We start from the raw sequence: 57671 nt of genomic DNA on the forward strand, positions 1-57671 counted from the left end.
TCTTGTTCCCAGATTTTGGCAGGGGATGGCATGTGACACCGCCTTTTATTTAAGGAAGAAGAGCCCCATCATGGCACAATAGGGATTACGGCTGTAGTACTAGAATCAGAAAAAATTTATTCTTCTGGCAGGCTATTCCTTGTCAGTTTCGGCATCCATTCGATAGCACTATCAAGATTCAGGCTCAGATTGCTACGAATACCCTGTTTGCTTTTCTTGCGTAAATATTGCTGGCTGTACTCTGCCAGTGCGCCCGGCATATCCATACCGAAGCGAGTCACGGAAACAGGTTTGTTCAGGTTATTGCCTTTCATATAAGCAAGATAGGCGTGATAAAGGTATTTACGGGGATTGAACGGCATAATTTCCGCATTGCCGATTAATAGGCCGTCAACTTCATGGGAAGCAATGAGATAACCGCAAAAATCGACCAGTGGATCTGTACCTCGTTTGATATCCAGTGCTTCTTCTGATTTCTGTTGCTCTGCCAGCCAGTAAACACCTTGCAGTTTGCGGATCAAGGAATCTGTGAAGCAAATGTCGGATAATCACGGGCAACTCTGCCGCAATTTTATCTCGCAGGAGTGGATCACGTTCATTTTCCGGTACAACTTCGGAAAAGTTAAAAATCACCCGACGCCGCGATACTCCACCACTGCGTTCACTAAAACTCATGGCATTATTGTTCACTACCAGTACAACAGCGGGAATACGGGTTGAATAGGGTTGTTTGTGCTTTGGATCAATAGCAACTTCATCGCCGCCAGTAATCGCCTTGATGCCGGAACCATCGCCCACATAACGGGTTTGGTCTGGCAGGATAATCAGCGAATAGCCGACAATCAACGCCCGTTCCCGTGGATTTTCCAGTGCAGCCATACTTGCGGAAACGGTATTGCCTTTACCTGCCAGCATGGAACAAATTTCGGCAAAGATACTTTTGCCACTGCCTCCGGCTCCGGTGACTTCCAGAAAAAGTTGCCAGTCATAACGGTTCGCCAGCACCATAAACAGCGCCGCTAGTACTCTATATGCTTTGCTTTCACAGTTGGCAGTTGCTTGATTGAGCCAGCGCCAGAATTGTGGTGCGTGATCTTGCAGAGTTTCCCTCGAAACAGGGTATTGAATTCAACGTCATTGGCAAGAAGCAGCCAATCATTTTTACGGTGAGGCCGGAACTGACAAGCTTTCAGGTCAAATACGCCATTACTAAACCCGATTAAGTGACGTTCTGGAGGCTGCATCATGGGAAGTTGTAATTTCAAAGCGTCTACGGCTGAACTAATACCATGCGGTGAATAAGGTAGTTTTCCGTCCATAAAAGCAGCCACCATTTCCCGCCTTAAATCACGGTCACTGACCGGACGCCAGACAATACCGTCATAGTGATGAACGGTTTCTGAAGCACCATCCAGTGCTAAATCACCGTTATAACGTGTCAGCAATACTTCCCCGCGCTGGCTGGCTCCCATTTGGCATAATGTCAACTTAGATGACTCAGCATCATTGGATTGAATAGCTTCTTTTTTCTTGGTTAATGCTGGTTGATAAAGCCCCTGAGCAAAGGCTTGTTGTGCTATTTCCACACCGTGTTGCTGGCGATAATCATCCCAATCAGCTTTTAATTCCGTAGGCGGTAGTGTTACCCATCCGCTGATCGCTTTGGCTGTTTTCTCTGCTGCAACCTTGCCGATATTCTTTTTCAGTCTACCGTTTTTGTCTCGTTCTTCCGGTTCGTGTCAGTCGTTATCGGCGGCAATTATGATTCTGGAATTTGGGTACTGCTCTCTAACCTGCTCGGCAACATTCAATAAGTTACTTTCATCAATCGCTGCCAGTACCACGCCTTTATGTAGTTGACTGACAGTTAAAGCTGTCGCGTAACCTTCGGTAATGATGATTGTGTCCAGCGTTCCGGTAATCTCAGATACCGGTATAAAACTGCCTTTTTTCTGCGAACCGGAAATAAGGTGTTTTTCGCCGTTCGGCTTGATGATCTGTGCGCCAGTGATTGTGCCGCCCAGCGTTTGAGTAACCAGCAATAACGAACCATCTTTTAACAACCGCTGATTGGAGCATTGCAGTCCCTTTTTCACCAAATATTGAGATTTCCCCGCAACAGCAGTGGCAACCAGTGCCGCGATACGTTCAGCAATTGGCTCAGCGTTCCTAGTCAGCGTTTTGGCTGATTTGGGTTCTGGCAAAGGCAATGCCAACACATCTGCAACAATTTTTGCAGCCTCAAAAATCGAGATCCGGTTGGTTTTCGCCACTAAATCCAGTCCATCACCATAGTTCGGAGCGTCACACTGGCGACAATGCCAATTGCCATAATGGTGATCGTCGATAAAGTGGAAACGGTCAGTACCACCGCAGACAGGGCAAGCACCATGTTTACCCTTTGCCGGAATATCAATACCACATGCAGGCAGCAGATTTTCCCAGTGATACATGGCGGATTTTTTCACAGTTTGGATAAATTCGAGTGGTTTTTGTTCGTCTGTTTTATCTGAAGATGTAAATTTAGGGTGAGTTTGGGTATGCTGTATATCAGCCATAATCGTTACCTCTTTTAACGGTTGTTGGTCAGACGCCTCAGATGTGTTACAGCACACTGGGGCGTTGCTTTTTATGTTACTTTTCTTAAAAAATCTCTATCCTTATGCTCTTTTGCCAAATTTCCCGATCAGCACATTTTCGCCTTGTTCCAGCATCTCCATATAGTCAGCGTACCATTGCAGCATTTCCCTGCGACCATCCAGATATTAAGCGTGGTTGTACGTGCCTCGAATGCTGTTTTTATCGACGTGCGCAAGCTGTTTTTCAACCCATGCAGTGTTGAAGTCTTGATCATGCAGAATAGTACTCATGGTATGGCGAAAGCCGTGGCCTGTTGCTCGTCCTGAATATCCCATACGACGGATCATGGTATTGATTGCCATATCAGATATATGCTTTCTGTAATCTGTACGGCTTGGAAAAACATACTGATAACTGCCGCTGATGGGCTGAATCTGCTTCAATAAATCGATAACTTGCTCTGATAGTGGCACTACATAAGTGCGGCGCATTTTCATTTTTTCGGCTGGAATTGTCCAAACAGCCTTATCTAAATCAATTTCTGACCATTCAGCTTTGCGAAGTTCTCCCGGACGAACGCCCGTTAATATCAACATACGCAAAGCCGTTCTGACTATCTGGCTTCCCATATATTTATCAATGGAACGGAGAAATTCTGGTAATTCATCTACTGAAAGGTGAGCGTAGTGTTCGCGTTGATGAGGAATAAAAGCACTCGCTAAATCGGGAGCTGGATTATATTCTGCCCTGCCGGTAATAATTGCATATGTCCAAACTTCACCACAACGTTGGCGGACTTTCTTTAATTTATCGGTGACGCCTCTTTTTTCCATAATAGAAAGGAGGTCTAATAATTCGAGGGTTTTTATTTCAGCAATCGGGCGATGACCAATATAAGGAAAAACGTCTTTTTCGAAAGCGTCCATCATATCTTCACGATAACCAACAGACCACCGGTCTTTTCTTCCCTCGTACCATTCACGCGCAATGCTTTCAAAGGTGTTACTAATTTCTCCCTGAGCCGCCAGTTTCTTTTGTTTTTTATCCTGGTTGGGATCAATACCTTCGGCTATCAGTTTCTTGGCTTCATCACGTTTTCTTCTGGCCTCTGCCAACGTAATAAGCGGAAAAGTACCAATAGCGAGTAATTTTTCTTTTCCTGCAATTCTGTATTTCAGTCGCCAGTATTTAGAACCGGTTGTCTTTACCAACAGATACAAGCCACCGCCATCCGACAGCTTAAAATCTTTATCTTAGGGTTTTACTGTTTCAACTTGTCGGGCTATTAGTTTCATATTTCTAGCATCCTTGCCCCCTCTCAGTAATGGGGGTATTTTTTAGGGGGTACAGAAAATTACCCCTATATATACCCCCTGACTGGGGTACATTGCAATAGATGCCAGTAGACGTTGATAGAGTGTTATTTGGGGATTTTCGTTGATTTTATTGGGAAAAGTAGACTTTAGGAGACGTTGAGATAAGTAGAAGTGGCGGAGGAGGAGAGATTCGAACTCTCGGATGGTTTCCCATCGGCGGTTTTCAAGACCGCTGCCTTCAGCCGCTCGGCCACCCCTCCGCAATGTCGAGCACTATAAACATCGCTGTTACCATTGTAAAGTATTTATCTGTTCAACTGCCGTTAATTTATTCACGACACGGTTTGTTGGCCTATTTATTCAGCATTTTTGGTAATCTTTCTTGGGAATAGTGGTGATTTTTGCTAAATTGCAGCCATCGTTATTGGATGGTAAAAAGTTATGTTGGTATTTGAAGGTTGTGAGATCGAAACCGATACACAAGGTTATCTAAAAAATTACAGTGATTGGCAAGAAGCCATAGCCCCCATCATTGCCGAGCAGGAAGCAATTTCTTTAACTGAAGAACATTGGGAAGTTATACGCTTCGTACGCGAATTCTATGAAGAATTTAATACTTCACCCGCTATTCGTATGTTAGTCAAAGCGATCTCTCAAAGATATGGTGAGGAGAAAGGGAATAGCCGTTACCTCTATCGCCTATTCCCCAAAGGACCTGCAAAACAAGCAACAAAAATTGCAGGCCTTCCTAAGCCAGTCAAATGTATTTGATTTGTTCATCCGTCGCTAATGGCGGATGCTAAAATCACTCATCTCTTCTACTTCACAAAACTGAGGTTGAAAATGTTCTATTTTAGCACTCGGCGGCCCCCCCTGTTCCAGCCAATGCATTAACATTTTGATTTGTTCATCATTGCCACAAGCAACAATCTTGACACTTCCATCATTCATATTACGAACGTATCCTAACAACTTATTTTTCTTTGCCCAATGGTAAGTGTGATAACGGAATCCAACTCCCTGTACTCTCCCGTAAACATAAATAATAATGCTGCATTTAGTCATTGTTACATTCCTCCCAAATAAAGCAGTAAGAACTTTGAAATGTTAAACCTACTTTTGGTATTGTGTTTTATATACGCAACAGCTAACCTGAAATTATGAGGTGGCGATCACATGCCATCTCGGTTTCAAAAATCATGCAAAAATTCCGGTTGCCGGGTGTGCGCTTGAAATTTACCTTATTGTCCTTATATAAGAGTATTACAAGGTTTCTTTGGAGGTGACTATGATGATCGCCAGCAAATTCGGTATCGGCCAGCAAGTACGACATAGTCTGCTGGGTTATTTGGGTGTTATTGTAGATATTGATGCTGAATATTCTTTAGAACAGCCGCTGGAAAATGATATTGCATCTAATGCTACCTTACGTTCAGCGCCGTGGTACCACGTTGTGATGGAAGGTGACGATGGACAACCAATCCAGACCTATTTAGCAGAAGCTCAATTGACTTACGAAACATCAGATGACCATCCAGAACAATCTTCTCTGGATGAGTTGGCTGAAGCTATTCGCAGTCAATTTCAAGCTCCGCGGCGGCGAAATTAAATGTTTTTATTACCATTATTCTAATCATAGCAGTAAGGTGGTGAACAAAAACAATTGCCGCCTTATTTGTTTTTCTATCCCTAAACGCTGGATCTCAATTTTGGGGCAACGATCCATCACAACGTCTAGTCCTGCTTTTTCTGCCAGTAATTTAGCTTCTTCATTGATAATACCTTTTTGTAACCAGAGTACTTTGGCACCAATAGCAATTGCTTCCTCCGCAACACCATAAGCAGCGTCCACATTGCGAAATACATCAATCATATCAACAGATTGTTCAATATCAGATAATTGCTCCATAACAGGCTGATTCAATAAAGTTTGCCCTGCCAGTTTAGGGCTGACAGGAATAACTTTATATCCTTGATTCAGTAAGTATTCCATTACCTTATAACTTGGGCGATCTATTTTCTCACTCGCTCCGACTAGCGCTATGGTTTTAACCTTTCCCAGTATATCCGCTATATATTGATCACACATTTAACCCCCTATACTACCCTGTGCTATTTGTTACTTTTCCTACTATCTGCGCTGCTATCAGAAATTTATTGGTTACAAGCTATTACTCAATGACACAACAGCAATTTTCCTTTGGTTTACCTGCTACAATGTTTAGGATTATCAACGTTATCTCAATAAGAGATTAAAGTGATTTCCTCAACAATCATCAGGGAGAGTCAACTTATCACTATTCTAATAAGAGCTACTAATAGCTACACTTAAGGCTTACGCTGAGTTGGGACTCCCAATTGCACCAAATGATGAATGAAAATCGATGAATTTTTCAGCGCCTGCATTAACCAAACCTGCTTTTTCGCTCGCGTCAACGCAACATATAGAAGACGGCGCTCTTCTGCATCGGGGAAATCTTCAGGTTGTGGCAATAAAACCTGTTCTATTACGGATTCCCTCTCTGGTGCCGGAAAACCATCTTTGCCCTGCTGCAATCCCAAAATAATGACATAATCCGCTTGCTGCCCTTTAGACGCATGAATTGTCATAAATTCAATCTTCAAGTTCGGCCAACGAGTAGAAGCTTTTTTCAATAATTCTGGTTTAAAATGATGATAACGCGCCAATAATAAGATGGTTTCCTGCTTGGTCACATAACCACTCATTTTATTAAGCAGCGCTTCCAGTTGCTCTTCCGGTAAAATCACAACCGATTTTTTATTGCCTTTTAGCAGGCTATTGAGTGATTTGGTTAACTGGTGAGGATTTTGCTGTACAAATCTGTTGGCGATTTCCCCAATACGATCATTGAAGCGATAAGTTGTATCCAATACACATTCGGCTCCTTTTCCAAAATAGGTTGCAAATGTTGTCGTTAATGTTGATTCTACGCCACTAAAACGATAAATTGCCTGCCAATCATCTCCCACAGCAAATAAATGGCTTTGCTTATTTTGTGATTTCAATGCCGTTAATAATTTGGCTCTCAATGGTGAAATATCTTGAAACTCATCCACCAGAATATGTTTCCACGGGCTGATAAATCGGCCTTTCTGTAAAATATTTACTGCCTGATGGATTAAACCATAAAAGTCGACTGTTCCCTCTGATTTTAATGCCGATTTCCAGGCTTTCAGCAAAGGTGCCATAAGCCGCAGCCGTTTCTGAAATACATCAATATAACCAGCAGGAGCCTGCTCAATCATCTCTTTTTGGCTACCACCATGCATACGCATTAATTCTAGCCAACGCTCCAAACGAACCGATAAACGAGTCATCAATGACTTATCATGCCAATATTCGCCATCCGGTAGCTGCCATTCCAGTTCTTCATTCAACCATTCTCGCCAACCTTTAGCCTGCGCTTTTTTTTCTCTGCATTGTTTTTGCCATTCTTGAATGAGAAAATTCCGGCGTTTTTGAGCGTCAGTTTCCAGTTCGCTAATTTTTGGTGACTTGTTGCTGCCTTGCTGAATAATCTGTAATGCTAAAGCATGAAATGTTTTTGCTTTTATTTCTTTTGTTCCCAAACGTGCCTGAATACGTTCATTCATTTCATCAGTAGCCTGACGACCAAAAGCCAGCAGCAAAATTTGTTCAGGAAGTGCTTGTTGACGTAACAATAACCATCCAGCACGAGCAACCAAAACAGAGGTTTTTCCGCTGCCCGCACCAGCCAATACCAGAACATTCTGTTCACCATTAATAACCGCCTGACACTGAGAACGATTAAGTGGTGATGCTTCTACTGTCTGAAAAAACTGCCCATATTGCACCAGCATGTGATCCATCCATTGCCGGTTCAACATTTGAGTTGTTTTTTCACCATTATCTAACCAATCCAGACAGATTTTATAATCGTCACAACAATTTTCAAATTGGGCAATTCGTTGTAATGGCAAAGGTAAAGCCTGAAGTGTTTCTTGAATCTGTTGCTGCACAGAAGCCAAATCTGCGGTTCTTAACCAACGATTTTGTTGTTTGATTTTAACTATTTCATTTACTTGAGCCGCCAAGACATCAGCACTGACATCACTCATATCAAGGCTCCATTTTTGCCATTCCTTTGATAAATAATGATAAAAACGTTGTGTTTGCTGCCATTCAGTACCATGCAGGCGAACCACTTTTCCTTCTGGTAATTCAAATTCCAGTTCCCCCCAGACAATCCCTCGCTTACACTGAATACCAATTAATTGATTAAATGGAATAAGGTACTGGTGTTTGTCACCGCTGACTTCAATGCCAGCATTAAGTAGACGCACCCGATTATAAGGGTGCTGAGCGAGGCGTTGGCCTATTTGCGTTGATTTTAGTTCCATTGTCGTGGCACCGTATCTGAAAATTGTTGAACTACTTCATCACGTAAATGTTGTTAGGGGTATTTTGTGCTAACGGTTTTATCCAGCTCCCGCCATTTTCTGTATAACAGTCACACCCTCTATTATATCCGTATATTTATTGCCCTAACAGGAACCACCCTCATTCCCTGGCTATTAGGAGAAGAACTCAAAATAACAATTCCACTGCTATTAGGTGTTGTTGCGGCAGCATTAACAGATTTGGACGACCGCTTGGCCGGCCGACTGCGCAATCTTACTATTACCTTAATTTCTTTCTTTGTCGCTTCTGCTTCTATTACCCTATTGTTTCCTTATCCATGGCTTTTTATCCTTGGGTTGGCTGTGTCCACTTGTGTCTTTATCCTGCTTGGTGCATTGGGGCAACGTTACGCCACCATCGCCTTTGGTGCTTTGCTGATTGCCATTTATACCATGCTCGGATCATCAATATTTCCTCTTTGGTATCAACAGCCTTTATTGCTGCTCACTGGAGCAATCTGGTATAACTTGCTGACATTAGCAGACCATTTGTTATTTCCTATTCGTCCCTTGCAAGAAAATTTAGCGCGCTGTTATCACCAGCTTTCAGCGTATCTCTATACCAAAACAAGCCTGTTTGATCCCGATTCTGAGGCCGAAGAATATAAACAATCTGTATTTGATATTGCCATGGTGAACAGTGCGTTAGTTGCAACGTTCAATCAGGCCAAGAGTTCTTTGTTAAGCCGTTTGAAAGGAGATCGAGGACAACGGGGTACTCGCCATACATTGCATTATTATTTCGTAGCTCAAGATATCCATGAACGTGCCAGTTCCTCCCATGTTCAGTATCAAAAACTAAGAGAAGTATTTCGCCACAGTGATATTATGTTCCGCATTCAGCGACTGCTTTCCATGCAATCCAGAGCATGTGAGCAAGTTTCACAATCTATTATCCTGCGTAAGCGATATCAACATAACCCACGTTTTGAAAGCGCATTCAGCTACCTTGAAAGCTCCATTGAACGTTTAAAAAATCAGCAAGGAACTGATTCCAAGATTATAGCGTTTGATCATTTGTTGAAAAACTTACGTGCTATTGATGCTCAATTAGCAGGTCTGAGTTCGGATCAATACCTTCTTTCCCAAGACACTCCCCCAAAAGATAAACAAGAAGAAACACAATTATCCGAGGAAGCTTTAACTGGCTGGCGTGATATATGGTTTAGAATCAGAAATAACTTAACACCAAAGTCTGCCCTATTCCGTCATGCTATTCGTATGTCAGCTTTACTGTGCACCGGTTATGCCATTATTCAGCTATTTGATTTGCAGCGTGGATATTGGATCTTGCTAACCAGTTTATTTGTCTGTCAGCCAAATTATAGTGCCACTCGCCGCCGTCTGGCCTTGCGTGTTATTGGTACACTGGCGGGAATTCTGATTGGCCTGCCAATTCTCTATTTTGTTCCTTCCATTGAAGGACAATTAGTGTTGATTGTTATTTCAGGCATATTGTTCTTTGTTTTTCGTAATAGCCAATATGCACATGCAACACTATTTATCACTTTGCTGGTATTACTGAGTTTCAATTTATTAGGCGAAGGATTTGAAGTAGCATTACCAAGAATCATTGATACGTTAATCGGCTGTGGTATTGCTTTATTTGCTGTCAGCTTTATCTGGCCAGATTGGAAGTTTCGTCAACTGCCTCAAGTGATTACCCGAACAATGGGAGCCAATTGCCGCTATCTCAACGCGATTGTAATGCAATACCATCAGGGCAAAAACAATAGCCTGAATTATCGAGTCGCTCGTCGTGACGCCCATAATTATGATGCTGAGTTGGCATCAGTAATCTCAAATATGGCATCGGAGCCAAAAAATTATCGCATTTCTCAAGAAGCTGCTTTCCGTTTACTGTGCCTTAATCATACTATGCTAAGCTATATTTCCGCATTGGGTGCTCATCGTGATAAGCTCAATGATCCAACAATTTTAGATATTCTTAATGATGCAATATGCTACGTTGAATCTACATTAAGGCAAGGAAAAATAAATGGTGATGCCTTGCAATCTGCGATGAATAATTTGATGGAAAAAATCAACCTGACACCTTCTGAAAGTAACAGTAAAACTCAACTTGTATTACAGCAAATAGGGTTACTCATCGAACTCCTACCTGAACTAGTTAGTTTAACTAAGCAAATTAGTGAGCAAGAACCACACTAAGCAATAGTTTCATCGGGGCAATTAAGCCCCTAATTATATAATGAAAACATTTCACTACCAATATAATAAATATCATTACAAAACCAATATAAAATAAAAAATGAATAAATATTTTATTATTTTCCAATAAAAAATGATATTTATAAATATTAATGGCATAAGTATTTATTTTTGATATTGATTACATTCAAAACTCCTGTAGAGTCGCAAACCTATAAAAATAAAAACTCACTTTATTAATTTTTTTTCATTTTTTATTAATGGCAAGCCCTATCACTTTCAAATTTATTAATACTTGGAAAACAATATGAAAGAAACAATCGCCATTGCGAAATACCCAATCGGTCTTGATCCGGAAAAGCTTTTTGTTACTCCCAAACTTAACTATGCTTTTATACGTATAAATAATATTTGTAATGCACGTTGTGAATTTTGCGATGTATGGCAAACTGCTCAAGTTGATGCACATAAGCAAATAGACATGGTTAAACTGTGGCAAGAATTAGAGGAACTCTCACCGCAGGAAGTAAATATACATGGGGGAGAAGCTTTTTTATCAAAAGATTTTCTTGCAATTTTAGATTGTAATAAAGACACACCTATTTCCATCACAACAAATGGAACTGCTTTATCAAAAAAGATTTTCAACCGTGTACAAAATAAAAGCCATCTCGTCAGAAAATTTTATATTTCAATCGACCATGTCGAGCCTGAAAAAAATGGTGATTCGCGTGGCATTCGCTGGTTGAAAAACAATCTTTATGATGCAATGGAGCATCTCAAAAAAGAAACACCTAATTCTATTATTGTTGTCAACCATGTTGTTACTTCACTAAATTACGATACCATTGATAAGTTTCTAATTAAAATGACCGAACTGAATGTTGATGGTGTTAATCTTATTCCAATAAAAGATTATCCTCTGTTATTTTTGAATACGTCTCAAATTAAATTATTTATGCAGAAAATTAACTACCTACTAGAAAATAGACATATTTCACCTCATTTATTCATGGATGCTAACTATGAAATCTTCGGTCGCAATGATGAGGATTATCAGCGTGCAGAAATGGGCCATTATAATGCTTCCAGCAAAAAAGCATGTGCTATTCCACTGACAACACTATTTATTGATGCTGTAACGGGTAATGTTTATCCTTGTGATACCACAATGTATAGACCAAATCCCGATCAATATATTATGGGAAATGTCCTGGAGAATTCTCTGCACGATATTTGGTATGGTGACAAGTTTTCTTTGTTCCGTAAAAAAATGTATCCCATAATCACTTGTGACTGTATTAGAGGTTGTGATCCTGCCAATAGATTAAGGTGAAGCTATGTCTCTAGAAATACATATAAATAATCAGGCTAGTTTTCATCGCGGGAAACCGACTATTTTCTGTATGCCAGATATCAAAGACAGTGAACGTTTTATTCGTCTCTGTTATCAACATAATTTAAATCTTATTTTGCTGATCAAGAAAAAATGGCTGGATTCAACGGATTACTCTTTAGCATTGGCACATTTGATAATTGATGATCCGTTGGCTGACAATGCCTGTAAAAGAATAATCTCAGCCCTGAAACAGGTCAAAGACACACTAGCAATTATTACAGGCCCAGTTCAAATTAACTACTTTATGGCTTTTTCTGAGCTTCATGTTGAATTGATGGCTACTATCGCAGCTTATATTAACCAAAATCCCCACATAATTGATGTAGCCCAATCATTTAGAGATAAATGGGTGATGCGGAAGGTTGCCAATGAACATGGGATTTTTTGTCCTCAGTTTACTTTGGCTTCAGAAATACTCACCTCTCCCGAACGTTTCCAAGCTTTTACCGCAGCAGTTGAACACTCTGCCAGACACAAAGGCAATAAAGTCGGTTTTATTGTAAAACCGCGTTCATTTTGGGGCTCTATGGGAGTAACGGAATATTCAGACCGCACTTCTTTGCTCTGCGCATTACAGAAACTTGATACACCTGGAGAGTATCTGGTCGAAGAAAAAATCCAAGGTAAGTTACTGCATGTTGATACGGCTGTATTACAGCATAAAATTATCTATCAAGGTATTGGGGCTTACGCCTGTTCATTACTTTCTTCCGATCAAACAGAACCCAATCATTTTATGTGGCATACCATGCTGCCAGATTCCCCAGATAGCCGTAGACTATTTGAGTTTAACCAGCAAGTATTACAGGCATTTAACCTTGAATACGGTTTCACCCATACTGAAATTTTTATTGAAGAAAATACCGATAATCTCATACTTTGCGAAACAGCATCACGTCCACCGGGGCTGAAATTATTCGATCTCCATGCACTCGCTTATAATAGCCATGCCTTTGATACCTTTATCAATGCATTGATATCACCCTCATCTATTTACGCATCTTCTATTTGTGCATCTTCTATCGGCAAAGAACCTTCTTTCTCTATAGAACACCCAGATCCCAATTGCATTGGGATGATCATTTTTAACCCACCAATTGGTAAAGTAAAATCCCTTACTCCCATAGAAGAAATTATTGATGAGCATGTCATTGAATGGGAGCAGTATACAAAAACTGGAAGTTATTTTACCAACACTCATTACACTGAAAAAATGGGTTATATTATTTTCTCTGCTAAGAATGAACATGAATGTCTGAAATACTTAAAAAATTACAAAACTAATTTTCATTATACAATCACAAAGCAAGATTAATACGATGATGCGATATCTGTTTCTTATTTCTTTATTTATTAACGGTGTAGGTTCAAGTATCCTTGCTGTCGGATATCCTTATATCTTATTATCAGATAATACACCAATGACTTACTATTATGCCAACATGGGTGTTATATTCTTGTTTACATCTATTGGTGCCTTGCTGTGGGGATATAAAATAGATTATTCAGAAGATATTTGGAAGTTTCGGATTGTTATATTATTGATTGAAATTATCAGCACGTTGTCATTGTTGGTATTGTTACTGATTAATATAAAGTTCCCTCCTATAATGCTGCTTCTGTTTATTTCATTATTGGAGTTTCTTTTTGCCTATGAAATTCCGTGGTCACGCGTTGCCTGGCACGAACTTAATGACTGGACAGAGCAACAGGGTGGTAAACATTTAAATGTATCTCTTTATATTGTTATTGCCACTTCACTTATTTCAGCTCTTGGCCCTGGGTTTGGTGCTCTATTAGGAATTACTCAAGGGATCAACACAATTGTAGCCATTAAACTGCTTTCTCTGCTTCCTTATTTTTACGTCTGCTATCTTATGATGAAAATGAAGTTAAGACGTACAGCTGAACAAAAATCTCAGTTAACAGTTGGACTACGTTCTGTATTTCAACAGCGCTACTATAAAACTTTTGCTGTTGCTGTTGTCTTCACCATTTTTTCCAATGCGTTTCTGATGGTAGCACTCCCCGTTATTGTCATGGGAAGTTTGGCAGATAAAAGCTATGGATTGGTTACCCTGTTCTATTTACTCAGTGCTCTGATACCTATTTTCTGCACAACATTACTCAGTAAAACAAGTGTTGATAATCGTATCCAACGTTATCCCATTTCAATATTTATTGGTATGTTTATATTTGGCATTCTATTTTTCCAATTACAACCTTTTTATGCAAAATCCTTTTTTTATTTGCTCTATAACATTGTGATCATTTATTTCAATGTATTAATCACCAAGATTATTTATCAAAAAGGATTAGAGATGCAACAAGGCCGTCTGTTCTCTTTATTTCAGGTAACAATGAATTTTTCATTTCCGATAGCTGCAATCACGGTATCCATAGCTCCTGATTCCACACAGCATTTTCTACCTGTGGTTGGTTTCTCGATCCTCTTACTGATTGCAATAGCTGTTTATTTAATAATTCAAATGAATAAAGTGCCTGCCCCAGTACATGATTGGCACAAGTGATTTTAATAAAAACATTCATTATTAGGATAATAATATGTCATATCTTAGACCTTATCTCGGTAATACCAAGATTGCTGATAATGCACGGCTTCGCTTGCAAACTGTCCTTGATAATAAAGCGGTATTCAGATATGCCACAGAGAGCCAATATTGTCGTCAGGCAGAAAAGCTATTACAAAATATCCTGCATACCCAACACGCTATCCTACTCACAAACGGTACTGTTGCCCTCAAAGCCGCGTTGCTTGGGCTGAGGCCAAAAATCGGGCAATGGGTTCTTATTCCTTCTATCTCATTTATCGCTACCGCCAATGCTGTTCTCAGTTGCGGGTTAATTCCTGTTCTCGTTGATGTCGATGACAATGGCATGATGTGCCCAAAAGCACTAAACAAAATTTTAAATCAAATGGATACCAAACCTCTGGCGGTAATTATTGTTCATTTGGAAGGTACTCCTGCTTCAATTGCTGACATCTCTCATACTTGCCAACAAAATAATGTGCATCTGATTGAAGACTGCGCACAAGCTATGGGTGTGGAATATCAAAATCAGCCTGTAGGTACGTTTGGTGAGTATGGCTGTTTTAGTTTTCAGGCCAATAAATTAATCAGCAGCGGTGAGGGTGGTTTGCTTATCGCCAAAAATAATCTGCTGTTCATGAATGCCTGTATGATGACCGACCACGGTGCGGAACGCACAGAAGAAGGTTATCCGGATTGGAGCAATAGTATTGGTTTTGGTGACAACAATAAATTCAACGAAATACAAGCCGCACTGTTGATTTATCAATTGGAAAATATCGAACAATTTTGCACCTTATTAATAGAACGTTACCAAGAAATACTGAAACATCTTCCCACTGATTGGGTTACTCCACGCCCAGAAGGCACGATACCGGTATCAGTCTGGTTAAAACGCAGCAAACTACCCCAAGATCGCATCAGTTCTAGACTATTATATGATTGGAAAGCATGGGATTTGGCTAATCATCCGATTATAAAAAATCAGCTTTCTCCCTACTCTGACCATTTTCCTTGGAGCCTGCAAAAAAACTCACTCCCTGTATCTGAATTGGATAAACATGATGCAATTGTGAGTGACCGTATTTGTCTGCCAGTACCAATTGATAATGCGATTTATGGAAGCGTCTTAAAATGGGTTATGGAAGGAAGCCTATCATGAAATTAGACGATCCTTTTTTCACTCAATTCAACTATAACAACCTGCCCATTCAATATGTTTTGGGAGGTTCTTGTATCTGTTACGCAAAAGGTGTTCCTGCCCGGCTTTCACTACAGGATTTGATTGATTCTGTGATACCGACAATCATCGCTTCGCAATACAATGCGCCTGTTTATCTCTATTTTCAGTCCCACGAAGCGATCATGATGGCCGATTTATTACATTTTGATCCTCAACAAGCAGACCACAAAACAATGAGGGAATGGTTAGAAGCCGGTATTATTTATACTTTGAAACAGCTTAATATTCCTTTACCACCAATTTATTGGGTGGACACATCCCAAAATAAGCTTCGCCAACATATTGATCGATTGGTTCCCCACATCAAGGCTGTTTTGCCAACATCAATGCTATATGGTCTCTATGCCAAAAAACCGGATGTGACCTATCCGCAGGGAACAGATGAAGAGCAGATGATATTGGATGTGTATTACCGGAATATTGCCCTTTATACCCCCGAATTCATCAGTAAGGCGCTTGAAATTCCGCCAGAACAAGTGTTGTTTGTGGAAAACACTACGCAACAAAAAGCTATCCAAATTTACTATCGTGCGATTGGGCAAGATTGCAATATATTGCTTTACGCCCCAGCACCAAATACACAAGGTAAGGAAATGTGTTTGGGCAATAACAATCATAAAATTGAGTTACGTCATACTGCAAAACAGATTATGCACCGAGCCGCTAAAATTGGTCATGACGATTATTACAAGGCCGTCTTTGACCTGCATTCTATTGTAGATATCATGCAAGGCTGGCAATCAAGGGTATTAGGTAATGAAGCATAAAACCGTTGTTGTTGTTAGAGGAACACCAGCAAGTGGCAAATCCACAGCGTGTCACCAATTAAAAGATGCCATGCTGGCACGAGGGTTAACTGTTTCCTATTTGCCGTGGGATACTTTTCATCATTTCGTTGAACCAAGATCACATCTTACGCAAAAAATTATCATGGAAGATACCTTGCGGCTATTGAAGGTTGCTGATGATTGCCTTGATGCAGGTAGTGATTTGATTATTCTGGATGGCGTATTTATTTATCCCGAAGAAATTGACGCCATCCATTTCCTGTTTACACAAAAAAATATCCGAATTCTTCATTATCGGCTCGTTGCTCAGGAGCCAACGCTTATTACTCGTAATCAGGAACGAGCGATAGAAGATCGCTTGCCAGCATCTCGCATCAAAGAAGTCGCTCAAGATAATTTATGGAATTACAGTTTACCTCATGAAACTTTGCTGGATAGCTCAAAATATTCACCAAATAGTATTGTTGTACTGATAAGCCAAGCAATTATGCAACAACCTTTATCAGTTAACTCTTTTGCCAATCCAACCACTTCACATTTATGGCGTTTGGGATCAGTGCTGCGTTACCCAGATCTCAAGCATTTTGAATATGTTGATCTGGTCTGGCAGAAACACCATCAGCAATGGCAAAGCAATACTTTCTTCGATTTCACTTTTACAACTAAAGAAGAAAAAGAGCTATTGTCTTTTTTAAAACAGCAACCTGTTTTCTTTAAATATTTGAATGCTGAATCCCATGCCTATTGCTACCTACACAATTTAGCGCAACAGCACGGTTTACAGTGCCATGAAGAAAGTAAATGGTCGGCTCCCATTATCAGAATCCCTTCTGAAACAACTGTAGTTGATTGTTTGACCCAACATTCAACACGATTGAAACGCAGTCTTAAGAAAGCTCATACCTACCATACCGTCACGCGTTACAGCACTTCAGGTCAAACTGAACAACTATGGCAAGATGCGCTATATGTCGATGCTCAGGGTTGGAAAGTCTCTCAACAAAGCGATATGCGTAGCTTGCACCGTGAAGATCTCCAGTATCTTCCCGGCCTGTTATCCAAAAGTAACCAATATCATCTGGCGGTTACTTATGACGATAAAGGTACTCCTGGTGCCTGGTCATTAATGTTAAATAATGGTTCAGGTCAATGGTATGCCGCTAAATGGGGTTGCAGCAATCAAGGCAGAGAAATGTTAATGGGGATCAATTGCCTGATTAGCCATCTGGAAGAGCTCTATTGCCCTTATATTGGTCTTCAGGTTGATCTATGGGGCAGAGAAAATGAATTCTATGACCAATTAGCCAATGAGTATATTGAGCGACTTCATCTTAGGATCACGCCATGATATCCCATCGCAATACACTGCATTTGGACAATATCAATTTGGGCAATATAACGCCCTTGGAAAATATAATAAACTATGGCAGTTCAGTGCGAAGCTTTTTTCGTGAAGATCTACAAGCTATAGCTCCTCAGGGTTATTGCCTTATGCCAGAGTGGATATGTCAGAGTATGGTTGAATCCGTTTATGCAGCCAATTGGCAGCCACTCTTCTACCCTGTTATGCCACCAGCGCAGGCTAGCGTGATTTTGCAAGCAGATATTCAAACCATGACGGAAATGCTGAACGCCCTTCCACAACCGTGTGCCGTACTTCTCGCCCATCCTTTAGGCTATATTGATCCGGGATGCATAGAATTTCTGCGAAAAATACAAAATACCCCAAATATTCATGTATTTTTAGATCTTTCTCAGGGCTATGGAAGAAAAGGTTACCTACAAGAAATCCTGCATGTTCATGCAGCTTATTATTCTTTCAATGGCAATAAACTTATTTGTACAGGCGGGGCATTACGCCTTTGTCTAACTGATAGAGAAAATATTCCCCTCTCTGCCAGAGATATTTTCACTGCCTTTTATGTTGCCGCTGAAGAAAAATTTATAGCGTTGAGAGACTACCTAAAATCCCATGTTATTGAAGATGATATTCGTAATGCTTCACTATACGCCTCTCATCAATCAAGCCCCTATCGTACTATATTAAATTGGGAAAAATGTTCTTCCTCCCTACAGGCATTACTTAAACGACAAGGGTTGGTTCAGCCATTACTCGCTGAACCCAGACAAGAAAAAGAACAATCAAGCTCAAATTATCATCAATGGTGTGAAAAAGTCATGTTGATGTTCAGTTCACCAAGAGTTGAATGGAGTCTGTAAAATGCTGGAACTCATACAAGTTACCCCTCAATCTTCCTCATGGAATTCATTTCTTCATCTTTATGGAGAATATTTTCAACGCCATTGGCCAGAAATCTTTGGGGATCAATCAGAAGAGGCTATTGCAAAAGAAAATCACACAGCCCTTGAGCAACGCATCCTGCAAGGTGGCAGGGGGCTGTTTTTGTTGTTGAATGCCGGGCAATTGGCAGGACTATCCAATGTATATCTTGAACGGGAAGAAAAAGTAACCCTGAATATTGCTGAATTTTATATCAGGGATGAATACCAACGTCAGAAACTAGGTTATGGATTATGGCATGCCATGCTGCAATGGGGACGTCGCCACGGTGCAACTCATGTTCATCTGGAGACAGATACAGGCAAAGATGCCAATTTTTTTTGGCAATCTCATGGGCTTTCGAGCCATCAAATAGATGGGCGCATATACTATAGTGGCCCCATCCCTCCCCTGAAAATACTTTGGATCCGGCACGGAAAAATTATCCCACTTGATCACTTAGATTACTGCCCTGAAGATAATCTTATCGCCCTTGATGCCACTGCAATCAAACAGGCTGAAAAAATCGGTACACGGATACTGGAAAATCTTCCCTGGCAAAATATTTATACCTCGCCTCAACGCCGGGCACTTGAAACTGCCAAAGCATTCAGCTCAGCATATAAATCATGTTCAATAAGAGAAACTGATGCACTCTGTGAATTTTTTCCAGAAGAACTCATTGGTATGAAGTTAACGGATATTCCGCATCGTTATGGTGAAGATTATGCCTATCGGTTACTGCATACCCCCCTTGACACACCATTTAAAGATTCAGAACAAGTGATGGAAGCGGCTGAGAGAATTCACCATTTTATTATGCAAATGGGTGACGAACTATCAATGTCCTCTATGCGGATCATTATCTCCCATCAAAATCTACACAATATTTTCTTGGCTCATTTAATGACAAATAATCTCAATCTTTCTGGACGTTTGCACCTGCATAATCTTCATGGTAGTACCTTTTTATATTGTCCTTATACTAAACTATTTGATATAGAAAATATAAATATTCCTTTATGAGATAATAATATGTTGAAAAATATTCCATATATTATTTTTGACGCAGATCCATTCTGTTTTGGCCCAGTATCCACTACATTAAATGTGGTGGAACAGTTAAAGCGTCGAAATAATTTAATATCAGGCACTAAGTTTATTTTGTTAGGTACACTTACCTCTTCTCAATTAGGCCAAAAATCTAGTTTATTTGATATTATTTATGAATGTGATACTACCTCTGTTACCGAGCTTTCACGCTATTCTGAACTTATTTCAGGGGCAAGTCTTTACATTAGCAATACTAACCCCGGCTCGATCAATTTTGTTGCACAACTGGGTACACCCATTATCTATATCGATACTCTATTTTGGATGTGGGATAATCTTCATGTTGATCTGTACCAAACCGAAAAAACCTTCATTCAGAACTTTCATGGGGTAGAACAAAACATTGAAAAATTTCGTGATAAGCTTGGTGATTATCAAGTTATACCACCGATTCTCCCTGATTCTCTGCAACAATGCATGACGGATGACTATCCACCAGCAGAAGGTGTCTTAATCACTCTTGGCGGCATTGATACGGTTTACACCGATACAACAGATTTTTACTACCATTTCCTTCAGGAATTATTGTCTATTCCCAATCTGAAAAATGAAACCAACATTACGATTGCAGGCGGCGGAAAAACAATCGGAAATCTGGCAAATATGCTGGCCAAAACACATCCTCATGTTCACGTTGGCTGTTTTGCAAGGCATGATTTTCTGCAAAAATTACGTCGTGCCCGTAAGGTTTTATCTAATCCGGGGCTTACAACATTTTATGAATGTATTGCACTAAATAAAGATGTTTTTTTCTTACCACCACAAAATTATAGCCAGCAATTACAGCTAGAAGTTTATCTTCAACATTATTACACCTCTGAATACGGTTTTTTATGGCAACCTGAATATGGTTATCCTGATATCCCCCCATACTTGCCAGAGAAAGATGGTCTAGATTTAATTAAAAAATGTAACAATTTATTTATTAATAACCCTACAGAAATAAAACGTGCTATGGATATGATTAATATATTCCTCTTGAAAGAGAAATATAACGCTAACTTTTGCCATGACATGTTTAAAAACAATTCAAATGATATTATTAATTACATTGAAAATAGAATTACAAATCAAAAATTGACATAGTAAAACATCCATATGAATATAACAAACTTATGAAAATAACCAATTAAAAAAATGATCTTATAATATTCGTATAACTAAATAAATTACTATCATCTATTAACAAACATTATATCTTATTTATATAAGAGGCGATCCTATGTCCATAGTATTTTCTGATCTTAAAGTATTTATTGGTGGCCCTATTCAACACGCTTTAAAACTCAGGGCGCTAGATAATAATTTACAAACTCACCTCAAATCTGCTATTCATCAATTGGAATCACTCGGAACAGAGGTTTTTTCAGCTCATCGAACAGAACAGTTTGGAGGAACAACACATTTATTTACACCAGAGGAAGTTTCTCAACGAGATCGCCAATGGATGGAACAATGTGATATTTTCGTTGCCATTTTGCCAGTTTGTCCACAACAGAAAAAACTCATACGAACAGATGGTACCCATATCGAATTAGGCTGGGCTTCCGCCTTAAAGCGTCCGATTATACTGGTAACCGAAGAACCCTTTGATGACTCCGCCAGCCATTTACTAAAAGGTCTGTCAGCTATTGCTTTGGTTCATCATATTCCTTTGAGTGATTTTGAACACGATCCAGCTATATTAAGCTATACGATCCAATCCATAGTAACAAAACACATTATCCAGAAATCTTCAGCTGTCGCGTAAGATTAAGCAATAGGGGCCCACGCCCCTATTCACCAAATATCATTCATTATGAATGATCTGAATTCTGGTGAACCAGCTCGCTGTGCCAGCTAATTAATTCATCACGTATCTTTTCTGGTAAAACAGCCACATGGCACCCTTCTATTGCTCCCGCTAATGCAAGCAACAAACTGACATTTGTTTTTTTCCTATGCTGCTGGAGTTTGAGGTAAGTCGCTTTTGCTCCCAACATTCGCAATTCTTCTACTTTAGAAATACCCACTTTCCATAATTGCCTTTCTAAAACGATCCCTAAATTAGGAAGATCTTTAAGCCTGAGAGGCATTTTTTGTCTATCAATCATTTCTTTCATTGTGTATTGATAGGCTAAATTTACATATTCAAATAATTGTTTTTGATCCTGCCAAAGCGATTCATTTACACGGTAATACCTCAAAGTTACAGGTATTCCTCTTTTTGAATAAATAAACTTCTCCATTCCTCTGGCTTTAAATAATACCTCAACATGACTATCTCCTCGTAAATAAAGTTCCCCATCAGAACTGATGGCAAATAAAACACCATCAATTAACAACCCAATGCCCCCGAATTGAGATTTTTTCTTAAATTTTCCCAGTGCAGATACACCTTGTTGCAATTGAGCAAAACGAGCTCCGGATAAAAACATTTTTTATCACTCCATGAATCACATTCCAACATAATGTTTAATCATGCCTGCTATTAATAAAATAGATAACAAGAACAATTAATTAAAACCATACGCAATCTATTTCCAACTGCCAATCGTTAAGTCATAAAAATCCTAATTTCTGTAAATTTTTGCGAAGCGCTTTGAAAAAAAGAAACTTGCTTTTAATCAAATAGCGTTATACTGTATAAATATACAGCTTGTTATGGCGAGGAACATTATGAGCATCCAATTAGCATGGAAATATCTCACTGAACAAAAAACAACAACCGCTAATACAACAGCGAAAGAACATAAAACAGACGAAAAGATGGTTGGGGTGACAGTGAAAAAACTGTCTTTTGTGGAACCATCTCAATACACTTCACACACGATAAAAGGCATGGTCAGTGAGCTGGTCTACAGTGAACATCAACCTGTTATCAATCATATTCTTCTTCCTTTATTGCGTCAGTCTGGAAAAGAAGACAGATGGTTGCTTTGGGTAAACCCCAATAAGAGGTTGAATCGTCAATGGTTGATAAATGCCGGACTTCCCCTGAATAAGATCGTCCAACTGAATCAAATCCGTCCTATTGCTTCGATTGGTGCTATGGAAAAGGCTTTGGCAAGTGGTAATTACAGCATTGTATTGGGTTGGTTACCCGAATTATCAGAATATCAATTAAATACGTTAGAACTGGCCGCACAAAAAGGGGCTACTCTTGGTTTTATTATGCGCCCACAAAATTTATCACATCAATTCATTTCGCAATATAATAGATTACAAATTCACTCTAATTACTATCATTGATTAAGATTAGGATTAATCTCAATATTTTTTATAAAAAACAAGCTACTAATTGATATTCATTATTGTTTACAATTAAAATCAATGTATTAATGCCGTAAATATTGTAAGTATTCGTCAATAATGCTCAGAGTTTGTCCATTCACAATTAAAATTTCTGTGCCATGAATCACAGTGTACTTGTAACTTTTTAACTTCGTTGTAGACTTTACACAGTTTAGGGAGTTGTGCTTACTGCTCTTATATTTCAGAACACATCTTCTGATTAAAGCATGATTACTTAACAGAACATTTTAACCAATGGCTAACAATAAGGCTTTTAAGGCCAATTGCCTATTTGGATGATAACGAGGCGTAAAATGAAGAAAACAGCTATCGCAGTAGCAGTGGCAGTGGCAACTTTCGCAACTGCTGCTCAAGCAGCTCCAAAGGACAACACATGGTATACTGGCGCTAAGCTGGGCTGGTCTCAATACCATGACGTGAATTTCTACGGAAATGGTTATGATAACCAGATTGGCAACGGTCCTACCCGTAAAAACCAACCAGGCGTAGGTGCCTATGTCGGTTATCAAGCAAACCCATATTTAGGCTTTGAATTAGGTTATGACTGGTTGGGACGCATGACTTATAAGGGTGACGTTAATAACGGCTCTTTCCGCGCTCAAGGTGTTCAGCTAACAACTAAACTGAGCTACCCAGTTCTGAGTAATCTGGATGTTTATACCCGCCTTGGTGGTATGATATGGCGTGCAGACTCCTCTGCAACTTACAATTCCAATACAGCAGACCAACGCCGACTGAAAAACCACGATACAGGTGTTTCTCCTCTGGCTGCAGTTGGTGTTGAATACGCATTGACCAAAAATCTGGCAACCCGTCTCGATTATCAGTGGGTTAACAATATTGGGGATGCTAACAGTGTTGGCGCACGCCCAGATAACGGCCTGCTAAGTGTTGGTGTTTCTTACCGTTTTGGTCAAGATGAAGCTGCGCCAATCGTTGTACCAGTAGCGCCTCCAGTTGCACAAGCTCCAGCCCCGGCTGCTCCTTTCGTTGAAAACAAGAGCTTTACCCTGCGTTCTGACGTTCTGTTCAATTTCAACAAATCAACGTTAAAAGCAGAAGGTAAACAAGAGCTGGATAACTTATACAACCAACTGACCAAAATCGACCCAGATCAGGGCAAGGTCTTGGTACTCGGCTACACTGACCGCATTGGCAGCCAAAATTACAATCTGCCACTGTCTCATAAACGTGCTCAATCCGTTGTCGATTATCTGATTGCTAAAGGCATTCCTGCAAATCTCATCCAAGCAGAAGGCCGTGGTAAGACAGATCCTGTCACTGGTTCTACCTGTGACAAAATTAAAGTCCGCTCTAAACTTATCGACTGCTTGGCTCCGGATCGTCGTGTAATTATCAACATTCAAGGCGTTACTAAAGTGGTTACTCATCCACAAGCAACTAAGTAATACAGCCTCTATCGATTTATCAAAAACCCCATATAAAATGGGGTTTATTAGATTATTTTTCTATTGGTTTCTGGGATTATTTCCCCAATATTGCTTCTAAATCCTGCTTCAAACTCGATATTTGATGAGTATACTTTTCCCGATATTCAGCATCTTCCAATAACTGTATGATCGTTTCTGACAAAGTATTGCCGCGACGTCGGGAGAGCGCTGAAAGCCGCTGCCAAACATGAAAATCCAGATCAATCGATTTCTTACGTGAGTGTTGGTGTTCAGCATTAAAATGACGCTTACGCCGTGCCCGAATCGTTTGCTTCATTCGGTTGGATAAATCCGGATTCATATGCAGAGAGATCCATTTCAGTACCTTGACTGGTTCTCGCTCTAACTTCATAAATTCATTGACCGCATCCTGTGCAGCACTTTTTTCAATGTATTTAGTGATCGGCTCACCTTCACGGTGTTTTTTTGCTAAATATGCCCATTTCCAGCCACATTCCAGATTTTCCAATTGTTGATATTTCATTTCATCTCTCAGTGACAGCGTAACTTAAATTAAGCATAGCAACTATTTCTTCGAATTGCCCATAACAACACAGAATATAGGCATATTTTACAAGCAATGAAAGCTCTGGCTCAAATGTCGTTTCTTCCAAAATTATGGCATGTTGGTTCATTGCTTAATCTTGTATAATAAATGTTTCCCTTTTTACTATATGTAGCTATCACTTTGACGAATATAAAATTAGACTGGCAGGCATTACAGCCAAACAATGCGCCGTATCAAGCACTCTTTAATTCTGTCGCTGAATTACCCTCCATCACAATGGATGAAGTTCAACCCAGATTGTACAGTGGATTATCCCTTTTTTGTCAGACTTCTCTACGTCAGCCTTTTATGCTGCTGAAGGCGGAAGAGAGTGATGCTTATCTGTCTCTTTTATCCGATACGATTTCCTCTTTGTTACCAGAGAACTTGCCGGAGAATCGTCCAAGTATCGGCGGTTATTATCATATAGAGCACCAAACTATTATTTGGCACCCTTCAGAGGAAGGCCTTTTTGCACCAACTAAACGAGTTGCTTACCGTGAATGGATTGAGCCAGAGCAACTATTTGGCAATATCTATACGCATCAAGGGGTTCTTCAACTACAACCCGGTCTTATCCATCAGGTAAATGGTGGTATCTTGATTTTGCCTCTGCGTACCCTACTCTCTCAGCCATTGATGTGGGTTCGCCTCAAGCAAATGATTGTTCAACGCCGTTTTGACTGGCTGTCACACGATGAAAATCGTTCTCTTCCACTACCAATACCTTCAATGGAATTGGATCTTCGTCTGCTTTTAGTCGGAGACAGGCTTAGTCTTGAAGAGCTACAATCTATTGAGCCTGAGCTGGCAAATAATGCATTGTATGGTGAGTTTGAGTTGGATATGCCCTTTCATGAAGAAGATGATCTGGCAGTATGGTGCCGATATGTTAATGAAATCACCCGGCAACAAAACTTTCCTCCTTTAAGTACCGATGCTTGGCCTGAACTGATTAAACTCGCTGCTCGTTATACAGAAGATCAATTCCAGTTACCTCTGGATATCCAATGGATACAACAAAAACTGGAAGCTGCGGCCAATTATCATCAAGAAAACCAGATCACAAAATATTCGCTACAACAAGCAGAGGATAATCGTATTTGGCGTCATGGCTATTTATCTGAACGCAGCATGGACGAAATTCTGAAAGGACAAATATTGATTCGTACGCAAGGCTCAGTTATTGGACAAATCAATGGGCTATCCGTGCTCGAATATCCCGGACACCCTGAGCCAATGGGTGAACCCTCCCGTATCAGTTGTGTTGTACACTTAGGGGATGGAGAATTTGTTGATGTGGAGCGCAAAGTTGAGTTAGGTGGCAATATTCATGCGAAAGGCATGATGATCATGCAGGCTTATTTAATTTCTGAATTGAAATTAGATCAGCCACAGCCTTTTTCCGCTTCCATTGTCTTTGAACAATCCTATGGTGAAGTAGATGGAGACAGTGCTTCACTTGCTGAATTGTGCGCCCTTATCAGCGCCCTATCACAGCAACCTATCGACCAGCAAATTGCTGTTACTGGTGCAGTCGACCAATTTGGTTATGTACAACCCATTGGAGGCATTAATGAAAAAATCGAAGGCTTCTTCCGCCTATGTAACTATCGCGGATTAACTGGCCATCAAGGTGTCATTATTCCATCCATAAATATTCAACATTTATGCTTGAATCAAGATGTTCTTGATGCAGTACAAAATGGGCAATTCCATATTTGGGCAGTTGAGCATGTCTCTGAGGCCGCATCATTGTTACTCGGCATTCCCTATTATGATCCACAAAAAGAACACTTGTTAGCTATGATACATGAACGTATAACACAAGCTAATATTCAAGAAAGACCTCAGTTCCCTTGGTTTCTCCGCTGGTTAGGTTAACTCCCTAATTATCTGATCGGAGTTGTTGAGCGTACAAGTGTACGCTATTCTCTAGCCCTACATGATTATAAGGCAATCTGAGAATATGTTTAAAAAACAAGAGTCCTACACGAAAGAAGAACTTCAAGCCTCTGGACAAGGTAAATTGTTTGGTGAAAATGGACCACCGCTGCCTTCTGGCAATATGCTGATGATGGATCGCATCACGAAAATGACAGAAACTGGTGGTATTTACAATAAGGGGTATGTCGAAGCTGAGTTCGACATTAACCCTGAGTTGTGGTTTTTCGATTGCCATTTTGTCAATGATCCTGTCATGCCCGGCTGCCTCGGCCTTGATGCCATGTGGCAGCTTGTTGGTTTCTTTTTGGGCTGGCTCGGCGGAGAAGGTAAAGGTCGTGCACTAGGCGTTGGAGAAGTCAAATTTACTGGTCAAATATTACCAACGGCAAAAAAAGTGACCTACCGCATTAATTTCAAGCGTGTCATTAATCGCAAATTAATAATGGGGCTGGCTGATGGCGAGGTTCTGGTAGATGGCAAACTGATTTATACTGCGACTGATTTGAAAGTAGGCTTATTCAAAGATACCAGTGCTTTTTAATGAACCAGCATAACTAATCAATGAACTCACATTGGCGACTAACAAATTGATTAGCTTCTGTCTCCGATGCTGAACACCTCCGCCACTGCGGAGGTGTTTATCCCATTAAATTAACCTCAAACACGATCTTCCCACGCTTGACGCCATCCCCCTAACCAATACGAACGAGCATTCAATGAATGATAAGGACAATTCTCCCGTGGCCGTCCCAAAATGCCTGCTTGATAGCCTCTGGAAAGTGCTCTTGCTAAACGGTCTCTTTTCTGTCTTTTCATACTTTACTTCCTCACTTGTTACCATGAAGATAAATAAATGATCGTTTTTTATCCTATTTTTCTAGTGGTATCCTGATATGAAATGAATATCAAGCAGAGGCAGACCTAAAATAGCTATGGTAGATTTTTACTCTGCTCGGTTAACGTTGCAAAGAAAGTTGTCTCGCAATGGATTTAGCTAACTGATCGTACCCCTTTGACAAAGTAAGCACTAATTCAGGGTAGCCATTTTTTTCCTGTTTCAATTTAAGGTTGAAAGGCCGCTTAATCACCTTGTTTGAGTTAGATAGTACCCAATAGCCTTCAATCAACACTTGCCCATCATATCGCCCGTGAAAAGCGGTTATTGTGATATCCAGCGCATCTGCATCTTTTTCTAACTCCTGGCCCGAAACCAAACGATTCGGAAATGCTGCGCTCAATTCAGAGATCAATGCTTGTTGTAACTGTTGCTGCAATGGGCTGGCCCATAAATGGTTTGATGCATTAACATAGCTTACATCTCCTGTTTGATACACGATTCCAGGAGCCGCAAGGTAGTCAGAAAGGTTAACGCCTTTTATCCACAGCTGCGGTTCATGTTTCGCCCCCAGCTTGATTTCCTGTGATGTAGGTTTTTCCGTTACTGTATTAGCCAAAACAGGTAATTGATAATACGTTTTTTGTGGCTGACCATTACTGCACCCAGAAATAAATAAACTTCCAACCACAAAAACACTGACAGGAATAAAAAACGCCAATCTTGAAATTAACTTTTTCATTATTTAGGTGCCTTTTTAGGTTCTGGATCTTTTGTTGCTTCAGCTTCGAAGACCAATGCATTACTCTTATTGTTAAGCGTTTTCAAAACAGGTTGCAACTCACGTAGTACCTGATCCAGCCGCTGCATATTGTCCATTAACTTACTATAAGCTGGTGAGCCTGGTTGAATTCCCTGCATACTACGATTCAACTCACATAATGTATTTTGGATATCTTTAGGAAGTGCCTGCGCTTCTTGACTCTCAAGAATACGATTTAATTCAGTCATGGTTTTATGTGCTGCTTTAATCACCTTCTGGCTTTCTTCGAGTGTCCGCTTTGTCTGAATAAATACTGGCTCAATCGGCATATTATTGATTTTATCCAATGCCGTTATAACTTTTTGCTGAATCTGCGCCAATCCACCGCTGATTGTTGGTAAAGTTTCATAACCTGCAATTTCATGTGGGCCTTCCCAGACTTTCTCATTAGGGTAAAAATCCAGATCAATAAATAATGCACCGGTCAGTAAATTTCCCGATTTCAAGGTAGCCCTCAACCCCCGGGTAATAATCAGCTTTAATTCTTTATCTGTATCGAATCCACTGCCCAATTCTTTTTCAAAACGTTCAGGCTCTATATGGATCAATACGGGAATACGAAACTCATTGTCGAGCCGTTGCCTAACTCCCCCTGAATAAAAAGGCACTGCTGCCACAGTTCCCAATCGGATACCACGGAATTCAACAGGTGCTCCCACCTGTAACCCACGCACAGAATCAGAGAAAAATAATAAAAAGTCTTTATGCTGAGTATAAAGTGAATTTTGGATGCTTTTCTCACTATCATAAAGTTTGAAAATTTCTTTTTCTTTGACAGAATTACCCAAAGTCCAACCTTTTGGTACATCAAAACTCACTCCACCCGCAAACAAAGTTGATAATGAAGCAACATCAACCCGTAAGCCTTGTGATGACATATCGAAAGATACACCACTGTCTTTCCAAAACCTGACATTCGTTGTCAATAAACCATCGTAAGGGGCATTGACAAAAATTTGGTAGCGGATCTGTCGAGATTTGGGATCAAAAAGACCAGTTTCAACCGAACCTACACGATAACCACGGAATAGTACTGGATCTCCAGGTGTTAGCCGCCCTGCTTTTTCGCTGGTCAGAATAATGCGAATGCCTTTTGCATCAGGGGAAGCAAGTGGAGGTGTGTCGAGCAATGAAAAGTTTCGTTCTTCCCCTCCTTGTGTACCGGGTTGTAATTCGATAAATACACCTGATAGTAATGTACTCAGGCCGGAAACTCCTTCACGTCCAATCTGAGGTTTGACAACCCAAAATGCGGTATCCTTGTGTAACAAACGTTCCATACCATCATTAAGGCGGGCTGTGATAATAACTTTATCCAAATTATCACTCAGTGATACGGTTTCAACGACACCAACATCGACACTGCGGCTTTTGATTTTAGTTTTTCCTGCTTCGATCCCCTCAGCACCAGTTGTTATCAGAGTCACTGTTGGCCCTTGATGGCTGAAATGATAAAACAATATCCACGCTCCAATAAGCACAGTGATAATTGGTACGATCCATACAGGTGACCAACTCTTCAGTTTACTGATTCTGGCTTGAGTCAGATCTTCTTCTTTATCCGTCACCTTACGATTCCTCATCTTTATGTAATTCGAATTTACTGTTGGATTTATCCCAAGTTAAACGCGGATCAAATGTCATTGATGCAAACATTGTCAAGATCACTACTAAAGCAAACAGTACAGCCCCCATAGCAGGGTAGATACTCATTAACTGTCCCATCTGAACCAGCGACGATAATACAGCAATCACAAACACATCAATCATTGACCAACGGCCAACAAACTCCACAGCTTCATAAATAAGATGCATCGTTTCAGAATCATGTCGGCCTTGTCTTTTTGCATCCCAACACAACCAACTAATAGCCAGCATTTTCAATAAAGGCACCATAATACTGGCAATAAAAATAACCATCGCAACAGGATAAGAACCGGAACTCCAAAGTAGAATAATGCCTTCTAGAATAGTGGAATTAATGTGGCTTCCTAATGCTTGGGTTACCATAATCGGTAAAACATTTGCCGGAATATAAAGTATGACTGATGTTATCAGTAGTGCCATTGTGTATTGGAGACTATGGTGACGACGGGCATGTCCCTTTGTGTGACAACGGGAGCATTGAAATTGCTGGGCTGGCAAAATGGCAGTACAACACTGACATAACCTGACTCCTTGCACCAGCCCGGGTATTCCTGCTTGTAACTTATGACAAATTTTAGGGGCGGACTCTATTTCATTCCAAAACCAATGTCTATCAAGACATTGAAATGCCCTGATCTGAAACAAACAAAATAGACAATAAGGTAAGAAGCTCAAACCAATGCTGATTTCACCATATGCCATGAGCTTAACAAAGCTCACCAGCACACCCGCAAGGAAGATTTCTGCCATACACCACGTTTTCATCTTAAACAGGATGCGCGCCAACTCTATTTTCAAGCGGTACGCCATTTTGACGTTCTGACATAAGAGGATGATGGCAACCATACAAAATGTCGGCACAAGCTGAACGAAGATCAGAAAAAACACAGCCATGCTGGAATAGTCTTCACTAAACATCGCTTTGGGGATCTGAGTTAATGTTATTTTGCTCTCAATCCCCGCAACACTCATGCTAACAAAAGGAAACAGGCAAGCGAGAAAGAGCATCATTAATGCGCTTAATGCATAGCCTGTTGGTTGGTTACGCGGCTCTTTCCACTTTGCTGCCAGTAAAGTATTACATCGTGGACAAACCGCCTTTTTCCCTTGTTCCAAATCAGGCACAGCCACCAGCATGTCACACTGGGGACAAAGAACCAGCTTGTCGTGCTGGTGGTTATTGGAACACAAAGTGTTTCTCCTTTAGCAAAACCCACAAGTTTCTTTTATGCTATTCGGTAGCTATCATCCGTTTTTCATCATTTCCAATTCCTGCCAACGATCAAAAGCCTTTTCCAGTTCTTGTTCTTTATTTGCCAATTCATTCAGGATATTTTGTGTAATTTCATGTGATTGGTTGAAGAAATCCGGGTCACTGACCCGAGATTGTAATTTATCTACCCCTTCTTCTAGCTTTTCTAATAGTGATGGTAGTTGCTCTAATTCACGCAGTAAATGGTAACTTATCTTATTATTTGTCCGTTTTGGCGATTCTTTTGGTTTTACTGCCTTACCGTCAACATTCACCTTTTTCTCTGAAGCTTGACGCAGGGATATAGTTTGTGTTCGTTGCTGCTGCGCATCGTAATATCCCCCTACATAATTATTGATTTCACCATTGCCTTCAAAAATCCAGCATTCAGTGACTGAGTTATCAACAAATTGACGATCGTGGCTCACCAAAATCACAGTTCCGGTATAGCCATCAACCAATTCTTCCAGTAGTTCCAATGTTTCAACATCAAGGTCATTGGTCGGTTCGTCAAGAATAAGGAGATTGCTTGGTTTCAAGAATAAACGAGCCAACAATAACCGATTGCGCTCACCACCAGAAAGTGCTCGTACAGGAGTCATCGCTCGTTTGGGGTGGAAAAGGAAATCCTGTAAATAACCCAGTACATGGCGGGAACGTCCATTGACCATGACTTCCTGTTTACCTTCTGCCAGATTATCCATCACGGTTTTATCAGGATCCAATGCAGTACGGTGCTGATCAAAGTAAGCCACTTCAAGCTTTGTCCCACAATGAATACGTCCACTATCTGCTGACATCCCCCCCAGCATGAGTTTCAATAGTGTCGTTTTACCGCAGCCGTTTGGCCCTACCAACGCAATTTTGTCACCACGCTGAACTTGAGCTGAGAAATTTTTGACCAATGTTTTATCATCAATCTGATAATTCACATTTTCCATCTCAAATACAATCTTACCGGAACGTGTCGATTCTTCGACCTGCATCTTGGCAGTTCCCATAACATTGCGGCGTTCAGAACGTTCTACCCGTAGTGCTTTCAGTGCTCTTACCCGACCTTCATTGCGGGTACGCCGTGCTTTAATCCCCTGACGGATCCAAACTTCTTCCTGTGCCAGTTTTTTATCAAATTCGGCATTTTGCAAATCTTCAACCCGCAGGGCTTCTTCTTTTCCTTCAAGATACTTATCGTAATTCCCCGGCCATGAAGTCAGCTTCCCGCGATCCAAATCAACAATGCGTGTCGCCATATTACGAATGAATGAGCGGTCATGGGAAATGAACACAAGGCTGCCATTAAAGTCTTTCAGGAAATTCTCCAACCATTCGATGGTATCAATATCAAGGTGGTTGGTCGGTTCATCAAGAAACAGCACTCTTGGAGAGCAAACCAGTGCCCGGCCTAATGCCGCCTTACGCAACCAACCACCAGATAATGAAGATAATTTCGCTTCTGCTGGCAAGGAGAGTTGTTTCAGTACGTCGCTAATACGGCTATCCAATGACCATAGGCCTTGGATATCCAGTATTTCCTGTAATTCTGCCAGGCGATTAAGGTTCTTGTCGCTAGGATCTGTTTCCACCAAACGCGAAACATGATGGAACGCTTTAATGCATTCCGCCTGCTCTTTTACCCCTTCTGCAACAAAATCAAATACCGTGCCTTCTACATCACGGGGAGGATCTTGCTGTAAGCGCGCAACAATCAGGTCTTGTTCATAAATGACTAAGCCATCATCCAGTGGCTGTTCTTTTGCCAATACGCGCAATAATGTGGATTTTCCCGCACCATTTCTACCAACCAAACACACTCTTTCGTTTTCTTCGATGTGCAGCTCAGCGTTATCCAACAACGGCGCATCACTGAATGATAACCAAGCACCGGATAAACTAATCAATGACATAATGTTATTTTTCCTCGCCAGCGTGACGCAGCAGCCAGCAGTTATGAATCTGACGGTTACGGGCAAAATCCTGAGATAAAGTTTCTTCTGTTATTTCGTTTGCAACCAGCCCTAACTTACTCAATTCAGCAAAATCCATTTTAAAACCCCGTTTATTATTGGAGAACATTAAGATTCCGCCAGGACGTAATAGGCATTTTAGTTGTTTCATTAATGTAATGTGATCACGCTGAACATCAAAAGTGTCCTCCATTCGCTTGGAGTTAGAGAATGTTGGGGGATCAATAAAGATTACATCGAACTGTTCACGGGACTGAGCCAACCATCCCAAGCAATCAGCCTGAATCAAACGGTGCTGACGTCCAGTTAAGCCATTTACCTGTAAGTTTTTCTCTGCCCATTCAAGATAAGTACGAGACATATCTACCGTAGTCGTCGAACGCGCACCACCCAATCCTGCATGAACTGTCGCCGAACCAGTATAAGCAAACAAGTTGAGGAAATCCTTGCCTCGGCTCATTTCACCCAATTTTTTGCGGGCAATACGGTGATCAAGGAATAATCCTGTATCCAAATAATCGGTCAGGTTAACCCAGAATTTCGCACCATATTCGTTTACCAAAAAGAATTCTTTCTTCTCGGCCATTTTTTCATACTGGTTTTTGCCTTTCTGACGCTGGCGAGTTTTCAAAACCAGCTGGCTGGATGATAAACCGAGCACATTCATTGTCGCACTGATTACATCAAACAGACGTTGGCGAGCCTTATTGGCATCCACTGATTTCGGTGGAGCGTATTCTTGCACAATCACTTTATCGGCATAGCGATCAACAGCAACATTGTATTCTGGTAAATCCGCATCATATAGACGATAGCAATCAATGCCTTGCTGTTTAGCCCACTTACTGAGTTTTTTCTCATTTTTACGCAGACGGTTAGCATAATCCTCAGCAATACCTATATCCAATGACTGAGTTTTATCCGATAGTTGCTCGTTCTTTTGGATGAAATAATTCTTTTGGATACAATCCAGAGGGCCATTTTTAGCCTTGAACTCACGTTCTGCACGTAATTGCAGGCAACTCAACAACTCAGGTGAAGCACTGAACAAGGATAAGCGCCAGCCAGAAAAGCGGGCTTTAATCACACGACCAAATACACTGTGCAATGCAATCAATGCAGGTTCACTTTCAAGGCGCTCGCCATAAGGCGGGTTACTTAATACCGTTCCCACAGGCCCTTCCGGTAATGGATTCTCCAGTTTACTTGCATCTCCCTGCTGGAACTGGATCAATTGAGCCACTCCTGCCCTGCGCGCATTTGAGCGTGCCATATCCATTACACGGCGATCAATATCCGTTCCGAAAAAGCGGGAAATGGTTTCCTGTAACCCCTTACGGAAACGTACCTGTGCTTCTATAGTAATTTCACGCCAGATTTCTGCATCGAATTTCAACCATGATGTGAATCCCCAATACTTACGATGTAAGCCAGGTGCGCAATCTGCCGCCATCATGGCGGCTTCTATTAGCAGTGTCCCTGAGCCACACATTGGGTCAACCATTGGCGTTCCTATACTCCAGCCAGAACGCAAAATAATCGCTGCCGCAAGATTCTCTTTCAGTGGAGCTTGTCCAGCCAGATCACGGTAGCCACGAATATGCAGGCTATCCCCACTCAGATCGAGTGACACTGTTGCTTTCTCTTTATTCAGGAAAACATTGATACGAACATCAGGTTGTTGTTTAGCAACATCAGGGCGTTGCTTTATTTTGCGCATAAAACTATCAACAATGGCATCTTTTACTTTCAATGCGCCGTATTGCGTATTTCTGATCTCCTCATTCGTGCCGCTGAAATGCACCGAAAATGTGCTATCAACTGAGAAGATCTCACTCCAGTCAATGGACTGGACACCAAGATACAGATCCAAATCGCTATAAACTTTGAATTCGTTAAGAGGCATCATGATACGGGATGCCAGTCTGCTCCAAAGCAGGCTTTTATACATCACCCGATCATCACCCTGAAAATGAACACCACCCTGGGCAATCTTACAGGATTGCGCTCCCAGCATTTCTAATTCGTTCTTTAACAGTTCTTCTAGTCCGCGTGCCGTGCTGGCAAAGAGAGAGTTCATCTTATTAATCACCACAAAAAGTTTACCACCAAAAAAATTGCTGCACATTATAGCTAATACCAACGACATGTCATAAAGTTGCTGATACGATTAAAAATAAAAATATTCTGGAGATATTGGATGATCGCCCTGTCGCGTCTCTATACCCATCCCGTCAAATCCATGCGTGGTTTGCGACTCTCTCATTCCCTCGTCAGTGAAAGTGGCTTGATATTTGACCGCAGTTTTATGATAACCACAACAGACGGTACTTTTATTACCGCTCGCCAATACCCACAGATGCTACTATTTACCCCAACTATGCTTCATAACGGTCTGTATTTACAGGCTCCAAACGGGGAAAGCGCAACTATACTTTACGATGATTTTAAAGAAGAGCGCTTCCCGACCGAAGTTTGGGGAAATCATTTTACAGCTTTAGTCGCCCCAAAGCTGGTGAACAGTTGGCTAAGTGGCTTTTTTGATATGCCTGTACAACTACGCTGGCTCAGTGAGGAATTAACTCGGCGGGTCAAAAAATTCCCCGATATTTCTTTATCATTTGCAGATGGTTTCCCCTATTTAATTATCAATGAAGCCTCTTTTCATGCTTTGCAACAACGTTGTCCTGCCAGCATTAAAATAGAGCAATTCCGGGCCAATATAATCGTCACAGGTGCAACGCCTTTTGAAGAGGATAGCTGGCAGGTTATCCAAATCGGGGATATTGTTTTCGATCTACCAAAACCATGCAGCCGCTGTATCCTGACAACAGTCAGTCCGGAAAAAGGCCGTAAAAATCCCAAAGGTGAACCACTGGCTACACTACAGTCTTTCAGAACAGCCAAAGAAGATGGTGCGGTTGATTTTGGGCAGAATGCAATAGCCCGTAATAGTGGCATTATCCGCGTTGGAGATCGTGTCACTATTTTGGAAAAGAGAACACCACGCGAATATGGCGGTGGGGAGCAATCAACTGATTTAACTATAAAGGAAGCTACTCAACAGGCAGTTTCTATTGAATTCAATGGACAGCATTTTATCGGAAATAATCAGCAAATTATTTTAGAACAGCTCGAAAATCAAGGTATTCGAATCCCCTATTCATGTCGTGCCGGAATTTGTGGTTCCTGTAAGATATCCCTGATTAAAGGGGATGTATTGCCATTAAAATCAACATCTATCAAGAATAATGGAAAAATTCTGGCATGTAGCTGTATACCTAAAAATGATTTAGTTATTGAATTAAGCTAAACATTAATAATATACGTTGATGGAATTTGCATTTAAATCAGGCAGTATAAGTCAAAACATCTGTCTGATTTTTATATTTATCTTACTAGTTTTAACTGGATTTTTATTACCGAGTTTTTAGGCCGACAAAATATTATGAAAAAAAATTATTCCGTTGATTAGCCTTATAAAGATATCTGATTACATACAATCAAACTCAATCAATAATGTTGATGGAATAACAGCCTTAATAATGTTATGAACACAGCAGCTTAATAAATGGCACTAAATCACCCGATCATATATTGATAAATGAGTTGGCCCGGTATAAGGCATCATGCGATCATTCATGACTTTAATGGGATCACAAAAATTCATTACACGATCATTCAGCTCTAACTTTTGTTGTGCCAGCAAGCATAAACTGGCATTGTCGCCAACTTCTGCAACCATAAACAGTGCTTCAATACCACTTTCCTGTAATTGAAGCTGAACAATTTCACCGTATTCAGGTTTTCCTATTAAAGAAACATGGGAAAAATACCAACTTTTAGGCATTTGTGGTTTCATAAAGCGTAATGCTACCACACCATTCAAAGCCAATTCAGTTCTGAGCGCGGGAGCGATATTAATGAGGCGTCCATGTTCTTCAAAGGTGTAAAAAAGCGCAGCATCATCGACTGAGAATGACATTTCTTTCATTGTAACGGCATAGTCGGTCAACATTTTGGCAGGAAAGCAAGAACGAAAAACCATGCCATTAGCGAGATCGAGCATGACACGGCTATGCTCAGAATCAAAATACCAGCGCCACTGGTCATCAGGTCTAATTTTCATTGACTACCCTTTTATGCTCAAAATAGCTTTTTTGGTTAAAAATAAGCATTACCACCGAAATAAGAAATTAAAAATAAATAATAAAATTTAATCTATAAAGCAAAATATAGACGAGTTAGGGGCAGAAATAAACCCCCACTCTCAAATTGCGGCAAATATTCAGATATGATTAATAATATCTTTGATAAGTTTTGGTCCTTTATAGATAAAACCGGAATATATCTGAATTAATGAAGCGCCTGCTTCCATTTTTTCTCTGGCCGCAACCAATGAATCAATTCCACCAACACCAATAATTGGTATCTCACCTTTTAATTCTTGAGAAAGGCGGCGGATAATCTCTGTGCTACGCAATTGTACAGGGCGTCCACTTAATCCTCCAGCTTGCTGACAGTGATTCAAACCCTCGATAATCTTTCTATCCAAAGTGGTATTGGTTGCGATAACCCCATCAATATGATGGCGCATTAAACTATCAGCTATTTTTATTAATTCTTCTTCTGAAAGATCGGGAGAGATTTTAACAGCAACAGGAACATACTTTTGGAACTTTTGCTGAAGTTCAGTTTGCTTATTTTTAATCGCAGACAAGAGATCATCCAGTGCATCACCATACTGTAATGTTCTCAGGCCGGGAGTATTAGGAGAAGAAATATTGATAGTGATATAACCTGCGTGAGGATAAGTTTTATCCATGCAAATTAAATAATCGTCTTTTCCATTTTCGACCGGAGTATCTTTATTTTTACCAATATTAATTCCGATAATTCCATCGTATTTTGCTCGTTTAACATTCTCAACCAGATTATCTACCCCAAGATTATTAAACCCCATCCGGTTGATGATTCCCTCCGCTTCAACCACACGGAATAATCTTGGCTTATCATTTCCAGCTTGTGGGCGCGGTGTTACTGTACCTATTTCAACAAATCCAAAGCCCATCGCACCAAACGCATCAATGCAGTCACCATTTTTATCAAGGCCTGCGGCTAAGCCAAGTGGATTTTTGAAAGACAACCCCATGCAAGTAACAGGTTTAGTGGCAACGGACTGGCGAATGAGAAATTCGAAAGGAGTACCGGCGACACGTTTGAGCTGGCGGAAAGTAAGCTCATGTGCCTGTTCAGGATCAAGCTGGAACAATGCCTTCCGCACTAGAGAATAATACATTTAAGTTAACCTATTGTTTTTAATGATTTTTACGTCAGAATTGTCAGTTATACATTTTAAATTATGTACAATCCCATACATATATAATTGCTGCGTTGTCGTAACTGGAAGAGGGCGCTAATTTACCATTATATGAGTAAACAAAAAAGCCCCTTCATGAGCAGCTAAAAAGAATATTATTCAAGCCCTTTTATTCGGGTTTTGGTCGGAGAAAGTAAGATCATTACTGATTCATGTCCCATTGAAAAAAATGTTCACCGAATATACCCTCCGCCAAAGACATTTATCGGGGGCAACAAGAAGATTAGTATTTAATGCAATAATATCATTGCTATTAACTTCATTCAGTCGATTGAATTGAATATTCATTCTGTATTCCCAACGCATATATATTTTATTCTTGTCAGCCTAAAGTATATCTGCCGGATGTAGTGCGTAAATGCTGTTTAAACAAGGAGATAATGAAATTTTATAAAAACAAACTCCATTATTTTAAATGGAGTTTGTTTGTAGTCCGATATCCTCCGGCAAACCAGAGTATATATTACATATTAACTTTCAAGTGCCTTGGTAATTTTTTCGAACAGATCACCAGACAGATTTTCCAGCCCTTTCAATTGCTCTAATGCAGCACGCATTAAGACCTGACGTCTTTCATCATAACGTTTCAGACGAATCAATGGATCAATTAAGCTTGATGCAACTTGAGGATTTCGGCTGTTCAAATCCGTTAGCATTTCCACCAAAAATTGATAACCACTACCATCTTCGGTGTGGAAAGCCACAGCATTACTGGTAAAGAATGTTCTTAATAGCGAATAAACGCGGTTTGGATTGCTTAAGCTGAAAGAGCGGTGTTTCAGCAAGCCACGCACTTTATCAAGCGCATCAAAAGCCGGATTGGTTGCTTGCAGTCTGAACCACTTATCCATGACCAAACCATTCTGATGCCAACGTTGATCAAACTCATCCATTAATTGATAGTTGCAAGGCAATTCAGCAGACACCGACGCAGACAGGGCAGCAATACTGTCAGTCATGTTATCAGCCTGATAATATTGTGCCGCCACTAATTTATCAGCCAGCGCTTTGTCATCAATAAAGGCCAGATAGTAAAGACAGGTATTACGCAAATCACGTTTTGCAATATCCTGATGATCTACACGGTATGCACCTGAATGAAGGCTGTGATAAACCGCAGCAAATTCATCAGCCATTTCATTGGCCAACGCTTTTACCATTGCACGAATGACATCTTGGATAGCTTTAGGATCTACAACCGTAAATTGTTCCGCTATTTCATTTTCAGATGGCAAAGTCAGGATCAATGCAGCCAAGGCTGGATCAATTTCTTTATCCAGCAATACAGCACGAAAAGCATCAATGACATGCATTGGCAATTCCAGTGGCTGAGATTTTTGGTTACGGGCAACATTCAACTTCACATAATTGGTCAGCAATGCTTGCGCTGCATCCCAACGGGAAAACTCATTGCGAGCATGTTTCATCAAGAATGAAAGTTGTTCATCACTGTACGGATAATCCAACTTCACTGGTGCAGAGAATTCACGCAATAAAGAAGGAACAGGCCTTGATGGAACACCATCAAATACAAATGTTTGTTCTGTATTAATAATATTCAAAACATGGTGCACAGGCTGACCATCTCGGCGCAGTGGGATTACCCTTCCTTGTTCATCATAAAGCTCGATATCCAAAGGAATATGCAGTGGTTGTTTCTCTTTCTGATCTGCCGTTGGTGGTGTCATTTGACTAACGTGCAAAACATATTGCTGTTTTTCTGCATCGTATTCATCACGGACAGTCAGCACAGGCGTCCCTGATTGGCTATACCAGCGACGGAAGAGTGTCAAATCGACATTTGAAGCATCTTCCATTGCCTGAACAAAATCATCACAGGTTGCAGCACTACCATCATGTCGGTGGATATAAAGCTGCATACCCGCCTGAAATTGTTCTTCACCCAGTAAGGTATGGATCATCCGGATAACTTCTGAGCCTTTTTCATAGACAGTCAGCGTGTAGAAGTTATTCATTTCCATCACCTGATCGGGACGGATAGGGTGAGCCATAGGGCTGGCATCTTCAGCAAACTGTGCAGCACGCATGACACGCACGTTATTGATACGGTTAACGGAACGTGAACCTAAATCAGAACTAAACTCTTGATCACGGAATACGGTCAGCCCTTCTTTCAGGCTTAGCTGGAACCAATCGCGGCAGGTAATGCGGTTTCCTGTCCAGTTATGGAAATACTCATGACCAATCACCGCCTCAATAGCGAGATAATCTTTGTCTGTTGCTGTTTCCGTTTTTGCCAATACATATTTGGAATTAAAGATATTCAGTCCCTTGTTCTCCATTGCGCCCATGTTGAAGAAATCAACGGCAACGATCATATAGATATCAAGGTCATACTCCAAACCAAACCGTGTTTCATCCCATTTCATCGAATTTTTCAGCGATGTCATGGCCCAGTCAGCGCGATCCAAGTTGCCACGATCAACAAACAATTCCAATGCAACCTTACGACCGCTGCGGGTCACAAACGTGTCACGCAGGACATCAAAATCCCCCGCAACCAATGCGAACAAGTAAGCAGGTTTTGGGAATGGATCCTGCCATTTCACCCAATGGTGCCCATCTTCCAACTCTCCTTGTTCAATATGGTTACCATTGGAAAGCAAGAATGGATATTTGGATTTATCCGCAGTAATGCGGGTAGTAAAACAAGCCAGAACATCGGGACGATCCAAATAATAAGTGATGTGACGGAATCCTTCAGCCTCACACTGGGTACACAAGGCATCCCCAGACACATACAGCCCCTCAAGTGCTGTATTTGCTGATGGGTTAATTTCATTCACAATTTTCAGGGTGAATTGAGCTGGAAGTTGTTCAATCAGTAATTTTCCATCCTGTTCCTGATAATGCTCCCATACTTTATCATCTATATAGATACTTTTTAATGTGAGGTTTTCTCCATCCAGAACCAGTGGAGTAATATCATTAGCCAGACGTTTTACCTGACTGATTGCCGTCACTGTTGTTTTCTCAGCACCTAATTCAAAATCGAGATCAATGTCGGTAATTGTGTAATCTGGTGCTTTATAATCCAGACGTTGTTTAACGAGTCGCTGTTGTGTCATAGGGAACCTTTTCCATTACTTTTAACAGGCATGTTTTAGCAGGTGTGCTTTCACAGGTGTATTCTTAACAGACATAGATAGTTAATGGCGTCTATATAACCTTATATATGACCTTAACTACAAAGCGCCTGACATATTGCGTTTCCATAGAAACATTCCAAGCGCTAACGCTGCCATAGAGCAATCATTCTTTCAATCGGTAAGTCTCTTTTTTCAGATGTTAATAACTTATTAAATAAAGGTATAAATGATGTAGTCAGCATATTAGTACTTTCGTGCGAATTGTCATCTCATATCTCATTTAACATGATATTATCTATAAATGGATTAACCTTAATCTTTAGGTTCGGGAAAATATATGCAGCTATATGGCTTCAATAACCTAATAATCACGGTATACTCTCCCAACTTTATCGATTTAGCTGATACGAATACGCTCCGCGAGGATGCTTGACGCGCCATGACTTTAGACGCTACCCCGATTATTAAATCGCTGCTTGATACTGATGCTTATAAGTTTCACATGCAGCAAGCAGTGTATCACCATTACTGCAATATTCCTGTTGTTGCAGAGTTTCGTTGCCGTAGTGATGAGTTGCTCGGAGAATACGCCGAGGCATTACGTCATCAGATTGATATGATGGCAGACTTAGCATTGACAGAACGCGAAGTCGATTATCTTTCTCGCCTCCCGTTCTTTAAAGAGGATTACCTGAACTGGTGCAAAACATTCCGCTTTAATCCTAAACAAGTAGAAGTTTCTGTTACCCATAAAGGACAGTTAGCCATCCGTATTTCTGGTTTATGGCACGAAGTGATCTTGTGGGAAGTACCTTTGCTTGCCCTGATCAGCGAATTAGTTCACCGCCATCGCTCACCTGAAATAACACCAGAAGATGCCGTTATTCAGCTGAGAAAACTGATTGAGCTGTTTTATAAAGACGCTGCAGAAAAAAATATCGATCTGTCCGGCTTTAAATTAATGGATTTTGGTACTCGCCGTCGTTTTTCGCACGAAGTGCAATATGCCATTATCAATGAGCTGAAAAATAGCTTCCCCTATTTGATCGGAACCAGTAATTATCAGTTGGCAGAGCAACTTGAGCTCCCTCCTCTCGGTACACAAGCTCATGAATGGTTTCAAGCTCATCAACAGATTAGCCCGGAATTAGCTAATAGTCAGCGGGCTGCACTACAAACATGGCTGAATGAGTATCCAAACCAGTTAGGTATCGCCCTGACTGATTGCATTACCATGGATGCTTTCCTACGCGATTTTGACAAACCATTAGCGACAGCTTACCAGGGCCTGCGCCACGATTCTGGCGATCCTATTGAGTGGGGTGAAAAAGCCGTCGCACACTATCAATCTCTGGGTATCGATCCAATGACGAAAACATTGGTATTTTCTGATAGTTTGGATCTGCAAAAAGCATTGGCGCTGTATCGTCATTTCCACAAGAGAATTAACGTTATTTTCGGTATTGGTACACGGTTAACCTGTAATATTCCGGGTATAAAGCCACTGAATATCGTTATCAAGCTCGTCGAATGCAATGGTAAACCAGTAGCGAAACTTTCGGATAGTCCCGGAAAAACCATCTGTGAAGATGATGAGTTTGTCGATAGGTTACGTCGAGCGTTTGATATTCCCTATATAGAGAAAGCAGTATAATTCGGTCAATTGTCCTTTGCGTAACCAGCATCATGCTGGTTACGCAAGTAAAAAAACAACTTTTCCCTAGTTTCCTCGTTAACGCCCTCAATTTCCTCTTGTTTCCTGAGAGATGACAAGTAAGATAGAAGATCTGCTCCCTGATGAAGGGGGCTTTGTGGTAAATCTATCTAGTTATTAATCCATTGTATAAAAAAGAGAGAAATTTATGAGCGTAGCGCCTGTAGTCGATGTACTGCAAGGCCGTGTTCCGGTTGGCGATGAAGTCACCGTCCGCGGTTGGGTACGTACAAGGAGAGATTCTAAAGCTGGTATCTCATTCCTCGCCGTCTATGACGGTTCCTGCTTTAATCCATTACAGGCAGTCGTTAATAATAATTTACCTAATTATCAGGATGAAGTATTACATTTAACCACAGGTTGTTCTGTAGAAATCACTGGTACTGTGGTGGAATCACAAGGTAAAGGCCAGTCTTTTGAGCTACAAGCCACTAAAGTCGTTGTCGTTGGCATGGTTGATGATCCAGATACCTACCCAATGGCAGCCAAACGTCACAGTATTGAATATCTGCGTGAGGTTGCTCACCTTCGCCCACGCACCAATTTGATTGGCGCAGTTGCTCGTGTTCGCCATACACTGGCTCAGGCTCTGCATCGTTTCTTCCATGAAAAAGGCTTCTTCTGGGTATCATCACCATTGATCACAGCATCAGATACAGAAGGTGCTGGCGAAATGTTCCGTGTTTCCACTTTGGATATGCAAAACTTGCCGCGCACAGATAAAGGCGAAGTGGATTTCAGCCAAGACTTCTTCGGTCGGGAAGCCTTCCTGACGGTATCCGGTCAGTTGAACGGTGAAGCGTATGCATGTGCATTAAGCAAAGTTTACACCTTCGGGCCAACTTTCCGCGCAGAAAACTCCAATACCAGCCGCCACTTGGCCGAGTTCTGGATGGTTGAACCAGAAGTGGCTTTTGCCGATCTGAATGATATCGCCAAACTATCCGAAGAAATGCTGAAATATGTTTTCAAAGCGGCATTGGAAGAGCGTGCCGATGATTTGGCTTTCTTTGCAGAACGTGTTGATAGCGAAGTTGTTACTCGTCTGGAAAAATTCGTCGATTCTGATTTCATCCAATTGGATTACACCGATGCGATAGAAATTCTGGAAAATTGCGACCAAAAATTTGAGAACCCAGTTTTCTGGGGTGTTGATTTGGCATCGGAGCATGAGCGCTATCTGGCAGAAAAACATTTCAATGCACCAGTAATCATGAAGAACTATCCAAAAGACATCAAAGCCTTCTATATGCGCATGAACGAAGATGGTAAAACCGTCGCAGCGATGGATGTTCTGGCTCCGGGCATTGGTGAAATCATCGGTGGTTCCCAACGTGAAGAGCGCCTGGATATGCTGGATAAGCGTATGGAAGAAATGAACCTGAATAAAGAAGATTACTGGTGGTATCGTGATCTGCGTCGCTACGGCACCGTTCCTCATGCCGGTTTCGGTTTGGGCTTCGAACGTTTGGTTGCTTATGTAACAGGTGTATCCAACGTTCGCGACGTTATCCCATTCCCACGGACACCAAGAAACGCAAGTTTCTAATGAATCAGGTCAATAAATAAGCTAGGAATCAATCCTTCGAAAAGCCAGTAAAAGCTGGCTTTTTTCATTTTATGACGAAAAGCACATAAAAAAAGTTCCCTCATATTTACACTTTGAAACATCTATTTTCATTTTGTTACTGATTTTGTACTTTTGTAGCATTTTGAGGGTAGATAAAATTCATTACCAATGGAACACTGGTCGCCGACTAATAAGACACTCGATACCCACAAATAGTTCCAAAAATTTTTAGTGTTCTATTTCTGGCGGTGGCAGATGTCTAGATAACACCAATGAGGGTAATAATAATGAAGCGCAATATTCTTGCAGTGGTAATCCCAGCTCTGCTGGTTGCTGGTACAGCAAACGCGGCTGAAATTTTTAACAAAGACGGCAACAAACTGGATCTGTACGGTAAAGTAGACGTTCGTCATCAGATCGCAGACAAAAGAAGCGGTGAAGATGGTGATGCTTCTTATGCTCGTATCGGCATCAAAGGCGAAACTCAGATCTCTGACCAACTGACTGGCTTTGGTCGTTGGGAATACAACTTGGAAGCTCATAAAGCAGAAGGTGAGCAAAATACCTCTACTACTCGTCTGGCTTTTGCTGGTTTGAAATTCGCTAACTATGGTTCACTGGATTACGGTCGTAACTATGGTGTGAACTATGATGTCAACGCATGGACTGACGTACTACCAATCTTTGGTGGTGACTCCATGTCTCATAAAGACAACTACATGACTCATCGTGCTACTGGTCTGTTGACTTACCGCAACACTGACTTCTTCGGTTTGGTTGACGGTCTGAACTTTGCTCTGCAATACCAAGGTCAAAACAGCGATCGCACCAAAAACAAACGCACAGATATTGAAACAGCAAATGGTGATGGCTACGGTTTATCTGCCACTTACAATGTAGGCTACGGTATCACTGTTGGTGGTTCTTATGCTAATTCTGCACGTACCTTAGGTGATAAAGACGTTGCGGGCCAGAAACAGTCTGATGCTTTCGGTAAGCGTGCTGAAGCATGGAATATCGGTGCCAAATACGATGCTAACAATGTCTACTTGGCAGCTATGTACGGCGAAACCCGTAACATGACTCCAGGTAAAGGTGGTCATGAATACAACCGTGGCTCAGTAGAGCGCTTTGACGGTATCGCTAATAAAACTCAGAACTTCGAACTGGTTGCACAATACCTGTTCTCTGACTTAGGTCTGAAACCATCTTTGGCTTACGTTCAATCCAAAGGTAAAGATCTGGAACGTAACGACGGTAACAAAGGTTTCAATGCAGATCTGGTTAAATATGTTTCTGTAGGTACTTACTACTACTTTAACAAAAACCTGTCTACCTATGTTGATTACAAAATCAACTTGTTAGACAAAAACGAAAAGGGCGATGCAAACGCTCGCAACGTATTCGGTGTTGGCCTGACTTATCAGTTCTAATCACTGCTGATAAACGGTTTAACGAAAAGTTAAACACAGTTATCTCAGAAAAAGCAGCGCTTCAGCGCTGCTTTTTACGTTTTACTTCCCTGTTTTTTCAGGCCCTTTTTTTCACTACGTAAACTACTTCACAAGATTTTATTCTTTTTGCTACAAGTGGTTGGCAAATGGATTCCTTAAGGTTACCCTGAGCGGCGTACAACTTATTTTGGGCTTAACTCTCCGAGTCTTGGAATCAAAAAAATGTTTGAGAAAATCACAGCAGCGCCTGCCGATCCTATTCTTGGTTTAGCGGATAGCTTTAAAGCCGATCCTCGTGAAAATAAAATCAACCTGGGTATCGGAGTCTACAAAGACGAAACCGGTAAAACCCCTGTCCTGACTACCGTTAAAAAAGCAGAGAAATTCCTGCTGGAAAACGAAACCACCAAAAATTATCTGGCAATTAGTGGATTACCTGAATTTGGCCGCGTCACTCAGAAACTGCTCTTCGGCGAAACCAACCCTATCGTAACTGATAAACGCGCCCGTACTGTACAAAGTCCAGGCGGAACCGGCGCACTGCGTACTGCCGCTGACTTTATCGCTAAACAGACCACTGCAAAACGCGTTTGGATCAGCAACCCAACATGGCCAAACCATAAAGGTGTTTTCTCCAGTGCGGGTTTAGAAATCCGCGAATACAACTATTACAATGCAGAAAAACATGCTTTGGATTTCGATGGCATGCTGGCAAGCCTGTCTGAAGCGCAAGCTGGTGATGTTGTTTTGCTGCATGGCTGCTGCCATAACCCAACGGGTATCGATCCAACGGCTGAACAATGGCAAAAATTAGCAGATCTATCTGCTGCAAATGGTTGGTTGCCAGTGTTCGATTTTGCCTACCAAGGCTTTGCCAAAGGATTGGATGAAGATGCAGAAGGTCTGCGTATCTTTACCAAAAACCACAATGAATTGATCGTTGCCAGCTCTTATTCCAAAAACTTTGGCCTGTACAATGAGCGCGTTGGTGCTTGCACCATCGTTGCATCAGATAGCGATACCGCAGAAAAAGCATTCAGCCAAGCAAAATCCATTGTTCGTACCAACTACTCTAACCCACCAGCACACGGTGCTTCCGTTGTGACGACAATTCTGTCTGATGACGATCTGAAAGCAGAGTGGATTCAGGAATTGGCAACAATGCGTGAGCGTATTCAACGCATGCGCCAGCTATTTGTGAACACCTTGCAAGAAAAAGGTGCGAAACAAGATTTCAACTTCATTATCTCTCAAAATGGCATGTTCTCATTCAGCGGCTTGACAAAAGAACAAGTTGAACGCCTGCGTGAAGAATACGGTATTTATGCAGTTAGCTCCGGCCGTATCAATGTTGCAGGTTTAACACTGGAGAACATGGTTCCTCTGTGTGAAGCTATTGTTGCTGTACTCTAATTTGTATCTAATTAGTTGATATTTATTCCAAAAAAGCCGCTGAGAAGCGGCTTTTGTTTTCTTTATCTCATTCATTACGTCAAGAAAAACCGCTTCCAATTAATCTTGCAAGAATGGGTTGGTTTTCCGTTCGTGTCCCACAGTTGACATCGGCCCGTGACCAGGAATGAATTGATAATCATCGCCTAATGGTAATACTTTTTCCTTAATGGATTGAATCAATTCATCATAATTGCCACCGGGAAAATCAGTGCGACCAATGCTACCTTTAAATAGCACATCTCCCATTGAAATTAATTTATCAGCATGATTAGCAAGGACTATATGTCCTGGTGTATGCCCCGGGCAATGCAAAACAGATAATTCAACATGACCAATTTGCAATGTATCTCCCTCATCTAACCAACGATCTGGCGTAAAAGAGGGGCACGGTTCAACACCAAACATTTGGCATTGAATTTCCAAACCTTCGATCCAAAAAGCATCTCCCTTATGTGGCCCGTAAACAGGAACATCAAAATGCTTCACAACTTCAGCAGTAGCGCCAACATGATCATAGTGACCATGTGTTAGCAAAACTTGAGTAAGTTTCAGCTCACGGCGCTCTATTTCGGCAATAAGTTGTTCAGCATTACCACCAGGATCAACAATCGCCGCTTCCTGAGTTTCTTCACACCAAATCAATGTACAATTTTGCATCGCCATAGTGACGGGGATAATGTGGTATTTCATTATATTGTTTAACTCCACAATCAAGACTCATTGTTGGTAATAAGATTAATTGGTAACAAGGTTACCACGTCCTGACCGGGCCTGTATCAATATGAATAAAGTTACTCTTTGGATAAAACCCAACTCCCCCGGCCTGCATTTTTAGGGCAGCCTTACGAATACGTGCGAGCTGAATACCATCAATGTGGAAATCCATCGCTTGCCCACGGGTATGGTAACTATGTTTTGCCACCCCACCACTGGCGTGGCGTAACATATTATTTGTCGTCAGTGAACGATAACCAGAAACTAGCTGAACAGGTTTATTTATTCCCATCATCATTTGCAATAAATAAATTTGATCAAACAATTTCGGATCAATAGTTTTAACTTTATTTTGACGAAAATCACGAAACAAATGATTCAGGCGAGCTAATTCTGATTTATCATACCGATGACCATCAAAGAATTCAGCTTTGAGTGTTTCTCCTGTATGAAGGTTATCAAAACGTAAAATCCTAGGACGTGGTGTTGTCAATGCAGCCAAAGCAGATTGAGGTAATAAACTTAATCCCAATGCGGCCACACTTACGCCGAGCCACTTTCGGCGATCGTGGTCAATGTTACTCATAGATAATATGCCCTGCTATTCTCTGATGCCTTAATGATCTCTAAACTAATTAATATATTAGATTAAACGACTAATAAGACATCAGTAAATAAAAAGTAGTTTCAATTTTTTTGTATATTAGTGTAAATTTGCCAATTAATTATTGTGACCAATATAACATAATGCAAATTATATTAAAGCTAGATTAGATTTTAATGATGTCATGTCATTGATAGATATTTTCCACATAAATTATAAAACCCCACCAGAAACAGAAAAATAACTCATTAAAAAATTTATACCATAAAAAACACCGAAAAATAATCAGAAATATAAAGTAACGGTGAAGAATATATTATTTTCTTCACCGCCTATAGCATAGATATCAATGTCAATTTGATGTCTTTAAGCATTGTTAGTAATGAAAAATTATAAATTATTCTTTACTACCAAGATCTTGGATAGAAAATCTGAATGCTGTCTTGCATTAAAATCATAATCATAGATATCTGCCCGGTATTGTGGTTTCCCTTCCTCATCAACCCAAGCAGTTTGGTAATAGAGAAATACAGGAATTTTTTTGGGGATATTTACATACTTTGTTGACCATGTTTTCAATGAATCACTAACTTTAGTTTTATTCCAACCCGCGTCTCCCAACAGCATATTAGCCAACTCAGGTGCTTTATTTACACGCACACAACCAGAACTGACCGCTCTCATTTCACGACCAAAAGAAGCTTGATTGGGTGTATCATGTAAATAAATTGCCTCTGAATTTGGCATATTAAATTTGAAACGTCCCAATGAATTAGTTGGGCCAGGTGCTTGTCTTATACGATAAGGAAAACTACCCGGAGTTACTACATTCCAGTCAATTAGTGAAGGATCGATAACTCTAGCATCATTGCTCCAACTGGAGAAAACCGTATAACCACGTGAGTGAAAATAACCTGGATCACGCATCGCTCTTGGTGCAATATCTTTTCGAGTCATGCTAGTCGGCACATTCCACGGGGGGTTGATTACTACATTATTCAACTCACTGCTCATAATGGGTGTTTTTCGGCTGGGCCGCCCAACAACGACTTTAGAATTTAATACTTCTTTGCCATTCAAATAATAAAAAAGCGAGTAATTAGGAATATTAACTAAAATACCTGTAGGTATATCTCCCGGAATAATCCGTAGTCGTTGGATATTTAATGCCATAATGCGAGCCCGGGTTTGTGGTGTCATATTTAACCAAATTTTAGTGGATTTACCGATAACTCCATCAGCTGACAACCCATGTAAGGCTTGAAAACGTTTTACTGCTGCTGTTAATTCTTTGCCATAAACCTTACTATCAGATTTGACAAAAGATACATCCAATACATCTGAACGAGCCAGTATTTTCCTTAATGCAATAACACTTTCACTACTTTGTTCAGGTCTCAGAGTCCCTTTAAGCGTAAATTCAGTCCATGGCCTTTTATCAGCCAATTGAGTCAGCATTTCTTTACGCATATTTTCATACATAGGGTGATTTGGTGATAAGCTCTTAATATAAGATAAAACATTACTATTATTAATATACTTTTGCCATGTATCGATTAAATTAGAGGGAGGTAATTCTATTTTATAGGAAAATTTACCATATAACCATGAATCTCCTTTTTTATTAACATTACTTATAAAATGGAGATAACCTAACATAGCATCAGATAAAATAATATCACGCCCCATGTCGCTTAACTCTGGAGAATTAAGTTGTATCAACCATTTTTCAAATTGAGGCTGAAAACCAGCTAGCGATATTTCAAGCAATTGATCTTCAAATTGTTTAATAACTTTTTTATCTGACCATAATGGATTCATCTTATTGTCAGCATATAAAGTTACTAAACGATCAAGGAATACCAGTTCTACTTGTTGTGGCAACCAAGTTTGTAGCTGCTTTCGATTTTCATCAGTAGAAGACACTGAAAAAACAGGAATAGTCTTATCAGTTGAAACAATAGACTCTTCTTTTTTTTGTTCCGCTGGTAATTGTTGCATACTACTTGATGGTAGTCCATTTTGTTGATTTGCAAAGGCTCCCTTTGATACCATCAAAACGCTAAAGATAAAAGAAACCTTCAGTAATCTGGCTGTGTTCTTTGCCATAAGAGCTCACCTCACCTTATTATGTATGCAGCTATCCAATGACTTATTCTAATTATTAACGGGTCTATTTTATCAGAAAATAATAGTAATAATTATATATATAATTATCTATTAAGACAGAGAACCACAAAATATATCCAATGATATCGAACAAAAAAAACTTTTCACTATAATGAATTAGCTTACTCTTATCTTAAGAAACAAAAAGGCACCTCAAGTGCCCTGACTCAATGTTAATTCTTTAAATTTTTCAGATTAATACTCAGATTTAATGACTACTTCTTCTCCAAATCGACCTGCTTTAGGTAGAGGCTGATAAGAAGAATTTGATGCCCTCAATATACGAATGCCACGGATATTCAGCTCACGTGCCGCAGCAATATCAGCATCTGCATCACCATAGTAGATTTTCAATTTATGATCTCTCATCCAACTGATTTTATTATTTTTATCTGGTTCATCACCCGCAAAAATAACAGCATTCATTTTATTAGCTGGAATGTGCAAGTCTTCCTGCAAATATTTTGTCACAGTCTCTGTCTTAGTTTTTGTACGGCCTGTGATAAAATAAATATTATCACCTCGCTTCAAATGCATCTGAACCAATTCAATGCCGATTTGCTTTGGCATACTGAATTTATCCCATTCGTTATTCATTTTTTCCCAAAATTTTGGATTTTTCAGATAGCTATTGTCATTAGGTGAGTATTCTAATTTACCACGATAAAAGCCTGGGCTTGAAAACAGTACAGTATCATCAATATCAAACCCTACCGCCATTGCTGATTGGTTTTTCAGGCTCCGCTTGATTTGCTCTACGGATACCCAATGCACCGCATGACGTTGAGCCAAATCTGCCGAAGTGACTCCTGAATCAACTTGCTCAGGCATAAACATTTTTGCCTGTGCTACACCATTCAAACCAAAAACGAGCACAATCATACTGAATATTAAGGTAAATTTACGCATCGTTATTCCTTTTTGTATTAATCATAACGTTGCGGGATAGTAAACTTTTTCATTTCATCAAAACGAGACATATAGCACAATTACCCCATGTTACCATTACTGATTAAAGTAATTTAAACTCTTCATAAGCCAATATCATCATAATAATTTGCCTGCTTACAAGAAAACTAATAAATATAACTTATGATAAGAATTCACCAATAAGAAAGGAGCACAATATGCTCCTTTCTTAAATAGACATTTCACTCAAAGATGAAATTATTCTTGTAATACCGCTTGTGACTGTATTTTCGGTTGTTCAGTAACCGGAATATCTTGCCCAAAACCACGTAACCCAACAACATGTACATGTTCTTGATTATTGAAAATCTTACGTACCAGTTTATAGGTTGTCCCTTTTTCTGGACTGATATTTTCCGGCGCAGCGATAATTAACTGCATTTGTAGACGTTCACATAACTCAAACAATGTTGCGATTGATTTCGCATCCAATCGGGCTGCTTCATCAAGGAATAGCAGTCGACATGGTGAAATATCTTTACCACGCAAGCGACGTGATTCCTCTTCCCAGCTCTGTACGACCATAACCAAGATGGACATCCCCGTACCAATCGCTTCCCCTGTAGACAAAGCGCCACTTTCCGCTTTCAGCCAGCCATCAGAACCTCGGTTGACTTCAACATCCAGCTCAAGGTAATTGCGATAATCTAGCAATTCCTCACCAATGGTCTGAGGTAGACGCTGCCCCATATCAATTTGCGGATTCAAGCGCTGATAAAGCTTCGCCATCGCCTCTGAGAAGGTCAAGCGCTGGCTGTTGAACAGATCCTGATGCTGTTCCTGTTGTTCAGAAAGCACATCCAGCAAGAGAGCATGGCTTTCACGTACATTTACATTCAGACGGACACCGCCAACCTGCCCAAAGGAAACCGCCTGCAAGCCTTGATTCAGCATACGAATACGGTTCTGTTCACGTTGAATAGTCTTGCGAATGATATTCGCCACGCTTTTGGAACTAATCGCCAATTTCTGCTCACGAGCGGTTAATTCTTCAGTTAAACGTGCCAGCTCAATTTCCATCTGTTCGATAGCATCAACAGGATCATCCGTACGGATAATATCCTGACGGATACGTTCACGAAGATGTTGGTAAACAGCAACAAAAAATTGGATTTTACGTTCAGGACGTTTCGGATCTTCGGACAAACGCAACGTATCACGCAGGTGCTCATTATCGGCTACTGCCAGACGTAGTGCTCCCAGCGCTTTATCCGACATTGAACGCAAATCATCACCGTCCATATAGGCCAGTTCACGGCGATGCAAGCGGCGTTCAACACCGTTGTCTTTCACCATGCGCATAACTGCACACCAACCCGCTTTAGAAGAAACTACCTGCTCACGTTTCTGGTAATAATCTCGCTCAGATTTACGCAGTTTCTTCTGGAGGTTTTCCATTTCCGCTTCACAGAATGCAATCTGTTTCTCTAATTGGTTAATGCGGGAACGGTTAGTATTCACAGATGCGTGGAGCTGATCACGACGTTCACGGGCGCGGCTTTCTGCATTAGCATCTGCCTGAACACCAATATCTTTCATCTCCTGCTCAAGCTCTTTCAACATATCTTGCTTAGTGTCATAAGAACTTTTCAATGATGCCAATACTTGGTTGAACTGTGCATATTGTGCTTGTTGCTGACGCAATTGCTCACGCGCACGGCTACGATCAGATTCTGCGTGCTCAAGACGCTGACGCAGTTTATCGTTCAGATCAGTATTCTCACTAAGCATACCGGCAGAGTCGCTGTAACTGAAATGCGCACGGCGCTGCACAATTTCTGTCAAAGCAAAGGCTTGTTGCTTGGCCTTATTCTGACTGTGTTTCGCTGTCTCATAATCTTTCTGCAACTGTTCGTGTTGTTGTGGATCACTTTGCAATGCAGAAACCAGTGGCTCAAGTTTGATCAATGCATTACCGTGTTGTTGCAGAAAACGAGCAGCATCCTGAGCCTCACTCATTTCTTCACGAACTGTTTCTACTCGATCAAGTAGAGTTTCATCCAATAAAATTGGAATTTGTGGAATCAGACGATTCAATACTGACAGGCTCTCTTTCGCCTGAACAAGTTTCTGCTGATGCTGCTGAGTCTGAGCTTCAAATTGAAATAGCTCACGTTCCAACTCAATGCGGCGCTGGCTCAGATGACGAATTTCCGCTTCGGGATCATCATCAAATGCAACAGCAAGGTGTTTACCCACAAAACGGCTGAAAGCCTGATGCGCACGTTGAATTTTCTGAACATCAAACGAAAGTGTCGCATAGCGCTCTGCCAGCGTATCACGCTCAAGACTGAGTGCTTCCTGACGATTTTCTCTTGCTGCCCGTCCAAATAACGGAACCTCTGGATAACGGGAATAACGCCACTGACGGTCTGATGATTTCACCAGAACTGCGTTTTCCTGTTCTTCAAAATGGAATACGCTGTCGTCGAAAGATTGCGGATCTCCTTCAATCAAATAGAGATCTTCAGGACAATCTTCCAATGCTTCCAGATGTGGGCGAACCAGTGAGAGATCAGGCACAACGATTGCATGACGTGCAGGGCCATACAATGCTGAGAAATAAGGTGCATCATCAATGGTAATGTCATCATAAATTTCAGACAACAATACACCACCAAAGCGCTCCGCTAATGCCAGCAAACGGCTATCTTCGGCACCACTTGGCTGACTCAGGCGCTCAATCTGTTTTTCCAGTTCACGCTTCTGTGCAGCAATATCATCACGCTCAACGGTAATTTCACGCTCTTGCTCAAGCAATTGCTGCATGTATTCAGTGACATCGTGACTATTTTCGAATGTTTCATTGGACTGATCACAAAGTTGGGTCAATGTTTCCTGTGCAGCCAACCATACTGGTGCCCTTGCTGTCAGCACCTGAATTTTTTGTTTGAGCTGTTCAAACTCCTGACGTATTTGAATACGACGTTCACCGCTTTCATTGCCACTCAAGCTCAATTCTTCCAACTGAGCTTCCAATTCACCCTGCAACGCCTCTAAATCTTCTACCTGATATTGCTGGTTATGACGCTTACAGAATTCTTCCAGCAAACGTTCTGCATTTTGCTGGCTGTTCAGGCGCTGCTCCAATTCAGCCAACTGGATACGCAAAGGTTGAACCCGCTCCGCCAAATGGCGCTGGGATGACCATTCACGCAATGCTTCACGGGCTGCTTGCCATGCTTCACTGCGGCTCACTTCACCAACGATGTTTTTTACCAGCTGGTAAGCCTGTTCAAACTGACTATGGGCGGCATCAGCAACACTCAATTTTTGTTCCAGAGCCAGCAAGGTTTCAGTTGCCTGCTGCGCTTTGGCCTGATAGGTTTCCTGCCATTCGTCAGCATTTGCAATCGATAGATCCGAGAGCTGACAAAGTTCACGGGCACGCTCTAACGCTTGTAGTGCCTGCTGATACTGAATGGCTCGGGTTTGCTGAACGTCCAAAGCTTGTTGGTAATCAGCAAGCTGACTTTTCAGCTCATCAACTTCTTGTTCTGCTGCTTCAGATATGACTTCATATTTCGCCTGAAGATCTTTCGCCTCTTCTACAACTTCGCCCTGTTCTTCCAACCGATAAGTCAGCTCTTCAATATCAGATTGATAACGATCGATTTTTTCCTGTTGACGCATCGCCGTTTGAACCAGATTCAGGTGATCGCTGGCCGCCTGATAATCCATTTCCAAATCAGAAGATGCACCACTTTGTTCCGTCAGTTCCCTCGCCATTTCAACATGACGATACTGTTCTGTGATCAATTGACGACGACTGCCAAATAACTCACTGCGCAAAGCCAATGCTTCATCCAGATGAACGCGGCGTTCATTGGCATGACGCATATAGTCAGCAGAAACATAGGCCGTAGCTTCTGTAATCAGGTGCTTGAAAAGATCGCGGTCAGATTGAGTTACACGGATGGCTTCCAATGTAATGCGGTTTTCACGCAATGCAGCTTCCATATCCTGAAATGCTTTCCTGACACCGCTGTTTTCTGGCAGTAAATAATCACGCAATGAACGGGTAATCGCACTGGAAATCCCGCCGTACAATGATGCTTCTATCAGACGATAAAATTTGCTGCGATCACTCGCCGAACGTAAACGTTTTGGAAGCACCCCCAAATCAAACATCAGGGAATGGTAATCCGTAATCGAGTTAAATTGTTTGAACTGAACACCTTCTATCTCATCAAGACGTTCCTTTAGTTCATTCAATGGCAGAACCCGCGCCTGACGTTCATTAATATTTTCAGTCAGTAACTGCGTTGGCTGAATTGATGCAGGAACTCCCTGAATCATAAATGGTTTGATATCAACTTTTCGATCGCGTCCGGCAACTTGTTGTAAGCGAACTCCGGTGATAATCCGTTGATGGCGGGAGTTAACAACATCCAACGTGGAATAGCAGACACCTGCCCGCAGCTTACCGTGCAGCCCTTTATCGCGCGAACCACTGGTTGCGCCTGCTTCTGTCGTATTCCGGAAATGAAGCAGGGTCAAATCAGGGATCAATGCGGTTACAAACGCCGCCATTGTGGTTGATTTACCTGCACCGTTACCACCGGATAAGGTCGTCACAAGTTCGTCAAGATCAAACGTTCTGGCAAAAAAACCGTTCCAATTAACTAACGTCAGTGAGCGAAATTTACCGCGTTCAATCATGACTGCTCATCCTCCGCACCTTCTGCTGAATGCCCTGATGCTTCTTCATGTTCATTATCTTCCTGCGATATTTCCCTTTCTACCAGCATAGCTTCACCATCACGGATCATCCGTAATTGTGCCTCGCGTGGGTCATCACCGCTGCGTACATCTGCGCCAAAGCGAAATACAGCTTCGGCAATCGTAAATTTATTGCTATCGTTTTGCAGGAAATAAACCATAC

General features: G+C 41.0%; 42 protein-coding genes, 1 tRNA gene and 2 pseudogenes (1 of these 45 running past the window's edge). 22 read left to right on the top strand and 23 right to left on the bottom strand.

Going from position 1 to position 57671, the window contains the following annotated elements; all coding sequences use genetic code 11:
- Positions 1 to 116 precede the first annotated feature (116 nt).
- The 3 genes and pseudogenes from Xvie_RS15690 to Xvie_RS15700 all read right to left on the bottom strand — a co-directional run bounded on the left by Xvie_RS15690 (position 117) and on the right by Xvie_RS15700 (position 4156).
- Positions 117 to 2453, bottom strand: a pseudogene (locus tag Xvie_RS15690) (toprim domain-containing protein).
- A gap of 207 nt (positions 2454 to 2660) precedes the next feature.
- A pseudogene (locus Xvie_RS15695) lies at positions 2661 to 3818 on the bottom strand (tyrosine-type recombinase/integrase).
- Positions 3819 to 4068: 250 nt separating this feature from the next.
- Positions 4069 to 4156, bottom strand: a tRNA-Ser gene (locus tag Xvie_RS15700).
- Positions 4157 to 4337: 181 nt separating this feature from the next.
- On the opposite strand from Xvie_RS15700, the gene tusE reads away from it, so the two are divergent.
- Positions 4338 to 4667 carry a sulfurtransferase TusE gene (gene tusE, locus Xvie_RS15705; RefSeq protein WP_167376287.1) on the top strand — a complete coding sequence of 110 codons (330 nt, stop codon included), beginning with the start codon at positions 4338 to 4340 and terminating at the stop codon, positions 4665 to 4667.
- A gap of 15 nt (positions 4668 to 4682) precedes the next feature.
- On the opposite strand, the gene yccX is transcribed toward tusE, so the two are convergent.
- Positions 4683 to 4961 (bottom strand): acylphosphatase, encoded by a 279-nt coding sequence (gene yccX, locus Xvie_RS15710; RefSeq protein WP_086110126.1) that lies wholly within the window; start codon positions 4959 to 4961, stop codon positions 4683 to 4685.
- Positions 4962 to 5184: 223 nt separating this feature from the next.
- On the opposite strand from yccX, the gene hspQ reads away from it, so the two are divergent.
- Positions 5185 to 5505 carry a heat shock protein HspQ gene (hspQ, locus tag Xvie_RS15715; RefSeq protein ID WP_208612599.1) on the top strand — a complete coding sequence of 107 codons (321 nt, stop codon included), beginning with the start codon at positions 5185 to 5187 and terminating at the stop codon, positions 5503 to 5505.
- A 24-nt stretch (positions 5506 to 5529) separates the two neighbouring features.
- Here the strand turns inward: hspQ and Xvie_RS15720 are convergent, their stop codons facing one another.
- Positions 5530 to 5985: a CoA-binding protein gene (locus tag Xvie_RS15720; protein WP_086110127.1), complete on the bottom strand. Its 456-nt coding sequence runs from the start codon at positions 5983 to 5985 to the stop codon at positions 5530 to 5532.
- A gap of 239 nt (positions 5986 to 6224) precedes the next feature.
- Positions 6225 to 8279 (bottom strand): DNA helicase IV, encoded by a 2055-nt coding sequence (gene helD / locus Xvie_RS15725; RefSeq protein WP_086110128.1) that lies wholly within the window; start codon positions 8277 to 8279, stop codon positions 6225 to 6227.
- Between the two features lie 66 nt (positions 8280 to 8345).
- Here helD and yccS point away from each other — a divergent pair, with 66 nt between their 5' ends.
- The 11 genes from yccS (at position 8346) to Xvie_RS15780 (ending at position 21637) form a co-directional block, all read left to right on the top strand.
- Positions 8346 to 10511 (top strand): YccS family putative transporter, encoded by a 2166-nt coding sequence (gene yccS, locus Xvie_RS15730; protein ID WP_086110129.1) that lies wholly within the window; start codon positions 8346 to 8348, stop codon positions 10509 to 10511.
- A 307-nt stretch (positions 10512 to 10818) separates the two neighbouring features.
- Complete coding sequence (locus Xvie_RS15735) at positions 10819 to 11847, top strand: radical SAM protein (protein ID WP_086110130.1); 1029 nt, start codon at positions 10819 to 10821, stop codon at positions 11845 to 11847.
- 211 nt (positions 11848 to 12058) lie between these two features.
- A complete protein-coding gene (locus tag Xvie_RS15740; RefSeq protein ID WP_139838867.1) occupies positions 12059 to 13225 on the top strand; it encodes an ATP-grasp domain-containing protein in 1167 nt (388 codons plus the stop codon).
- A gap of 226 nt (positions 13226 to 13451) precedes the next feature.
- Complete coding sequence (locus Xvie_RS15745; RefSeq protein ID WP_139838868.1) at positions 13452 to 14441, top strand: MFS transporter; 990 nt, start codon at positions 13452 to 13454, stop codon at positions 14439 to 14441.
- Between the two features lie 34 nt (positions 14442 to 14475).
- A complete protein-coding gene (locus Xvie_RS15750; protein ID WP_086110133.1) occupies positions 14476 to 15624 on the top strand; it encodes a DegT/DnrJ/EryC1/StrS family aminotransferase in 1149 nt (382 codons plus the stop codon).
- On the top strand, positions 15621 to 16472 hold the full coding sequence (locus tag Xvie_RS15755) for a hypothetical protein (protein ID WP_086110134.1): 852 nt from the start codon (positions 15621 to 15623) through the stop codon (positions 16470 to 16472). Before Xvie_RS15750 ends, Xvie_RS15755 begins: the two co-directional genes overlap by 4 nt.
- Positions 16462 to 17841 carry a P-loop nucleotide/nucleoside kinase family protein gene (locus Xvie_RS15760; protein ID WP_086110135.1) on the top strand — a complete coding sequence of 460 codons (1380 nt, stop codon included), beginning with the start codon at positions 16462 to 16464 and terminating at the stop codon, positions 17839 to 17841. The genes Xvie_RS15755 and Xvie_RS15760 overlap by 11 nt, the downstream gene beginning before the upstream one ends.
- 86 nt (positions 17842 to 17927) lie before the next feature.
- Positions 17928 to 18713, top strand: a complete 786-nt coding sequence (locus Xvie_RS15765; protein WP_139838869.1) for a hypothetical protein — start codon at positions 17928 to 17930, stop codon at positions 18711 to 18713.
- A gap of 1 nt (position 18714) precedes the next feature.
- Positions 18715 to 19800 (top strand): GNAT family N-acetyltransferase, encoded by a 1086-nt coding sequence (locus Xvie_RS15770; RefSeq protein WP_086110137.1) that lies wholly within the window; start codon positions 18715 to 18717, stop codon positions 19798 to 19800.
- 9 nt (positions 19801 to 19809) lie between these two features.
- The gene (locus Xvie_RS15775; RefSeq protein ID WP_086110138.1) at positions 19810 to 20973 is read left to right on the top strand and encodes a hypothetical protein; all 1164 of its coding nucleotides are present in this window, start codon (positions 19810 to 19812) and stop codon (positions 20971 to 20973) included.
- A gap of 136 nt (positions 20974 to 21109) precedes the next feature.
- Entirely contained in the window at positions 21110 to 21637 is a 528-nt protein-coding gene (locus Xvie_RS15780; RefSeq protein WP_086110139.1) for a nucleoside 2-deoxyribosyltransferase, read from the top strand.
- Between the two features lie 46 nt (positions 21638 to 21683).
- Here Xvie_RS15780 and Xvie_RS15785 read toward each other — a convergent pair whose 3' ends face one another.
- Positions 21684 to 22304: a TfoX/Sxy family DNA transformation protein gene (locus Xvie_RS15785; protein WP_086110140.1), complete on the bottom strand. Its 621-nt coding sequence runs from the start codon at positions 22302 to 22304 to the stop codon at positions 21684 to 21686.
- A gap of 241 nt (positions 22305 to 22545) precedes the next feature.
- Here Xvie_RS15785 and sulA point away from each other — a divergent pair, with 241 nt between their 5' ends.
- Positions 22546 to 23118, top strand: coding sequence for an SOS-induced cell division inhibitor SulA (gene sulA, locus Xvie_RS15790; protein ID WP_086110141.1), 573 nt, complete (start codon positions 22546 to 22548; stop codon positions 23116 to 23118).
- Positions 23119 to 23474: 356 nt separating this feature from the next.
- On the top strand, positions 23475 to 24590 hold the full coding sequence (ompA, locus tag Xvie_RS15795; protein ID WP_086110142.1) for a porin OmpA: 1116 nt from the start codon (positions 23475 to 23477) through the stop codon (positions 24588 to 24590).
- 76 nt (positions 24591 to 24666) lie between these two features.
- Here the strand turns inward: ompA and matP are convergent, their stop codons facing one another.
- Positions 24667 to 25116 carry a macrodomain Ter protein MatP gene (matP, locus tag Xvie_RS15800; RefSeq protein WP_086110143.1) on the bottom strand — a complete coding sequence of 150 codons (450 nt, stop codon included), beginning with the start codon at positions 25114 to 25116 and terminating at the stop codon, positions 24667 to 24669.
- 204 nt (positions 25117 to 25320) lie between these two features.
- Between matP and Xvie_RS15805 the strand changes: the two genes are divergently transcribed.
- Entirely contained in the window at positions 25321 to 27063 is a 1743-nt protein-coding gene (locus Xvie_RS15805; RefSeq protein ID WP_086110185.1) for an AAA family ATPase, read from the top strand.
- 85 nt (positions 27064 to 27148) lie between these two features.
- Complete coding sequence (fabA, locus tag Xvie_RS15810) at positions 27149 to 27667, top strand: bifunctional 3-hydroxydecanoyl-ACP dehydratase/trans-2-decenoyl-ACP isomerase (protein WP_086110144.1); 519 nt, start codon at positions 27149 to 27151, stop codon at positions 27665 to 27667.
- A 116-nt stretch (positions 27668 to 27783) separates the two neighbouring features.
- Here fabA and rmf read toward each other — a convergent pair whose 3' ends face one another.
- The 6 genes from rmf to rlmKL form a co-directional block, all read right to left on the bottom strand.
- Positions 27784 to 27942: a ribosome modulation factor gene (gene rmf / locus Xvie_RS15815; protein WP_086110145.1), complete on the bottom strand. Its 159-nt coding sequence runs from the start codon at positions 27940 to 27942 to the stop codon at positions 27784 to 27786.
- A gap of 140 nt (positions 27943 to 28082) precedes the next feature.
- Entirely contained in the window at positions 28083 to 28703 is a 621-nt protein-coding gene (pqiC, locus tag Xvie_RS15820; protein WP_086110146.1) for a membrane integrity-associated transporter subunit PqiC, read from the bottom strand.
- Positions 28703 to 30352: an intermembrane transport protein PqiB gene (gene pqiB, locus Xvie_RS15825; protein ID WP_086110147.1), complete on the bottom strand. Its 1650-nt coding sequence runs from the start codon at positions 30350 to 30352 to the stop codon at positions 28703 to 28705. The genes pqiC and pqiB overlap by 1 nt, the downstream gene beginning before the upstream one ends.
- Position 30353: 1 nt before the next feature.
- Positions 30354 to 31622, bottom strand: coding sequence for a membrane integrity-associated transporter subunit PqiA (gene pqiA / locus Xvie_RS15830; protein WP_086110148.1), 1269 nt, complete (start codon positions 31620 to 31622; stop codon positions 30354 to 30356).
- 54 nt (positions 31623 to 31676) lie between these two features.
- Positions 31677 to 33587 (bottom strand): ABC transporter ATP-binding protein, encoded by a 1911-nt coding sequence (locus tag Xvie_RS15835; protein WP_086110149.1) that lies wholly within the window; start codon positions 33585 to 33587, stop codon positions 31677 to 31679.
- Between the two features lie 4 nt (positions 33588 to 33591).
- Positions 33592 to 35727 (bottom strand): bifunctional 23S rRNA (guanine(2069)-N(7))-methyltransferase RlmK/23S rRNA (guanine(2445)-N(2))-methyltransferase RlmL, encoded by a 2136-nt coding sequence (rlmKL, locus tag Xvie_RS15840; protein WP_086110186.1) that lies wholly within the window; start codon positions 35725 to 35727, stop codon positions 33592 to 33594.
- Between the two features lie 120 nt (positions 35728 to 35847).
- On the opposite strand from rlmKL, the gene Xvie_RS15845 reads away from it, so the two are divergent.
- Positions 35848 to 36960 carry a YcbX family protein gene (locus tag Xvie_RS15845; protein ID WP_086110150.1) on the top strand — a complete coding sequence of 371 codons (1113 nt, stop codon included), beginning with the start codon at positions 35848 to 35850 and terminating at the stop codon, positions 36958 to 36960.
- A gap of 264 nt (positions 36961 to 37224) precedes the next feature.
- Here Xvie_RS15845 and Xvie_RS15850 read toward each other — a convergent pair whose 3' ends face one another.
- The 3 genes from Xvie_RS15850 to pepN form a co-directional block, all read right to left on the bottom strand.
- Positions 37225 to 37776, bottom strand: a complete 552-nt coding sequence (locus Xvie_RS15850; protein ID WP_086110151.1) for a cell division protein ZapC — start codon at positions 37774 to 37776, stop codon at positions 37225 to 37227.
- Positions 37777 to 37935: 159 nt separating this feature from the next.
- A complete protein-coding gene (gene pyrD / locus Xvie_RS15855; RefSeq protein ID WP_086110152.1) occupies positions 37936 to 38946 on the bottom strand; it encodes a quinone-dependent dihydroorotate dehydrogenase in 1011 nt (336 codons plus the stop codon).
- A gap of 551 nt (positions 38947 to 39497) precedes the next feature.
- The gene (gene pepN / locus Xvie_RS15860; protein WP_086110153.1) at positions 39498 to 42116 is read right to left on the bottom strand and encodes an aminopeptidase N; all 2619 of its coding nucleotides are present in this window, start codon (positions 42114 to 42116) and stop codon (positions 39498 to 39500) included.
- 460 nt (positions 42117 to 42576) lie between these two features.
- Between pepN and pncB the strand changes: the two genes are divergently transcribed.
- The 4 genes from pncB (at position 42577) to Xvie_RS15880 (ending at position 48288) form a co-directional block, all read left to right on the top strand.
- Positions 42577 to 43791 carry a nicotinate phosphoribosyltransferase gene (gene pncB, locus Xvie_RS15865; protein WP_086110154.1) on the top strand — a complete coding sequence of 405 codons (1215 nt, stop codon included), beginning with the start codon at positions 42577 to 42579 and terminating at the stop codon, positions 43789 to 43791.
- 208 nt (positions 43792 to 43999) lie between these two features.
- Positions 44000 to 45400 carry an asparagine--tRNA ligase gene (gene asnS, locus Xvie_RS15870; RefSeq protein ID WP_086110155.1) on the top strand — a complete coding sequence of 467 codons (1401 nt, stop codon included), beginning with the start codon at positions 44000 to 44002 and terminating at the stop codon, positions 45398 to 45400.
- Between the two features lie 308 nt (positions 45401 to 45708).
- Positions 45709 to 46854: a porin gene (locus Xvie_RS15875; RefSeq protein WP_086110156.1), complete on the top strand. Its 1146-nt coding sequence runs from the start codon at positions 45709 to 45711 to the stop codon at positions 46852 to 46854.
- A gap of 243 nt (positions 46855 to 47097) precedes the next feature.
- The gene (locus Xvie_RS15880) at positions 47098 to 48288 is read left to right on the top strand and encodes an amino acid aminotransferase (RefSeq protein WP_086110157.1); all 1191 of its coding nucleotides are present in this window, start codon (positions 47098 to 47100) and stop codon (positions 48286 to 48288) included.
- Positions 48289 to 48387: 99 nt separating this feature from the next.
- Here Xvie_RS15880 and Xvie_RS15885 read toward each other — a convergent pair whose 3' ends face one another.
- From Xvie_RS15885 to mukE, 6 genes are all read right to left on the bottom strand, one after another.
- A complete protein-coding gene (locus tag Xvie_RS15885; RefSeq protein ID WP_086110158.1) occupies positions 48388 to 49020 on the bottom strand; it encodes an MBL fold metallo-hydrolase in 633 nt (210 codons plus the stop codon).
- 61 nt (positions 49021 to 49081) lie between these two features.
- Complete coding sequence (mepK, locus tag Xvie_RS15890; protein WP_086110159.1) at positions 49082 to 49630, bottom strand: peptidoglycan L,D-endopeptidase MepK; 549 nt, start codon at positions 49628 to 49630, stop codon at positions 49082 to 49084.
- A gap of 408 nt (positions 49631 to 50038) precedes the next feature.
- A complete protein-coding gene (gene ldtD / locus Xvie_RS15895; protein WP_086110160.1) occupies positions 50039 to 51757 on the bottom strand; it encodes a L,D-transpeptidase in 1719 nt (572 codons plus the stop codon).
- A 255-nt stretch (positions 51758 to 52012) separates the two neighbouring features.
- Positions 52013 to 52726: an acid phosphatase AphA gene (gene aphA, locus Xvie_RS15900; protein WP_086110161.1), complete on the bottom strand. Its 714-nt coding sequence runs from the start codon at positions 52724 to 52726 to the stop codon at positions 52013 to 52015.
- A 258-nt stretch (positions 52727 to 52984) separates the two neighbouring features.
- The gene (gene mukB, locus Xvie_RS15905; RefSeq protein ID WP_086110162.1) at positions 52985 to 57448 is read right to left on the bottom strand and encodes a chromosome partition protein MukB; all 4464 of its coding nucleotides are present in this window, start codon (positions 57446 to 57448) and stop codon (positions 52985 to 52987) included.
- Positions 57445 to 57671 carry the 3' end of a chromosome partition protein MukE gene (gene mukE / locus Xvie_RS15910; RefSeq protein ID WP_086110163.1) on the bottom strand. It continues 496 nt past the right edge of the window, so the window shows 227 of its 723 coding nt (coding positions 497-723); the start codon falls outside the window, past its right edge; it ends in the stop codon at positions 57445 to 57447. Before mukE ends, mukB begins: the two co-directional genes overlap by 4 nt.

The sequence above is a fragment of the Xenorhabdus vietnamensis genome (assembly GCF_002127535.1).
In the GTDB taxonomy this organism is placed as follows: domain Bacteria; phylum Pseudomonadota; class Gammaproteobacteria; order Enterobacterales; family Enterobacteriaceae; genus Xenorhabdus; species Xenorhabdus vietnamensis.

Coding starts and splice junctions, on each gene's coding strand:
- Xvie_RS15775 (WP_086110138.1), top strand. CDS start 19,810: ATGTTGAAAAATATTCCATATATTATTTTTGACGCAGATCCATTCTGT.
- Xvie_RS15780 (WP_086110139.1), top strand. CDS start 21,110: ATGTCCATAGTATTTTCTGATCTTAAAGTATTTATTGGTGGCCCTATT.
- Xvie_RS15720 (WP_086110127.1), bottom strand. CDS start 5,985: ATGTGTGATCAATATATAGCGGATATACTGGGAAAGGTTAAAACCATA.
- pncB (WP_086110154.1), top strand. CDS start 42,577: ATGACTTTAGACGCTACCCCGATTATTAAATCGCTGCTTGATACTGAT.
- asnS (WP_086110155.1), top strand. CDS start 44,000: ATGAGCGTAGCGCCTGTAGTCGATGTACTGCAAGGCCGTGTTCCGGTT.
- pqiC (WP_086110146.1), bottom strand. CDS start 28,703: ATGAAAAAGTTAATTTCAAGATTGGCGTTTTTTATTCCTGTCAGTGTT.
- pepN (WP_086110153.1), bottom strand. CDS start 42,116: ATGACACAACAGCGACTCGTTAAACAACGTCTGGATTATAAAGCACCA.
- fabA (WP_086110144.1), top strand. CDS start 27,149: ATGTTTAAAAAACAAGAGTCCTACACGAAAGAAGAACTTCAAGCCTCT.
- helD (WP_086110128.1), bottom strand. CDS start 8,279: ATGGAACTAAAATCAACGCAAATAGGCCAACGCCTCGCTCAGCACCCT.
- Xvie_RS15735 (WP_086110130.1), top strand. CDS start 10,819: ATGAAAGAAACAATCGCCATTGCGAAATACCCAATCGGTCTTGATCCG.
- ldtD (WP_086110160.1), bottom strand. CDS start 51,757: ATGGCAAAGAACACAGCCAGATTACTGAAGGTTTCTTTTATCTTTAGC.
- Xvie_RS15875 (WP_086110156.1), top strand. CDS start 45,709: ATGAAGCGCAATATTCTTGCAGTGGTAATCCCAGCTCTGCTGGTTGCT.
- Xvie_RS15760 (WP_086110135.1), top strand. CDS start 16,462: ATGAAGCATAAAACCGTTGTTGTTGTTAGAGGAACACCAGCAAGTGGC.
- sulA (WP_086110141.1), top strand. CDS start 22,546: ATGAGCATCCAATTAGCATGGAAATATCTCACTGAACAAAAAACAACA.
- Xvie_RS15845 (WP_086110150.1), top strand. CDS start 35,848: ATGATCGCCCTGTCGCGTCTCTATACCCATCCCGTCAAATCCATGCGT.
- mukB (WP_086110162.1), bottom strand. CDS start 57,448: ATGATTGAACGCGGTAAATTTCGCTCACTGACGTTAGTTAATTGGAAC.
- Xvie_RS15755 (WP_086110134.1), top strand. CDS start 15,621: ATGAAATTAGACGATCCTTTTTTCACTCAATTCAACTATAACAACCTG.
- Xvie_RS15850 (WP_086110151.1), bottom strand. CDS start 37,776: ATGAAAATTAGACCTGATGACCAGTGGCGCTGGTATTTTGATTCTGAG.
- Xvie_RS15750 (WP_086110133.1), top strand. CDS start 14,476: ATGTCATATCTTAGACCTTATCTCGGTAATACCAAGATTGCTGATAAT.
- Xvie_RS15770 (WP_086110137.1), top strand. CDS start 18,715: ATGCTGGAACTCATACAAGTTACCCCTCAATCTTCCTCATGGAATTCA.
- mepK (WP_086110159.1), bottom strand. CDS start 49,630: ATGAGTAACATTGACCACGATCGCCGAAAGTGGCTCGGCGTAAGTGTG.
- yccX (WP_086110126.1), bottom strand. CDS start 4,961: ATGACTAAATGCAGCATTATTATTTATGTTTACGGGAGAGTACAGGGA.
- ompA (WP_086110142.1), top strand. CDS start 23,475: ATGAAGAAAACAGCTATCGCAGTAGCAGTGGCAGTGGCAACTTTCGCA.
- Xvie_RS15785 (WP_086110140.1), bottom strand. CDS start 22,304: ATGTTTTTATCCGGAGCTCGTTTTGCTCAATTGCAACAAGGTGTATCT.
- matP (WP_086110143.1), bottom strand. CDS start 25,116: ATGAAATATCAACAATTGGAAAATCTGGAATGTGGCTGGAAATGGGCA.
- Xvie_RS15835 (WP_086110149.1), bottom strand. CDS start 33,587: ATGTCATTGATTAGTTTATCCGGTGCTTGGTTATCATTCAGTGATGCG.
- Xvie_RS15885 (WP_086110158.1), bottom strand. CDS start 49,020: ATGAAATACCACATTATCCCCGTCACTATGGCGATGCAAAATTGTACA.
- aphA (WP_086110161.1), bottom strand. CDS start 52,726: ATGCGTAAATTTACCTTAATATTCAGTATGATTGTGCTCGTTTTTGGT.
- Xvie_RS15880 (WP_086110157.1), top strand. CDS start 47,098: ATGTTTGAGAAAATCACAGCAGCGCCTGCCGATCCTATTCTTGGTTTA.
- hspQ (WP_208612599.1), top strand. CDS start 5,185: ATGATGATCGCCAGCAAATTCGGTATCGGCCAGCAAGTACGACATAGT.
- tusE (WP_167376287.1), top strand. CDS start 4,338: ATGTTGGTATTTGAAGGTTGTGAGATCGAAACCGATACACAAGGTTAT.
- pyrD (WP_086110152.1), bottom strand. CDS start 38,946: ATGTATTATTCTCTAGTGCGGAAGGCATTGTTCCAGCTTGATCCTGAA.
- rmf (WP_086110145.1), bottom strand. CDS start 27,942: ATGAAAAGACAGAAAAGAGACCGTTTAGCAAGAGCACTTTCCAGAGGC.
- rlmKL (WP_086110186.1), bottom strand. CDS start 35,727: ATGAACTCTCTCTTTGCCAGCACGGCACGCGGACTAGAAGAACTGTTA.